Annotated in this window: 51 protein-coding genes, 1 pseudogene and 1 riboswitch (2 of these 53 running past the window's edge); of the genes and pseudogenes, 26 read left to right on the forward strand and 26 right to left on the reverse strand. The window is 67.6% G+C overall.

What is annotated here, in order from left to right:
* The 4 genes from H8F25_RS17100 to H8F25_RS17115 all read right to left on the reverse strand — a co-directional run.
* Positions 1-595, reverse strand: partial view of a DUF4336 domain-containing protein gene (locus tag H8F25_RS17100; RefSeq protein WP_197211439.1) — the beginning only. The gene continues 614 nt to the left of window position 1, outside the view; 595 of the gene's 1209 nt are visible here — the first part of the coding sequence; the start codon lies at positions 593-595; its stop codon lies beyond the left edge, outside the window.
* Between the two features lie 56 nt (positions 596-651).
* Positions 652-1461 (reverse strand): zinc transporter ZupT, encoded by an 810-nt coding sequence (zupT, locus tag H8F25_RS17105; protein ID WP_197211440.1) that lies wholly within the window; start codon positions 1459-1461, stop codon positions 652-654.
* 341 nt (positions 1462-1802) lie between these two features.
* On the reverse strand, positions 1803-2879 hold the full coding sequence (psbA, locus tag H8F25_RS17110) for a photosystem II q(b) protein (protein WP_197211441.1): 1077 nt from the start codon (positions 2877-2879) through the stop codon (positions 1803-1805).
* 316 nt (positions 2880-3195) lie between these two features.
* Positions 3196-4635, reverse strand: coding sequence for a YcjF family protein (locus tag H8F25_RS17115; protein ID WP_197211442.1), 1440 nt, complete (start codon positions 4633-4635; stop codon positions 3196-3198).
* 131 nt (positions 4636-4766) lie between these two features.
* Here H8F25_RS17115 and H8F25_RS17120 point away from each other — a divergent pair, with 131 nt between their 5' ends.
* The 3 genes from H8F25_RS17120 to H8F25_RS17130 all read left to right on the forward strand — a co-directional run bounded on the left by H8F25_RS17120 (position 4767) and on the right by H8F25_RS17130 (position 7761).
* Entirely contained in the window at positions 4767-5318 is a 552-nt protein-coding gene (locus tag H8F25_RS17120; RefSeq protein ID WP_197211443.1) for a hypothetical protein, read from the forward strand.
* Positions 5319-5323: 5 nt separating this feature from the next.
* Positions 5324-6358, forward strand: a complete 1035-nt coding sequence (gene trpS, locus H8F25_RS17125) for a tryptophan--tRNA ligase (RefSeq protein ID WP_197211444.1) — start codon at positions 5324-5326, stop codon at positions 6356-6358.
* A 200-nt stretch (positions 6359-6558) separates the two neighbouring features.
* A complete protein-coding gene (locus H8F25_RS17130; protein ID WP_197211445.1) occupies positions 6559-7761 on the forward strand; it encodes a hypothetical protein in 1203 nt (400 codons plus the stop codon).
* Between the two features lie 130 nt (positions 7762-7891).
* Here the strand turns inward: H8F25_RS17130 and H8F25_RS17135 are convergent, their stop codons facing one another.
* On the reverse strand, positions 7892-8371 hold the full coding sequence (locus H8F25_RS17135) for a TM2 domain-containing protein (RefSeq protein WP_231596943.1): 480 nt from the start codon (positions 8369-8371) through the stop codon (positions 7892-7894).
* Between the two features lie 199 nt (positions 8372-8570).
* Here H8F25_RS17135 and thrS point away from each other — a divergent pair, with 199 nt between their 5' ends.
* From thrS to H8F25_RS17160, 5 genes are all read left to right on the forward strand, one after another.
* The gene (gene thrS, locus H8F25_RS17140; protein WP_231597403.1) at positions 8571-10301 is read left to right on the forward strand and encodes a threonine--tRNA ligase; all 1731 of its coding nucleotides are present in this window, start codon (positions 8571-8573) and stop codon (positions 10299-10301) included.
* Positions 10302-10321: 20 nt separating this feature from the next.
* Positions 10322-11353, forward strand: coding sequence for a glucokinase (glk, locus tag H8F25_RS17145; protein WP_197211447.1), 1032 nt, complete (start codon positions 10322-10324; stop codon positions 11351-11353).
* Between the two features lie 39 nt (positions 11354-11392).
* A complete protein-coding gene (thrB, locus tag H8F25_RS17150; protein WP_197211448.1) occupies positions 11393-12343 on the forward strand; it encodes a homoserine kinase in 951 nt (316 codons plus the stop codon).
* 117 nt (positions 12344-12460) lie between these two features.
* Positions 12461-14080: an NAD(P)H-quinone oxidoreductase subunit 4 gene (locus H8F25_RS17155; protein WP_197211449.1), complete on the forward strand. Its 1620-nt coding sequence runs from the start codon at positions 12461-12463 to the stop codon at positions 14078-14080.
* Positions 14081-14319: 239 nt separating this feature from the next.
* Positions 14320-16479: a M3 family metallopeptidase gene (locus H8F25_RS17160; protein WP_197211450.1), complete on the forward strand. Its 2160-nt coding sequence runs from the start codon at positions 14320-14322 to the stop codon at positions 16477-16479.
* A 121-nt stretch (positions 16480-16600) separates the two neighbouring features.
* Here the strand turns inward: H8F25_RS17160 and H8F25_RS17165 are convergent, their stop codons facing one another.
* The 12 genes from H8F25_RS17165 to H8F25_RS17225 all read right to left on the reverse strand — a co-directional run bounded on the left by H8F25_RS17165 (position 16601) and on the right by H8F25_RS17225 (position 28772).
* The gene (locus tag H8F25_RS17165) at positions 16601-17482 is read right to left on the reverse strand and encodes a restriction endonuclease (RefSeq protein ID WP_197211451.1); all 882 of its coding nucleotides are present in this window, start codon (positions 17480-17482) and stop codon (positions 16601-16603) included.
* 115 nt (positions 17483-17597) lie between these two features.
* Positions 17598-17891 carry a DUF2442 domain-containing protein gene (locus H8F25_RS17170; protein ID WP_197211452.1) on the reverse strand — a complete coding sequence of 98 codons (294 nt, stop codon included), beginning with the start codon at positions 17889-17891 and terminating at the stop codon, positions 17598-17600.
* Positions 17863-18102 (reverse strand): DUF4160 domain-containing protein, encoded by a 240-nt coding sequence (locus H8F25_RS17175; RefSeq protein ID WP_197211453.1) that lies wholly within the window; start codon positions 18100-18102, stop codon positions 17863-17865. Before H8F25_RS17175 ends, H8F25_RS17170 begins: the two co-directional genes overlap by 29 nt.
* Positions 18103-18189: 87 nt before the next feature.
* Positions 18190-18567 carry a tyrosine-type recombinase/integrase gene (locus H8F25_RS17180; RefSeq protein WP_197211454.1) on the reverse strand — a complete coding sequence of 126 codons (378 nt, stop codon included), beginning with the start codon at positions 18565-18567 and terminating at the stop codon, positions 18190-18192.
* The gene (locus tag H8F25_RS17185; protein WP_197211455.1) at positions 18519-19004 is read right to left on the reverse strand and encodes a YchJ family protein; all 486 of its coding nucleotides are present in this window, start codon (positions 19002-19004) and stop codon (positions 18519-18521) included. The genes H8F25_RS17180 and H8F25_RS17185 overlap by 49 nt, the downstream gene beginning before the upstream one ends.
* 410 nt (positions 19005-19414) lie before the next feature.
* Positions 19415-19672, reverse strand: coding sequence for a patatin-like phospholipase family protein (locus H8F25_RS17195; protein ID WP_197211457.1), 258 nt, complete (start codon positions 19670-19672; stop codon positions 19415-19417).
* A gap of 181 nt (positions 19673-19853) precedes the next feature.
* A complete protein-coding gene (locus H8F25_RS17200; RefSeq protein WP_197211458.1) occupies positions 19854-20474 on the reverse strand; it encodes a triacylglycerol lipase in 621 nt (206 codons plus the stop codon).
* A 6-nt stretch (positions 20475-20480) separates the two neighbouring features.
* Entirely contained in the window at positions 20481-21170 is a 690-nt protein-coding gene (locus H8F25_RS17205) for a hypothetical protein (RefSeq protein ID WP_197211459.1), read from the reverse strand.
* Positions 21167-21547 (reverse strand): dihydroneopterin aldolase, encoded by a 381-nt coding sequence (locus H8F25_RS17210; protein ID WP_197211460.1) that lies wholly within the window; start codon positions 21545-21547, stop codon positions 21167-21169. Before H8F25_RS17210 ends, H8F25_RS17205 begins: the two co-directional genes overlap by 4 nt.
* A gap of 5 nt (positions 21548-21552) precedes the next feature.
* Positions 21553-22860, reverse strand: a complete 1308-nt coding sequence (locus H8F25_RS17215; protein WP_231597405.1) for a glutamate-5-semialdehyde dehydrogenase — start codon at positions 22858-22860, stop codon at positions 21553-21555.
* Between the two features lie 209 nt (positions 22861-23069).
* Positions 23070-24038, reverse strand: coding sequence for an ROK family protein (locus H8F25_RS17220; RefSeq protein ID WP_197211462.1), 969 nt, complete (start codon positions 24036-24038; stop codon positions 23070-23072).
* Positions 24039-24101: 63 nt separating this feature from the next.
* Complete coding sequence (locus H8F25_RS17225) at positions 24102-28772, reverse strand: translocation/assembly module TamB domain-containing protein (RefSeq protein ID WP_197211463.1); 4671 nt, start codon at positions 28770-28772, stop codon at positions 24102-24104.
* A 65-nt stretch (positions 28773-28837) separates the two neighbouring features.
* Here H8F25_RS17225 and H8F25_RS17230 point away from each other — a divergent pair, with 65 nt between their 5' ends.
* The 7 genes from H8F25_RS17230 (at position 28838) to H8F25_RS17895 (ending at position 36063) form a co-directional block, all read left to right on the forward strand.
* Positions 28838-29305, forward strand: coding sequence for a DUF2518 family protein (locus H8F25_RS17230; protein WP_197211464.1), 468 nt, complete (start codon positions 28838-28840; stop codon positions 29303-29305).
* Positions 29302-29706, forward strand: a complete 405-nt coding sequence (locus tag H8F25_RS17235; RefSeq protein WP_197211465.1) for a DUF4332 domain-containing protein — start codon at positions 29302-29304, stop codon at positions 29704-29706. The genes H8F25_RS17230 and H8F25_RS17235 overlap by 4 nt, the downstream gene beginning before the upstream one ends.
* A 133-nt stretch (positions 29707-29839) precedes the next feature.
* Positions 29840-30124 carry a hypothetical protein gene (locus H8F25_RS17240; protein WP_197214035.1) on the forward strand — a complete coding sequence of 95 codons (285 nt, stop codon included), beginning with the start codon at positions 29840-29842 and terminating at the stop codon, positions 30122-30124.
* Between the two features lie 42 nt (positions 30125-30166).
* Positions 30167-31840, forward strand: a complete 1674-nt coding sequence (locus tag H8F25_RS17245) for a CocE/NonD family hydrolase (protein ID WP_197211466.1) — start codon at positions 30167-30169, stop codon at positions 31838-31840.
* Positions 31841-31860: 20 nt separating this feature from the next.
* Positions 31861-32673: a DUF3887 domain-containing protein gene (locus H8F25_RS17250; protein WP_197211467.1), complete on the forward strand. Its 813-nt coding sequence runs from the start codon at positions 31861-31863 to the stop codon at positions 32671-32673.
* 146 nt (positions 32674-32819) lie between these two features.
* Positions 32820-35132, forward strand: coding sequence for a 1,4-alpha-glucan branching protein GlgB (gene glgB / locus H8F25_RS17255; protein WP_197211468.1), 2313 nt, complete (start codon positions 32820-32822; stop codon positions 35130-35132).
* A 7-nt stretch (positions 35133-35139) separates the two neighbouring features.
* Positions 35140-36063 carry a potassium channel family protein gene (locus H8F25_RS17895; RefSeq protein ID WP_231596944.1) on the forward strand — a complete coding sequence of 308 codons (924 nt, stop codon included), beginning with the start codon at positions 35140-35142 and terminating at the stop codon, positions 36061-36063.
* A gap of 4 nt (positions 36064-36067) precedes the next feature.
* On the opposite strand, the pseudogene H8F25_RS17260 reads toward H8F25_RS17895, so the two are convergent.
* Both H8F25_RS17260 and H8F25_RS17265 read right to left on the reverse strand, forming a co-directional pair.
* Positions 36068-37303 (reverse strand): annotated as a pseudogene (locus H8F25_RS17260) (TolC family protein); the annotation flags it as partial.
* A gap of 347 nt (positions 37304-37650) precedes the next feature.
* Positions 37651-39045 carry an ammonium transporter gene (locus H8F25_RS17265; RefSeq protein ID WP_370525773.1) on the reverse strand — a complete coding sequence of 465 codons (1395 nt, stop codon included), beginning with the start codon at positions 39043-39045 and terminating at the stop codon, positions 37651-37653.
* Between the two features lie 296 nt (positions 39046-39341).
* A riboswitch (Glutamine riboswitch) is annotated at positions 39342-39424 on the forward strand.
* Between the two features lie 43 nt (positions 39425-39467).
* Here H8F25_RS17265 and H8F25_RS17270 point away from each other — a divergent pair.
* The 4 genes from H8F25_RS17270 to H8F25_RS17285 all read left to right on the forward strand — a co-directional run bounded on the left by H8F25_RS17270 (position 39468) and on the right by H8F25_RS17285 (position 42548).
* A complete protein-coding gene (locus H8F25_RS17270; protein WP_197211470.1) occupies positions 39468-39668 on the forward strand; it encodes a DUF4278 domain-containing protein in 201 nt (66 codons plus the stop codon).
* Positions 39669-39961: 293 nt separating this feature from the next.
* Positions 39962-41221 (forward strand): HlyD family efflux transporter periplasmic adaptor subunit, encoded by a 1260-nt coding sequence (locus H8F25_RS17275; RefSeq protein ID WP_197211471.1) that lies wholly within the window; start codon positions 39962-39964, stop codon positions 41219-41221.
* On the forward strand, positions 41218-41415 hold the full coding sequence (locus tag H8F25_RS17280; protein WP_197211472.1) for a hypothetical protein: 198 nt from the start codon (positions 41218-41220) through the stop codon (positions 41413-41415). Before H8F25_RS17275 ends, H8F25_RS17280 begins: the two co-directional genes overlap by 4 nt.
* Positions 41412-42548: an FUSC family protein gene (locus H8F25_RS17285; protein ID WP_197211473.1), complete on the forward strand. Its 1137-nt coding sequence runs from the start codon at positions 41412-41414 to the stop codon at positions 42546-42548. Before H8F25_RS17280 ends, H8F25_RS17285 begins: the two co-directional genes overlap by 4 nt.
* Positions 42549-42661: 113 nt before the next feature.
* On the opposite strand, the gene H8F25_RS17290 is transcribed toward H8F25_RS17285, so the two are convergent.
* Positions 42662-43864: a mechanosensitive ion channel family protein gene (locus H8F25_RS17290; protein WP_197211474.1), complete on the reverse strand. Its 1203-nt coding sequence runs from the start codon at positions 43862-43864 to the stop codon at positions 42662-42664.
* A gap of 4 nt (positions 43865-43868) precedes the next feature.
* A complete protein-coding gene (locus H8F25_RS17295) occupies positions 43869-45224 on the reverse strand; it encodes a hypothetical protein (protein WP_197211475.1) in 1356 nt (451 codons plus the stop codon).
* 233 nt (positions 45225-45457) lie between these two features.
* Between H8F25_RS17295 and hemE the strand changes: the two genes are divergently transcribed.
* The 3 genes from hemE to petJ all read left to right on the forward strand — a co-directional run bounded on the left by hemE (position 45458) and on the right by petJ (position 48131).
* Positions 45458-46516 (forward strand): uroporphyrinogen decarboxylase, encoded by a 1059-nt coding sequence (hemE, locus tag H8F25_RS17300; protein WP_197211476.1) that lies wholly within the window; start codon positions 45458-45460, stop codon positions 46514-46516.
* Positions 46517-46524: 8 nt separating this feature from the next.
* A complete protein-coding gene (locus H8F25_RS17305; protein ID WP_197211477.1) occupies positions 46525-47544 on the forward strand; it encodes an NAD(P)-dependent oxidoreductase in 1020 nt (339 codons plus the stop codon).
* A 245-nt stretch (positions 47545-47789) separates the two neighbouring features.
* Positions 47790-48131: a cytochrome c6 PetJ gene (petJ, locus tag H8F25_RS17310; protein ID WP_197211478.1), complete on the forward strand. Its 342-nt coding sequence runs from the start codon at positions 47790-47792 to the stop codon at positions 48129-48131.
* Between the two features lie 262 nt (positions 48132-48393).
* Here petJ and H8F25_RS17315 read toward each other — a convergent pair whose 3' ends face one another.
* Positions 48394-48606, reverse strand: coding sequence for a hypothetical protein (locus H8F25_RS17315; RefSeq protein ID WP_197211479.1), 213 nt, complete (start codon positions 48604-48606; stop codon positions 48394-48396).
* A 190-nt stretch (positions 48607-48796) separates the two neighbouring features.
* On the opposite strand from H8F25_RS17315, the gene H8F25_RS17320 reads away from it, so the two are divergent.
* The gene (locus tag H8F25_RS17320) at positions 48797-49084 is read left to right on the forward strand and encodes a hypothetical protein (RefSeq protein ID WP_197211480.1); all 288 of its coding nucleotides are present in this window, start codon (positions 48797-48799) and stop codon (positions 49082-49084) included.
* Positions 49085-49376: 292 nt separating this feature from the next.
* Here the strand turns inward: H8F25_RS17320 and H8F25_RS17900 are convergent, their stop codons facing one another.
* The 4 genes from H8F25_RS17900 to H8F25_RS17340 form a co-directional block, all read right to left on the reverse strand.
* On the reverse strand, positions 49377-49625 hold the full coding sequence (locus H8F25_RS17900; RefSeq protein ID WP_231596945.1) for a hypothetical protein: 249 nt from the start codon (positions 49623-49625) through the stop codon (positions 49377-49379).
* A gap of 271 nt (positions 49626-49896) precedes the next feature.
* Positions 49897-51438, reverse strand: a complete 1542-nt coding sequence (locus H8F25_RS17330) for an IS5 family transposase (protein WP_197210104.1) — start codon at positions 51436-51438, stop codon at positions 49897-49899.
* Positions 51439-51551: 113 nt separating this feature from the next.
* Complete coding sequence (locus H8F25_RS17335; protein WP_197210262.1) at positions 51552-52643, reverse strand: IS630 family transposase; 1092 nt, start codon at positions 52641-52643, stop codon at positions 51552-51554.
* Positions 52644-52700: 57 nt separating this feature from the next.
* Positions 52701-53075 carry a hypothetical protein gene (locus H8F25_RS17340; RefSeq protein ID WP_197211481.1) on the reverse strand — a complete coding sequence of 125 codons (375 nt, stop codon included), beginning with the start codon at positions 53073-53075 and terminating at the stop codon, positions 52701-52703.
* 226 nt (positions 53076-53301) lie between these two features.
* On the opposite strand from H8F25_RS17340, the gene H8F25_RS17345 reads away from it, so the two are divergent.
* From H8F25_RS17345 to H8F25_RS17355, 3 genes are all read left to right on the forward strand, one after another.
* On the forward strand, positions 53302-53637 hold the full coding sequence (locus H8F25_RS17345) for a hypothetical protein (RefSeq protein WP_231596946.1): 336 nt from the start codon (positions 53302-53304) through the stop codon (positions 53635-53637).
* Positions 53638-53783: 146 nt separating this feature from the next.
* Entirely contained in the window at positions 53784-56414 is a 2631-nt protein-coding gene (gene clpB / locus H8F25_RS17350) for an ATP-dependent chaperone ClpB (protein WP_197211482.1), read from the forward strand.
* Between the two features lie 35 nt (positions 56415-56449).
* Positions 56450-56737, forward strand: partial view of a mechanosensitive ion channel family protein gene (locus H8F25_RS17355; protein ID WP_197214042.1) — the beginning only. 615 nt of this gene lie beyond the right edge of the window; 288 of the gene's 903 nt are visible here — the first part of the coding sequence; its start codon is at positions 56450-56452; the stop codon falls past the right edge of the window.

Genomic DNA, 56737 nt, shown 5'->3' on the forward strand with positions numbered 1-56737 from the left:
CGCTGGCCCGGTGCAGACAGGCCACCTCCAGGAAGGTGCCCAGCCCCAGATCGAGCGGCCCCAGGGCACACCAGTCGAGTTCGTCGGCGTGGGGCAGGCCCTGCTCGAACAGCACGCGCGTGCGGCTTGCTGGAAAGCCCAGCCAGGCCGGCGGCAGCCGCAGCGGGAAGCTCCACTGCCGCGGCGTCACCCACACATCTGCGTCGGGGAAGGCCCGGGCCAGGGCCGGCAGCGGCAGCTTGTGTTCCAGCCCGGAGGCGGTCGGCAGCACGATCGTGCGCACCGGGCCGTGCCGGGCCTCCAGGTCCTTCAGGGCAGCCAGCACCTCCGCCGTCGGGGCCACCGGGGCGTAAAGAAGGAGGCCCTGCTGCAGCCGCACCACGGTCATGCGGATCGGCACAGCCACATACCAGGTGCCGATCAGCTGCTCCACGCTCCACAGCTGGCCGGGGAGCAGTTCCCGCACCAGGGTGCGCCGGCGTCCGTAGGGATACAGCGGCAGCAGCGGCCACCAGGGCCAGCTCTGGCTCCAGCCGGGTGGCGCCGCAGGCGCCGCGGCGGGAGTAACGCCGGAGGGAGGAGTCGTGGGGGGCAAGAGTCAGCCAGAGACGGCGCCTGGCGCATCTTCGCCGATGGCCCCGCACCCCCCGCTCAGCTGATCAGCACCAGGCTCAGGCCCATCACGGCCATGCCGGCCACGACGCCGGCCATCATCAGGGCGTGGGCGCCGTGCTGGCGGGCCGCCGGCAGCAATTCGTCGAAGCAGAGGTAGACCATCACCCCGGCCACGCTGGCGAAGACGCTGCCGAACACCACGTCGTTGAACACGTGGCGCAGCAGGCCGTAGCCCACCAGGGCCCCCAGGGGCTCGGCCAGGCCCGAGGCCAGCGACAGGGAGAAGGCCAGCGAGCGGCTGCCGGTGGCCTGATGGATCGGCACGGCGATCGCCAGACCTTCGGGGATGTTGTGGATGGCAATGGCGATCGCGATGCCGAGGCCCAGGCGGGGGTTGGCGATGGCGCCCACGAAGGTGGCCAGGCCCTCCGGGAAGTTGTGGATGCCGATGGCCAGCGCCGTGAACAGACCCGTGCGCAGGAGAGCCGATCTGGGCAGCTGGGCGTTGCGCTCCGGGGGGGCGGTCACCGTTGGCAGCGGATGCTGGGGCAGCAGGCGATCGAGCAGCGCCATGGCGGCAATGCCGGCGAAGAAGGCCAGCAGAGTGGCTCCGTGCCCCGCCCGACTCCCGAGGGCGGCGGTCATCGCCAGACGCGCCTTCGGGTAGATCTCCACGAAGCTCACGAACAGCATCACCCCGGCTGAGAAGCTCAGGGCGAGGCTCAGCACACGGGGCTGGTACCCCCGCGTGAACAGGGCGATCACGCTGCCGATGCCGGTGCACAGACCCGCCGCCAGGGTGATCAGGAAGGCGAACAGAAAGCCTTGATCCAGCTGCAGCGGCACGTCAGCGCGGTGAGGGGAAGGGAAAGGGAGTCACACCGGCATGATCGCAGTCGGTCGGGGCCGGTTCGGCGAGTGAGCGCTGGTGTGCCGGGCGATGGCGTCGGCTTCGGCGGCGGCGCGGACTCCAGGCTGCGGCCGCGCCTGCCGCGGGCCTGGACTGTGGGCTCAGGAAAGAAAAAGCCCCCGCCAAGGCGGGGGCGATGTGAGGCTCGGGTCGTGGGGAGCTCAGACCGGGAGGGGAACCTGGGCTGGCTGGCCTTGGTCCCGGGAAGCCCGTCGGGCCATCAACACGGACCTTCAGGTGCTCAGCCGAAGCTGAGGGCCCCAGGCATGACCGGGGTTCAGCCGATCACCGGAGCGGTGAGTGCCACCGGCGTCTGGGTCACGGCGGCGAGGTCGAGCGGGAAGTTGTGGGCGTTGCGCTCGTGCATCACCTCCATGCCGAGGTTGGCGCGGTTGAGGATGTCCGCCCAGGTGGGCAGCACCCGACCCTGGGCATCGAGGATCGACTGGTTGAAGTTGAAGCCGTTCAGGTTGAAGGCCATGGTGCTGATGCCCATGGAGGTGAACCAGATCCCCACCACGGGCCAGGCGGCCAGGAAGAAGTGGAGGCTGCGGCTGTTGTTGAACGAGGCGTACTGGAAGATCAGACGACCGAAGTAACCGTGGGCAGCCACGATGTTGTAGGTCTCCTCTTCCTGGCCAAACTTGTAGCCGTAGTTCTGACTTTCATTCTCGGTAGTCTCCCGCACGAGACTGGAGGTCACCAGCGAGCCGTGCATGGCCGAGAACAGGCTGCCGCCGAACACGCCGGCCACACCCAGCATGTGGAAGGGGTGCATCAGGATGTTGTGCTCAGCCTGGAACACCAGCATGAAGTTGAAGGTGCCGCTGATGCCGAGAGGCATGCCGTCGGAGAAGGAGCCCTGACCGAAGGGGTAGATCAGGAACACTGCGAAGGCAGCCGACAGGGGAGCGCTGTAGGCGACGCAGATCCAGGGGCGCATGCCGAGCCGGTAGGAGAGCTCCCACTGGCGGCCCATGTAGGCGGAGATGCCGATCAGGAAGTGGAAGACCACCAGCTGATAGGGGCCACCGTTGTAGAGCCATTCATCCAGGCTGGCGGCGGCCCAGATGGGATAGAAGTGCAGGCCGATGGCATTGCTCGAAGGAACAACGGCACCGGAGATGATGTTGTTGCCGTAGATCAGCGAGCCGGCGACGGGCTCGCGGATGCCGTCGATATCAACCGGCGGGGCGGCGATGAAGGCGACGATGAAGCAGATGGTGGCGGCCAGCAGGCAGGGGATCATCAGCACGCCGAACCAACCCACATAGATGCGGTTGTTGGTGGAGGCGATCCACTGACAGAAGCTTTCCCAGCTTCCTTGCCGGCCGCTGCGGACAGCAGTGGTCATGGAAAGAGAACGGAGGGTGGTGGATGGATGGCTCCCGTGCCGGAACCACGAGGCTGCTCGATGACAGCCCATCCGAATCGGCCGCAACCGGACCGGATTGCTCTGGAAACGGGAGTCTTTTGATGCTAAGGCGGTTGCCGCGCTGCACAACATCGCCGCCGCTCGATCGCCGAATTGAGAGAAAAAGTGATGAAGTTGAGTGAAGGAGCTTCGGCGGGGCGGCTTGTTCCTGGGTTCCAGGGCTCCATCCCCGTGCGCCTTCGAGCGCCATCTGCTTTCCCGGTCGGGGCGACGGCGCCGGGCCGTGTGTCGCGGTTCAGGCTGTCGCCGCAGGGCTGATGGAGTGCTGCAGCCACTGGCGCCCCTGCTGCAGGAAGCCGTTCCAGTCGATCCGTTCGGCTTCGGCAGCCCTGGAGACGAGCATCGGCGCCTGGCGCCGGATCGCCGCCAGGTCCGCCTCGGCCACGCCGCTGGAGAGGGCGAGCACGTCGGCCATGGCATGACCCACCACCCGGGTGAGATAGGCGGCGCTGAGCGCCTGCAGCGTTCCCCCCACCAGCCAGGTGGCGCCATGCAGCCTGGCGGCCGTCAGCAGTGCCTGGCTGCTCCACTCCACCAGGCCCAGGGCCAGGGCGGCTCGGGCCAGTTCCGTCGCGGCCGCCCGCAGGGTCTCCAGATCCCAGGAGCAGTCCCACAGGCGCGCCATCTCCTGCAGCATCAGGCCGTTGGCGGCCGCCAGCACCAGCAGGTCAAGGCTGGGCAACGGTGAGGCCAGCACGCCGGCGGCCACGAGCCACTGGGTGCGCTGCTGCAGCCGCTGCCAGTGCATCCGGCGCAGTCCCTCCAGATCGGCCTGCCAGCGCTCGTGCAGCTGGGCCAGCACCCGCACGGCGGTCTGCTGGCGCTGCCGCTCGCCGCTGCGCCGCAACCAGAGCGCCAGCGGCTCCAGGGCGGTGGCCAGGGAGCCCCGGGTGCCATCCCAGAGCAGGCAGCGCTGGCGATCCAGGCCCGGCCACTGGCTGGCCAGCTCGCAGAGCAACGCATCGCTCCTCACGGCATCCGGCAACCCGTCATCCGTCAGCGCTGCATTTGCCAGGGTCGCCTCGGTGCCGCACCGCGGTGCCAGCTGCAGCAGCAGCCAGGCGGGCTGGCCTTCGGGCAGGGCCTCCAGCCAGCGCAGGTCAGCGGCGCTCAGGGGCCAGTGCAGGTGATAGAGGAGCACATCGGAGTGGGCAAAGCTCTCCGGCCAGCTCCAGTCGTCGCTGCCGGTGGGCAGGGGCTCTCCCCACTGGAGGCGCAGGGCGCGACTGCAGCGCAGGGCAGTGGCGAAGGTCGGCTGCAGGTCCGCCGCGGGGGGCCGACAGCTCACCAGGGAGGCGGCCAGCTCGCCGCGGCGGATTTCCTGCAGCAGCGCCGTGAACTCCGCCTGCCTCTGCAGGCTCTGGCTGTTGTCGTCCTCTCCGGCCAGCTGGGCGAAGCGGGGCAGAACCTCCTGGCAGCGTTGAATCCAGCCATCGACATCGCCGGGCAGGCGGCTGCCGGGCTGGGGGCGCCGGCGGGAGAGCAGCCACCAGCCGCCGGCCAGGGCCCCCAGTCCGAGCAGGGCGCCACCATCGAGATGGATCCAGCGCGCCACGCCCTCGCTCAGCACCAGGGTGCCGGCCAGGGCCAGGGCGGGCCTGCGCCAGGGGAGGCCACCGAGGACGGGCCGCCCGCCGGGCAGGGACGGCGCGGAGGTCGGATCCGAGGTGGTCACGCGGGCGGGCCGAGGCAGTGCATCTTTAGCTCAGATCCCGCATCCGGCCGAGTGATGCTCCGGCCATCCCGCCGGTCCGGGGGCCTCCCACCGCGATGCGCAACACTGGCCGGTGCTTGCAGGCTGCGGTCATGGCCGACGACACGAACTTCACTTCCAGCCAGGGGCGTCCCGAGGGTGCCGGGCGTGGGAACCGCCAGAGTGGCGGACGCGATAGCGGTGGCTTCCGGATCCGTCTGAGCGACAACGAAATGCAGGCCGCCCGCGCCCTGCAGGAGGCGTTCAATCTGCGCTCCACCGTCGCGGTGCTGGGCTTTTCGCTGCGCACCCTCGCCCAGCTGCTCGAGGAGGGCAAGCTCGATGAGGTGGTGGCCCAGCAGCGGGCCCAGGGCGGCGGACGCCCACCGGCCCCCCGCGGCGAGCGCAGTGAGCGCCGCGGTGAGCGTGATCGCCCTGCCGGCGGCGGCGGCGGGCGCTCGGCGCGGGTGGATCCGTTTGCACGCCCTTCCCGTCCCGCGCCTGCCCCCGCAGCTGAGCCCGCTGAGGACGCACCGGCTGACACGCTCGACGAGGGGAGCGACCTCGCCGCAACAGGCGCCACCGAGGCGGCTGAGGTGAGCCCCGCTGAGGTGGAGACCGCCACGGCTGACGCCGCCGCCTCCGAGGCCACTCCCGCATCCTGAACCGCATGTCCGCCCAACGGCCGAGGGTGCTCTCCGGCGTTCAGCCCACCGGTGCCCTGCATCTGGGCAACTGGCTCGGGGCGATCCGCAACTGGGTCGACCTGCAGCAGACCCACGACACCTTCTTCTGCGTCGTGGATCTGCACGCCATCACCGTGCCCCACGACCCGGCGCGTCTGGCCGAGGACACCCTCACCACAGCGGCGCTGTACCTGGCCTGCGGCATCGATCCGCAGGCCTCCACGGTGTTCGTTCAGAGCCATGTGAGTGCCCACAGTGAGCTGTGCTGGCTGCTCAATTGCGTGACGCCGCTCAACTGGCTGGAGCGGATGATCCAGTTCAAGGAGAAGGCGCTCAGGCAGGGGGCCGATGTATCCACGGGGCTGCTCGATTACCCCGTGCTGATGGCGGCCGACATCCTTCTCTATGACGCCGATCGGGTGCCGGTGGGGGAGGACCAGAAGCAGCACCTGGAGCTGGCGCGTGACATCGCCCAGCAGCGCATCAACGCCCGTTTCGCCCCCCGCGACGAGCAGGGTGAGATCCTGCCGATCCTGCGGGTGCCCGAGCCGCTGATCCTGCCGGAGGGTGCCCGGGTGATGAGCCTCACCGACGGCCGCAGCAAGATGAGCAAGAGCGATTCCAACGAGGGCTCGCGCATCACCCTGCTCGACCCGCCCGAGCTGATCACGAAGAAGATCAAGCGGGCCAAGACCGACCCGGTGATGGGCCTGGAATTCGGCAATCCCGAGCGCCCCGAGGCCGACAACCTGCTGGGCCTCTACGCACTGCTGAGCGGCCAGAGCCGCACCGCCGCCGCCGGCGAGTGTGCCGAGATGGGCTGGGGCAGGTTCAAGCCGCTGCTGGCCGAGGCAGCCGTCGAGGCGCTGCGGCCGATCCAGGAGCGCTACGGCCAGTGGCGCCAGGATCCCGCCACGCTGGAGCAGGTTCTCAAGCACGGCCGCGAGCGGGCGAATGCCGTCGCCGAAGCCACGGTGCAGCGGGTGCGGGACGCGCTGGGCTTCCTGCCGCGGAGCTGAACCTTCGGGCAGCTCGGTCGTCCAGGCACTGTTCTGGCCAAGCCCCAGATCTCTGTAATGGATCCCATGCGCTCCGGCTCTGAGTGATATGGCTCTGCGCTGGCTCTACTGAGCTTCGTGGGACCGGAGATCGCTGCAACTCGGGGTGCCTTTGGGGCCACCTACGGCATCAGGCCCTGACGTGGACATGGCTCACGGCCGTGAGCGGGGCTATCGGCTGCGATGAATCTTCTGTTTTTCATGCCCTCGTATGGAGGAATATCTCGGCTCCAGTTAAGGTTTGCCCGAATCTGCGGACTGGAGACTTGAATCCCGCTGAACCACGCCAGCCTGGCCCCTCCCAGTACGCCTTACGGGAGGCTGATTCTCCGCCTGATCTTTCTCTTGACGCGGACTACAGTTCAACGGCCGCAGGGGGTGCCGATTCCGCCGCTGCCAGCGACGCGGAACGATCGCCGCAGCCCTCGCTCAGGATCCCCTCTGAGGTGGCCGGACTGCTGCGCATCGCGGCGTTCTGCCTCTACGGCGTCTTCCTGACCTCGGTCGTTCCCCTCTTCCTGCCACCTCGGCTGCTGGATCCGGCCTGGCAATTGCTGGTCGTCAACACCCTGTTTTCGGCCGCGCCCTTCCCTCTGCTGGCCACCTGCTGTCTGCTGCTCGGCCACGCCCCGGATCCGAACGTTCCCGCCGCCTCCAGGTTGTTGCGGGGGCGCCTGCGGTTGGCCTCTCGTCTCGCCAGCATTGGCTTCGTCCTGCTGATCCCTCTGCAGGCAAGCGCCCTCTGGCGCATCGGCCTCCTTGCTGAGGTGCCTGCCAACCGTCTGATCTCGACGTTGAGTGCGGTGCGCGCTGAGATTGAATCCAGCCGCACCACGGAGGAATTGAATACGGCGCTTGTGAAACTACCAGGCAATCCGAAGTTGCCTGCCGACTTTAATCTGCCGATTCCTGATTTCCAGAAGGTCACGATTGAGCGGCTGTCTCAGGATCTCTCCAATCAGAAGCAGCAGCAATCACAGCGTATCCGCAATCGACGCCTCACCGATGCGTCCAATTTGGTGAAGAATTCGGTGCTCGGCGCATTGCTCTCCGTGTTCTTCGCTGCGGCCGCCGCCGTTCCCATACGCACTCCATCCCTGCCGCGGCTCAAGGCTGGGCAGCCCTTCAGGACGCTGCGTGAGGCCCTTGAAAAACGCCGGAGCAAGCGTGACCATCTCGAAAAACTGCGTCGGCATGCCCGCCAGCAGCAACGCCGCAGCAATCTGATCACAGGCATCCTGCAGTGGATCGAAACCGGCCAGTCTCAGCGTCGCCGCAAGGCCCATGCCCGTCAGCTTGAGAATCAGCGCCGTCAACAGGGCAAGGCCGGTCAGCCCAGGCGCGATGGTGATCGCTCCCGTTGACCCCGTGGCTGATCCGTTGGTTGGTCCGCTCTGCCTCGGCGCCCAAACGGACCTCTTCCCCGCACACCACTTTTCGATGGGGTCACCCCCGCCCGACCGGTGAGATCTGCCATTAAGGCGCAGGTCACCCTCACGGCTCCCGGTAGACCACCCTCCCCCGCTCATCGTTGCCCACATCCAGCAGCTCGCCGCGAAGCAACTGCTGGATTTCCTCGCGGATGACGCCGCTGTCCACACCAGGAGGGAGCTGCAGCTCGAGCACCGCGTCGTTGATGGTGAAGCCCCGCTCTCCGGCGCGTCGGGCCAGAGCCAGCAGCTGGCGCTCGATCGTGGCGCCATCCACGACCCCGGGGCCCTCGTGCAGCAGGGCATGGTTGGCGTGGCGCACCAGCCTGGGCAGCAGCAGCAGATCGATCAGCTGACCGATGTAGCAGAACCCGAAGGTGAACAGCCACAGCAGACCGCTGAGCGGCTTGCGGTTGTAGAAGCGCTGCACCCCGCAGACCCCCACCAGGCACAGGCACCAGAGCAGGTAGCTCACGGCCAGGCTGCGGCGCTCCTGCAGGGCGGAGCCCGGCCGCACGGCACGGATGGGAGAAGGGCTGCTCACAAGCGTGGGCGCGGGCTTGCAGAGGATTGTGCTGCGTAGGATCTCCCTTCAGCACCGTCGGATTCCCGTGCCCGTCACCGCCTCCAGCCCGAGCAGACCTGGCGAGGCCGCGTCGGGAACCACACCCGTGGCTGAGGCCGTCGCCATCAGCCTGCCGAAGACCAGCGAGAGCCCCCAGCTGCTGCGCATCCGCCACTCAATGAGCCACGTGATGGCCATGGCGGTGCAGAAGCTGTTCCCGAAGGCGCAGGTCACCATCGGTCCCTGGACGGAGAACGGCTTCTACTACGACTTCGACAGTCCCGATCCCTTCACCGAGGCCGATCTCAAGGCGATCAGGAAGGAGATGATCCGGATCATCAACCGCAAGCTGCCCCTGGAGCGGCTTGAGGTGAGCCGGGCCGAGGCAGAGGCGAGGATCAAGGCCCAGAACGAGCCCTACAAGCTGGAGATCCTGGCCGGCATCCAGGAGCCGATCACCCTCTACACCCTGGGAGAGGAGTGGTGGGATCTCTGCGCCGGCCCGCATGTGGCCAACACCGCCGAGCTCAACCCGAAGGCTTTTGCACTGGAGAGCGTGGCCGGCGCCTACTGGCGCGGCGATGAGAACAACGCCCAGCTGCAGCGCATCTACGGCACCGCCTGGGAGACGCCCGAGCAGCTGGCGGAGTACCAGCGGCGCCAGGAAGAGGCGAAGCGCCGCGACCATCGCCGCCTGGGCGTCGACCTCGACCTCTTCTCGATCGAGGACGAGGCCGGCGCCGGCCTGGTGTTCTGGCATCCGCGCGGCGCCCGCATGCGCCTGCTGATCGAGAACCTCTGGCGTGAACTGCATTTCGCGGCCGGCTATGAGCTGCTTTACACCCCCCACGTGGCCGACATCAGCCTGTGGAAGACCTCCGGCCACCTCGACTTCTACAGCGAGAGCATGTTCGGGCCGATGCAGGTGGATGAGCGGGAGTATCAGCTCAAGCCGATGAACTGCCCGTTCCACGTACTCACCTATGCCAGCCGCCTGCGCTCCTATCGCGAACTGCCGATCCGCTGGGCCGAACTGGGCACCGTGTATCGCTACGAGCGTCCCGGCGTGATGCATGGCCTGATGCGCGTGCGCGGCTTCACCCAGGACGACGCCCACGTCTTCTGCCTGCCGGAGCAGATCAGCGACGAGATCCTGCGCATCCTCGATCTCACCGAGCAGATCCTCTCGACGTTTGATTTCCGCAGCTACGAGATCAACCTCTCCACCCGGCCGGAGAAGTCGATCGGCGAAGACGCCGTCTGGGATCTGGCCACCCAGGGCCTGATTGAGGCCCTCGATCGCAAGGGGTGGAGCTACAGGATCGATGAGGGCGGCGGCGCCTTCTACGGCCCCAAGATCGATCTCAAGATCGAGGATGCGATCGGCCGACTGTGGCAGTGCTCCACGATTCAGCTCGATTTCAACCTGCCCGAGCGCTTCAGGCTCGAGTACGTGGCCGCCGATGGATCCCGGCAGCGACCGATCATGATTCACCGCGCCATCTTCGGCTCGCTGGAACGGTTCTACGGAATCATGACCGAAAACTATGCCGGCGATTTCCCCTTCTGGCTGGCCCCGGAGCAACTCCGTCTGCTGCCGGTCACCGATGAGGTGCGCCCCTATGCCGAGGATGTCCTGCATCAGCTGCAGGCTGCGGGCATCCGGGCCACGATTGACCATTCCGGCGACCGCCTCGGCAAGCTCATCCGCAACGGCGAACAGATGAAGATCCCCGTGCTGGCGGTGATCGGCGCCAAGGAGGCCGAAGCCGGCAGCCTCAGCCTGCGCAGCCGCCGCGAAGGCGACCTGGGCAGCGTGGCTGTGAGCGAACTGCTCGCCGCCGCCGGCGCGGCCAACCGCGACCGCGCCGCCGGTCTGGGGTTGGCGCCGGCCGCGGCCGCCAGCTGACGTCCGCCGGAACACCCCCCATGACCACCCTGCTGGCCGGCGACATCGGCGGCACCAAGACGCTGCTCAGCCTGCATGCCGCCGGCGGACTGGAGACCCTGGCCCAGGAGCGCTACAGCTCGGCCGACTGGCCGGATCTGGCGGCGATGGTCAACCACTTTCTGGAGGGTCTGCGCCCCGCCGGCCATGCCCATCCCTCGGTGGCCTGCCTGGCGGTGGCCGGTCCGGTGCAGGCCGGCCGCGCCCGCCTCACCAACCTTCCCTGGAGCCTCGGGGAACACGAGCTGGCCCGCGATTGCGCCATCCCGCGCGTCGAGCTGGTGAACGACTTCGCGGTGCTGATCTACGGCCTGCCCCATCTGCAGCCAGCACAGCAGGCGCCCGTCCGGGGTGGTTCGGCCCAGCCGCAGGCGCCTCTCCTGATCCTGGGGGCCGGCACCGGCCTCGGCGTGGCGATCGGCGTTCCCACCACCTCCGGCCTGCAGGCGCTGGCCAGTGAGGCGGCCCACGGCGAATTCGCCCCCCGCAGCCAGGCGGAGTGGGAGCTCAGGCAGTGGCTGCAGCACGACCTGGCGATCGAGCGGGTGTCGATCGAGCGGGTGGTCAGTGGCACCGGCCTTGGCCATGTGGCCCGCTGGCTGCTCAGCCGTGAGCCCCGGCAGGGTGTCGACCATCCCCTGAGCACCGTCGCCGAGGGCTGGCTGCGTCCCGGGGCGGAGGATGGGGAGCGCCGCGATCTGCCGGCGGCGGTCGCGGGCGCGGCGGCGGCAGGTGACCCCCTGGCCCGTACCGCCCTGGATCTCTGGCTGGGGGCCTATGGGGCGGTGTGCGGCGATCTGGCCCTGGCCTGCCTGCCGCGCGGTGGCATCTGGCTGGCGGGCGGCACGGCGGCCAAGCTGCTCGCCGAGCTGCGCTCACCCGCCTTCATCGACGCCTTTCTCGCCAAGGGGCGCCTGACGCCCGTGCTGGAGCCGATCCCCATTCAGGCGGTCACCGATGCGGCCATCGGCAGCTTCAGCGCCGCCTGCCGGGCGCGCATGCTGCTGGCCTGACCCACCGGCTGCGACACTGGCCACAGTGAACCGAACCGGATGGAGCGCCCCAGCCTCGGCCAGGGGGTGGTGGTCAACGTTCCTGCGACGACCGCCAACCTCGGCCCAGGATTTGATTGCCTGGGCGCTGCCCTTGATCTCGGCAACCGCTTCGCGCTGCAGGTGGTGGATGGCGGCGCCGAGCGATTCGACCTGATCATCGAGGGCAGCGAGGGCTCCCATCTGCGTGGCGGCCCGGACAACCTGGTGTATCGGGCTGCCCAACGCGTCTGGCGGGAAGCCGGCATCGAGCCCGTGGCCCTGGAGGCGCGCGTGCAGCTGGCGGTGCCGCCGGCCCGTGGACTCGGCAGCAGTGCCACCGCGATCGTCGCCGGCCTGATCGGTGCCAACGCCCTGGTGGGCGAGCCGCTGAGCACCGAGAAACTGCTCGAGCTGGCGATCGACATCGAGGGCCATCCCGACAACGTGGTGCCCTCGCTGCTGGGGGGCCTCTGTCTGACGGCACGCACCGCCTCGCAGCGCTGGCGTGTGCTGCGCTGCGAATGGGCCGCCGATGTGCAGGCGGTGGTGGCGATTCCGTCGATCCGGCTGAGCACCTCCGAGGCGCGTCGCGCCATGCCCCGCAGCATCCCGATTCCCGATGCGGTGATCAACCTCGGTGCCCTCACCCTGCTGCTGCAGGGACTGCGCACCGGCAACGGCGATCTGATCGCCGACGGCCTGCATGACCGCATCCATGAGCCCTACCGCTGGGGGCTGATCCAGGGAGGGCGCAGCGTGCGCCAGGCCGCTCTGGAGGCGGGAGCCTGGGGCTGCGTGATCAGCGGTGCCGGCCCGACGCTGCTTGCCCTTGCGCCCCCCGATCGGGCTGAAGCGATCAGTGCGGCGATGGTGGCGGCCTGGGAGCGCGAAGGGGTCAGCAGCCGTGGGGAGGTGCTGGCCCTGCAGGATCGGGGCAGCCGCTGGGAGCCGCTGGCCAGGACACACTGAACCTAGGTAGATCTACCCACCACTCTGTACACGCGGCTGTAACGTTGCGTCGCTCGGGACACCCCTCTGCGGCAGGGCCGCGGCGATCGTCCCCACCGCCCTGAATTCGCTGGAGTTATGGACGCATCCCTGCTTTTGACGGTCGCGTCCTCACTCCCAAGTGCTCCACTGGCTTCCCTGGTCTCCGAGGCGGCCCCGGTGCCTGCAGCGTTCCCCTGGCTGACGCTGGTGGTGCTCCTGCCGGCCGCCGCCGCGCTGTTGATGCCGCTGCTCCCCGCCGGGGATGGCAGCGATCCCCGTGCACCCCGCCTGCTGGCCTTCGGCACGCTTCTGATCGATTTCGTGCTGATGCTGTGGGTGTTCAGCCGTCAGTTCGACCCCACGCTCAGCCAGCTGCAGCTGGTGGAGCGGGTGCCCTGGATCCCGGCCCTGGGCCTGGAGTGGTCCCTCGCGGCGGATGGTCTGTCGGCGCCGCTGGTGGTGCTGAGCGGTCTGGTGACGATGCTGTCGGTGGCGGCCAGCTGGAACATCAACCGCAAGACGCGGCTCTATTTCGGGCTGTTGCTGCTGCAGGCCTCGGCCCAGGCGCTGGTGTTTCTCTCCCAGGACTTCCTGCTGTTCTTCCTGGCCTGGGAGCTGGAACTGGTGCCGGTGTATCTGCTGATCGCCATCTGGGGCGGCAAGCAGCGTCAGTACGCCGCCACCAAGTTCATCCTCTACACGGCCACCGCCTCGCTGCTGATCCTGTTGAGTGGCCTGGCCCTGGCGCTCTCCGGCCCCTTCACCCTCAATCTCACCGAGCTGGCCGCCCGCTCCCCCGGCGGCAGCTTCGGCCTGCTCTGCTACCTCGGCTTCCTGATCGGGTTCGGCGTCAAGCTGCCGATGTTCCCGCTCCATACCTGGCTTCCCGATGCCCACGGCGAGGCCAACGCGCCCGTGTCGATGCTGCTGGCGGGTGTGCTGCTGAAGATGGGCGGCTACGCCTTGCTGCGCTTCAACGTGCAGATGCTGCCCGAGGCCCATGTGCAGCTGGCGCCGGCCCTGGTGCTGCTGGGCATCGTCAACATCATCTATGGCGCGCTCAACGCCTTCGCCCAGGACAACGTCAAGCGGCGCATCGCCTGCAGCTCGGTGAGCCACATGGGCTTCGTGCTGGTGGGGATCGGCGCGATCGACGCTCTGGGGATGAGCGGCGCGATGCTTCAGATGATCAGCCACGGCCTGATCGCGGCGGCGATGTTCTTCGTCACCGGCGTGTTCTACGAGCGCACCGAGACGCTCTCGATCCCCAACATGGGCGGCCTGGCGAAGGCGCTGCCGATCACCTTCGCCTTCTTCCTGGCCAGCTCACTGGCCTCGCTGGCGCTGCCCGGCATGAGCGGCTTCGTCAGTGAGATCACGGTGTTCCTGGGCCTGACCTCCAGCGACGCCTTCACCACATCGTTCCGGGTGATCGCGGTGCTGCTGGCGGCGATCGGCCTGGTGCTGACGCCGGTGTATCTGCTTTCGCTGTGCCGCCGCGTCTTCTTCGGCCCCAGGATTCCGGCCCTGGCGGTGGTGGGCGACATGAAGCCGCGCGAGCTGCTGATCGGCCTCACCCTGCTGGTGCCGACCCTGACGATCGGCTTCTGGCCCCGCATCGCCATCGACTTCTACCAGGCGGGCACCGATGCGCTCTCCAGTGAGCTGAGCCAGGTGACTGTGCAGGCTCTCGCCCAGCTGCCGCTCATCGGCTGAGTGCTCTCGCTGGGCTGTTGGCGCCAGCGTGCAGCGCTTCTGTGGGGCTTCACTCTGTGCGGCAACCCTTCGCTTGAGCGCCTGATCCGATGCCTGCGGTCGAGTCCGCAGGTTCAGGGGAACGCGTGATGGAACCTCCAGGCTCAGGCACCGGCTGAGAGGTTCGGTGGAGCGCACCGGCTGGACCGCCGCAGGCGGCCCTGATCGGCTGGAATGGGCTGATCCCGTCTTCGTTCCTGATGGCTGTGTCCACCGCGCCGCGTCCGCCCCTGCTGCAGGGAGAGGGGTTGCCGCCGTTCGAGGCGATCACGCCGGAGCAGGTGAGCGATCACATCCCTGAGCTGCTGGAGGATCTGGAGGGCGAGCTGGCCGGCCTGGAGACCCGTCTGGAGGCTGCGCTGAGCGAGCAGCGGCCGCTGGGCTGGCAGGAGGTGATGGAGCCCTTGCAGCGGCTGGAGGAGCGGCTGCGCTGGAGCTGGGGGGTGGTGAGCCACCTGCATGGGGTGTGCGACACCCCGGAGCTGCGCGAGGCCCATGCCAGCCAGCAGGCGCGGGTGGTGAGCTTCGGCAATCGCAGCGGCCAGAGCGCCGTGCTGCATGCGGCGCTGCTGAACCTCAAACAACAGGGCGGCCTCGATGCCACCCAGCTCCGCATCGTCGAGAGCGAGCTGCGCCACATGGAGCTGCGCGGCGTGGCGCTCAAGGGAGAGGAGCGCGAGGCGTTCAACGCCACCAGCCAGGAGCTGGCGAAGCTGTCGACCGATTTCGGTAACCGGGTGCTGGATGCCACCAACGGCTGGACGCTGCTGCTGCAGGATCCGGCCGAGGTGGAGGGGCTTCCCCAGAGCCTGCGGGAGCTGCTGGCCCAGGCCGCCCGCGATGGCGGCGAGGAGGGCGCCACGGCGGAGAGCGGCCCCTGGCTGCTGGGCCTGGATTTCCCCCGCTTCGGGCCGTTCCTGCAGTACAGCCAGCGCCGCGATCTGCGCGAACGCCTCTACAAGGCTCACGTGAGCCGGGCTTCAGGAGAGGCCAACACCGCCAGCTCCGCTGACGCGCAACACCCCAATGAAGCCGCCTCTGGCGGCAACTGGCCGGTGATCGAGCGGATCCTGACCCTGCGCCGCGAGCAGGCCAGGCGCCTCGGCTATGCGAACTGGGCGGAGGTGAGCCTGGCCTCGAAGATGGCTGAATCGGAAGCAGAAGTGGAGCGGCTGCTGGAGGATCTACGGGCTGCAGCCCACCCGATCGCCCAGGGGGAACTCGACGACCTGCGGGCTCTGGCCGCCCGCCACAACGCCGCGGAAGCGGCTGATCTGCAGCCGTGGGATGTGAGTTTCTGGGCGGAGAAGCTGCGGCAGGAGCGCTTTGAGCTTGACAGCGAGAAGCTGCGGCCCTGGTTCCCGCTGCCGCGGGTGCTCGAGGGGTTGTTCGGGCTGTGCGACCGGCTGTTCGACATCCGTATCGAGGCGGCCGATGGCGAGGCGCCGGTGTGGCATCCGGATGTGCGCTTCTTCCGCATCAATGACAGCTCCACGGGTGAGCCGCTGGCGGCCTTTTATCTGGATCCCTACAGCCGGCCGGGCAGCAAGCGCGGCGGCGCCTGGATGGATGAATGCCTGGTGCGCAGCCACCGCCCCGATGGCACACCGGTGCTGCCGGTGGCCTATCTGATCTGCAACCAGAGCCCGCCGGTGGGTGAGACCCCGAGCCTGATGACCTTCGGGGAGGTGGAGACGCTGTTCCACGAGTTCGGCCATGGCCTGCAGCACATGCTCACCACCGTGGAGCGTCCCCAGGCGGCGGGGATCAACAACGTCGAGTGGGATGCGGTGGAGCTGCCCAGCCAGTTCATGGAGAACTGGTGCTATGACCGCTCGACGCTGCTGGGCATGGCGCGCCACTGGCAGACGGGTGAGCCGCTGCCCGAAGAGGAGTTCGCCAAGCTGCAGGCGGCGCGCACCTTCATGGCCGGCGCCGCGACGCTGCGACAGGTGCATTTCGCGCTCACCGATCTACGGCTGCACAGCCAGTGGACGCCGGACTGCGGCAAGACGCCCGAGCAGCTGCGCCGCGAGATCGCCCAGACCACTACGGTGCTGGAGCCGATCGAGGAGGACGCCTTCCTGTGCAGCTTCGGCCACATCTTTGCCGGGGGTTATGCGGCGGGGTACTACTCCTACAAGTGGGCCGAGGTGCTCAGCGCCGATGCCTTCAGCGCCTTCGAGGAGGTGGGCCTGGAGAACGAGGAGGCGATCCGCGCCACCGGCAGGCGCTTCCGCGACACGGTGCTCAGCCTGGGCGGCAGCCGCCATCCGAGCGAAGTTTTTGAGCAGTTCCGCGGCCGGGGGCCGAGCGCTGAGGCGCTGATTCGGCACAGTGGTTTGGTGGGGGCGGGGTAGGGTAATTAGCCCCTGCCGAGGCGAAACATCTGGGCCCTGCTACTGGCCGGTAGCAGGGCATCAGTGACGTCAGGCTCGTTCTGGCGCCTGTGAAGAGACACTGAAGTGCTGTCGCCTCGAGTCAGTCCTTGAATTTCTCGAAATAGGTGGGATCCACGTCATAGACCGTGCGTTTGATCACGCCCAGCTCAACTTTCTGGAACATCTCAACCAATTTGTCACCGTCGACAAGTTCCACCTGAGGTGCACCTTCTCGGTTCGCTTCTTGGACGGCTGCATTGCTGAAGCCTGATGTGGTGATGATGATCCCTTTCTCGGCTCGCCCCAGCATGGAGTTGCGGAAATCGCCAACCTGTGCGCGCGAGACAAGGTTCCCCTTGGCATACCGCTTGCACTGAAACAGCACCTTGAAGCTTACAAAGGGGTTGATCTCCAATGTTCCGTAGCCATCGATGCCTCCATCAGCAGAGCCACCCGTCACTTCAACATTCTCAAAGCCTGATTCCCTCAGCAGTTCTCTGCAGACCTTCTCAAAGCCTGTTGGGCTGATGGACCTCAGGGTGCTCAGAAGATCAAGAGTCTCTTCTTCTGTCGAAGTCTCTGGAGTTGCCCCATGTGCTGCCAGCTCCTCTCCGTTTTCCTGAGCATCTCGCTTCTGTTTGCGATTCTCGGCATGGATAGAAACCCATTTCAGGAAGATCGCTCTTGCCTCCCTTTCGTCAAGATGAGCACTGCGCCCTTTCTCTGTCAGTGTCCAGGTCCCATGCTTCGACGAATCGAGCAATCCTTCCCACACCAGGTACTGTCTGGCCCAGGCAACCTGATTGTGAAACTTGCTGCCTCCAGACTTGAGCGTCTGATCCAGTAGATCATCTGGGAGGTTGAGGTTTCTAGCGATTCGCGCAGACACTTCTCTTGGCCGGCCCGAGTCGCCGAGATCGCGCAGGGCATTCAGCAGGGGGCCGAACCAGCGAATGAACTCAGCTTGGGCTTTCTTGGACATTGATGGCTGTATGCAGTAGCAGTTTGGATGAGACCTGGCGGTTTTCTCTTATATTGCTAGAGCTGGCCATCGCCTGCTCGCAAAGAACTGCGGGCTTCCGGTCTCTGTGGGCTCACTAAATTGTAGGAAGCGAGCCAGGTGTATGGCAGGGTTGGAAAGTGCTCTCGGCCTTCAGCGGGAACCTTTCTGGGTGGCGTATCGACTCGACAGACAAGTCAACATCTAGATCAGGCCAATAAAGATGATCCGAGGTCGGACGCAGCACGTTAAGGATCTGCTGAATGGTTGCCGCTTTAAACCAGGGGAACTCTGAATATGGAAGCGCCAGCTCTTCATCATCGATAAGCATCCAGACGCAATGTCCAGAGACATTCGTGACCTCAGCCGCAAAAGTGATTGTTCCAGGCATCGATGATCTCCTGTTGGCGTGTCTCGACCAAGCGCTCTGCTTCTTTGATCCTCTGTGAGCTTAGCCCGATGTTGCGAGCGAGTTCAACGGTTGGGCTGAGCCAGAACTTCGCCTCACCATCAGGATGACTGACATGGATGTGAGGTCGACTCTCCTCCCGTGAGAAGAAGAAGAAGCGAAATTCGCCATCTCTGAAGACGGTTGGTGACAAGTTAAGTACTGAAGCCCTGTCTCAGCATAGCCGCGCCTGTAGTGGCTGTCCGCATCTTTTCCGCTAGTCATTGGACGGTTCCGTGAATTACCTCGGCCCCCGAGTCCACTCCCAAGAACAGCGAATCGCCCAAGGGCAGGATCTTTGGAGCTGCCAGTCAGGGCAGGGCTTTGAGGGTGATTCTCCTAAGAGCCGGAGCGTGTCAGCGGGTCTGAGAACCACTGGTACACCATGCGACGCAAAGTCGGCTGGACTTCTTGACCCGGGTTGCCCCCAGTTGAGCGCATGGGCCCAGACCATGATGGTGCGCACGTCCTTGTGGTCGAGTGGCTCCTGGTTCGTCTGCATGTCCTGGCCTCGCTTCAGTAGAGGGGTGGCCGACGAATGGCGAAACGTGTGGGAGCTGTACGCCCAGTTCACCCCCCAGGCCCCTCCCCCAGGCTGAGGGCCTCCAGATACAGCCATTCGCCGGCCTCGCCACGCCCGAACCGGGAACACTCCCGCAACATCCCCTCTCGCCCCTCGCGATCGCGCCAGCGGGCCTCAAAGGTGATAGTGCCGTGTGAATCGAGCGGGCCACCGTTCTGGGTTTCGAGCACAGAGAGCCCGATCCACTGGAGGCTGCGGGTGCTGGCCTTCAGGCCCTGCCGACGCTCCGCCTCGCTCTGGCCGGGTTCGGGATGGGTGCGCAGCAGATGATCGATCGCCTGGGGATCCCTGGTCGCCAGGGCGAAGGCGCTGTAGCGCGAGCGCATCAGCTGCTCGGCTGTGCCTGCCAACTGTCCGCCTGCAATCAAGGGCCCGCAGCAGCTGGCGTAGACACCACCGCCACAGGGGCAGGCCGCGCAATGCGAGGCGGAGGGGCGGCCGAAGCCCTGGGCTGATCTGGCAGCTGAGGGCATGGGTGGGGATCGGAAGCCCCAGTCTGAGGCGCTGCAGACTTTGGCCCACGAAGGCCGACGTCGTGATTGACGCCTGATGCACCAGCGATGCCCAGCACGACAAGGCCCATGTGGAACGGCTCGCGTTCTGCCGGGCGGTCATGGTCCACAGCCCGGCCTGCCCCTCCGCGGTTTCGTGCGGTGTGTCGCCGGGGGGTGTTCAGCCGATGTGGTCCTGCTTGCGCCGCGATGGAGGCAGCCGCGTGGCGCTGTTCAGCTCAGGGTCATAACCCGAACAGCCAGCCCACCAACAACAGGATCGCCGCCGTGATGGTCAGCAGCGGGGGAACCACCATCAGCAGCGCGATGCCGACCAGCGGTGCGATCACCAAGCGCAGCAGACGACGTTGCCAACCCTTCAAGGTGATCTGTCACCGTCTGCATCCTGCCAGTGCATCATTGATGATCACATACGGAAGGCGCACCGCAACGGAGATCGGAGGAAAGGCCGCTGGAAAGGAGCCTGCCGACGCACCGGTGATCGTGTCGATGCAGATCAAGGTTTCAGGTCGTCCGGCGCGTGGGCGCAGGCAGGCCGTGACAAGCTCGGAGAACACGCCAGCCATGTAGGCACCAAGAGCGATGCCTCCAGAGCAGTTCAGTGTCACCGGGATGGGGCCTGCCTGCATCGTTGACCTGATCCGCTGTTGCCAGTGTGCCCAGCGGACGGCTTGTTGTCAGCTCAGGTGCTCTTGGTTTCTGAACAGGCCTGGCTTCAGATCTTCCGTGTATCGGTCTAATGATCTCTGAGATTATGCGCATCACCCCTTATGCCGGGGTTCCATTCCTCGCCTCGGCTGCGCGATGCGCTCACTCCCGCAGCAGCTCCCGCACCAAAGGCTCCAGGCAGGCGGGTTCGGCCAGCAGTCGGTCGTGGCGCAGGCCCAGCAGGGGGTGGCTGGGGCCCACGGGCAGCACCGCCCTCCAGCCGGGCACCACGGTGAGATCGAGCGGACAGTAAAAGCTGGTGCACTCGATCCGCCGCAGTGGTTCGAGATCGCTGTCGAGGCGTTGCAGCAGCGGACTGCCGGGCTTCATGTCGGCCACCCCCGCCAGAAGCCGCCTCGGCCAGGGCAGGGCCGTGAGCGTGCCCTGATGGGGGCTGGCCACGCTGGTGAAGCGGCGCGTGCGCCTCCAGCCCCCAAGCAGCTGGATCCAGATGCGGGCGATCACGCCACCCATCGAGAAGCCCAGCAGATCGAGCTGTCGCTCGCTGCCTAAGGCGGCCTCGATCTGCTGGTCCAGCTGCTCCGCGAGTTGCAGCAGCGGCGTCCAGCCGAGGCCATGGGGCAGATGGGGCACCAGCTGCGGTTGGCGGCGACTGCCCAGCTGGGCCTGCAGGTGCCGGAACAGGCGAGGGGTATCCCACAGGCCATGCACCAGCACCAGCGGCACGGATCCAGCGACGCTGTCGCGCTCATAGCCGGCCATGCCCGTTCAGCCTCCCCCACTGGCCAGTCCGATCGCCCGTGACAGCGTCAGCGCGACCAGATCGAGCATGACGACGCCATGCACCAGAAACAGAGTCTTCATCAGTCGTGTGGCGGCGGTGGCGCCACTGGGCTCGAACGAGAGCAAAGTGATGCCGGCCATGTAGAAGTAATCGAAGCGATCGACCGTGCTTTCCGCATCCTGGAAGCGGATGTGCGTGCGGCCGCAGCGCCGCGCGCCGCTGTCGAGGCGCCAGTAGAGCCAGCCGAAGGCGATCGTGATCACCGGCAGGAACAGCACCAGCTGGGTGAGCAGCAGGCCACCGGCGCCCATCGGGGCCAGCAGCAGCAGGTTCAGGATCAGGAACTGGGCGGTGCAGCGCAGCAGCAACAGCCCGCCGAACAGGTCTTCGAACCAGCGCGTGGGCTGGCCGCGGATCTGTCGCACCAGCACCAGCGCGAGCGCTGCCACCACCGCCAGGCGCACGGGGAGATGGTGGATGGTGAGCGATTCGAAGAGGCGATGCAGGATTGCGGCCGTCTGGCGAATCGTGGGATCGCTGATCTGGGCGAGGCCGTCATCGAGGTTGCTGAGGAACAGCCCCGCCGACAGATGGCCGGCTGCCAGAAGCAGCAAGGTGGCGCAGCGGGAGAAGCCGCGGCGCATGCGGTCCATTGCCGTTGCCGCGTTGTTCATGGCCAGCGCCGCTGACGGCAGACCGACACGGTGCCGTCGAAGCCGGCGATCGGGGCATGGCATTTGCGCAGCTCCAGCCGGATCGGGATGGGGCCGTATAGCCCTTCCAGGGTAGTCAGAACGCGATCGCTGAAGTGCTCCAGCGTCTGGCAGACGAGCGTTCGGCTCAGCTGGCGCAGGGCCTCGATCGCCGTCACGTAGTCGTAGCTGGTGCTGAGATCATCCCCGGCGGCGGCCTGGCTCAGATCGCCCCCCAGCCAGAACTCGAGCTCGAACCACTGGCCCAGGAGCCGTTCATGGTCCAGCACCCCCACATGGGCCCAGAGGCGCAGGCCCTGCACGTGGATGGCATCGCAGGGGGCGGCGGCGCTGCCCATGGCCGTCACAGCGGCAGCGCCCGGTGCGTGAACCGTCGCTCACCGCTGGCGTAGTCGGCGGCGATGTGGCCCTCGCCGCGCAGGCGGTAGCGGTAGGTGACGAGGCCCTCGAGGCCCACCGGGCCCCGTGGCGGCAGGGTCTGGGTGCTGATGCCCACCTCGGCGCCGAAGCCGTAGCGGAAGCCGTCGGCGAAGCGGGTGCTGCAGTTGAGATACACGCCGGCGCTGTCCACCGCCGCCAGGAAACGCTCCGCTGCCTGCTCGTCGGTGGTGCAGATCGCGTCGGTGTGGCGAGAGCCGTAGCGGCCGATGTGGGCGAGCGCCGCCTCCAGGTCGTCGACCACCTTCACACTCAGGATCAGATCGGAGTATTCGGTGCTCCAGTCCTCCTCCGCGGCCGGGTGGGGAACGCCCAGGGCGCAGGCCTCGGCGTCGCCGCGCAGCTCCACTCCTGCGGCCGCGAAGGCGGCAATCGCCTCGCGAAGAAAGGCCGGTGCGATGCTGCGGTGCAGCAGCAGCGTCTCAATCGCGTTGCAGGCGGCCGGGTACTGGGTCTTGCTGTCGATCGCGATGCGCAGCGCCTGCGGCAGGTCGGCGGCCGCATCCACATACAAGTGGCAGATGCCGTCGGCGTGGCCGAGCACCGGGATGCGGGTGTTGTCCTGGATGAAGCGCACCAGGGCGTTGGAGCCGCGCGGAATGATCAGATCCACCAGCCCGTCGAGCTTGAGCAGCGCCAGGCTCTCCTGACGGCTGGTGAGCAGCTCCAGGCAGCTGGGATCCACGGCCGTGCCCTCCAGGCCCCGCTTCAGAGCGTTCAGGATCGCGGCGCAGCTGCGGCTGGCCTCGCGGCCCCCCTTGAGCAGCGCGCCATTGCCGGAGCGGATCGCCAGCGAGGCGATCTGCATCACCGCATCGGGCCGCGCTTCGAAGATCACCCCCAGCACCCCGAGGGGCACGCTCATCCGCTCCAGCACCAGGCCGCTGTCGAGCTCGGTGTGCAGCTGGCGGCGTCCCAGCGGATCCGGAAGAGCCGCCACCTGGCGGACGCCTTCGATCGCTCCGCTGAGCTTGGCGGCATCCAGCTTCAGGCGGGCCACCAGCGCCGGCGCCAGCCCCTCGTCGGCCGCTGCCTGCAGATCCGCGGCATTGGCGGCAAGGATCGCCTCGGCGTCGGCCGCCAGCGCCTCGGCCATCGCCTCCAGGGCGTGGCGGCGCTCGGCGTCACTGCGCTGCCCCAGGTCCATTGCCGCACGCCGCACGGCGGCGGCCCGCTGCAGCAGCTCCGGGGACGGATCGGGCACCGCGGCCACCGGGCTCTCCCCGCTGGCGTCTCCGCTCCGGGCGATGGAGGGGCTGATGGTCGGGCTGGCGGCGGAGGACATGGAGGGTGACGGGGGAGCCTGCTGGCCGAGGCGGAACGGGTGGCGCCGCAGCTGCGGCCGGCTGGGACGAGAGCCCCGGATCGGTCGGGCCGGGGTCGGGGATGGCCCGGGCAGGCCGGAGCCGGTTCATCGCTCCATCATCCCAAGCGCTGCAGCGCCAGGCGGGCGGCCCCCAGCCGACCGGCGCCGTTGCCAAGGGCGCAGGGCCGGATCTCCACTCCCTCGCGCGACACCGCCAGCACCCGCTCCTCCAGCTCGCGGCGCAGGGCCGGCAGGAAATGGTCGAAGGCGGCGCTGAGTCCGCCGCCGATCAGCACCCGCCGTGGCGTCAGCACGTAGATCAGCGAACTCAGGCCGATGCCCAGCAGCTGGCCGTAGCGATCCCACACCGCCTGGGCCTCCGGATCCCCGGCGGCCGCCAGCCGGCTCAGCTCGGGAGGCTCCAGGGGCGAGAGGCGCGCCAGACCGCTGATGCTGCAGTGCTGCTCCAGCGAGCCGCGGTTGCCGCTGCGGCAGGCAGGGCCATCGGGATCGAGGCCGATCAGGCCCAGTTCGCCGGCGGCGCCGCCATGGCCCGTGAACAGCTCCCCGCCCAGGAGGATCGCGCCGCCCACACCGGTGCCGAGGGTGAGCAGGATCGTGTCCTCGCAGCCGCGGGCCGCCCCCCGCCAGGCCTCACCCACCAGGGCGCAGTTGGCGTCGTTCGCCAGGGTGACGCGGCGCTCCAGCCGCGGCTCCAGCCAGTCGGCCAGGGGCACATCCACCCAGCCCGGCAGGTTGATCGAGATGCGGGCGATGCGGGCGGCGGCATCGGTGGGACCCGGCAGGCCGATGCCCACCAGACCGGCGCGCTGATCGGGATCAAGGGCATCAATGGCCTCTGCGATCACCACGCTCACCGCTCCCGGCATGGCCGGCTTCGGCGTCGGCACCTCCGCCTCGGCCAGCAGGGTGCCCAGGCGGTCGAAACGGCCGAGCTTGATGGCGGTGCCGCCCAGATCCACACCGATCAGCTCCGTGGCCCCCTCCGCTTCGGCGACTGCCGCCTGATCCGTGGCGGACGCCTGCACCACAGGTGAGGCAGAGGGCTCGAGCGGGCTGCTCATCGGGCGGCGGCGGGGATCCCAGCGGCAGCATGCCTGCCCGCCCGCCGCCGGGCCTCGGGTCGCTCAGAAGCGCAGGAAGAACTGCAGCACCGATTGCCAGGCGCCCTGGGTGTCGACCGAGACGCCGATGTTCCAGGTGTTCGAGGCCTTGTAGTTGAGGTTGATCTGGGCCGGCACATCGGAGCGGTTGGGAGCCGCCAGCACCGAGGCGTTGAGCCTCTCGGTGATGTCCAGCCCCACCTCCCCGGCCAGCACCAGCTGCGGCGGCACCCGGCCGGAGAAGCGCTCCTGGCCGCTGGCCACCGCCTGGTTCACATACGTCGGGTAGAGCGCCAGACTCACCCGCTGGCCCAGGGCATCGCTGAGCGAGGCCAGCAGCGGCGACAGCAGCGACTGACCCAGCGCCGTGGCCAGCGCCGTGCCCGCCTGTCCCCCCTGCAGGCCGGCCAGGGAATTGCCGCCGATCAGCGCCACGAGCCGCTCCTGGGGCAGGGGCGGCGAGCTGCGCAGGCGCAGGTTGTCGGCGATCCGGTCCGCCGGCCCGCTGACGCTCACCGTGACCAGGATCAGGTTGAGCTGACTGAAGGAGGAGAACCCGCCCCGGCTGTCGCGCTCCCCCGGTCCCGGCAGGACCTGCAGACCCGATTCCCCCAGGCCGCTCGGGGCGAGCGTGGTGAGGTTGTTGGCGATGCGGGTGCGCAGGGCGATGTCCAGATAGGGCACCAGCCCCAGGGATGGCGTGAACACCGCCACGTTCGGGGCGTCGGGATCGAGGCTGAAGGTGGTGGTGAACAGGTTCAGCCTCCCCTTGAGCAGGCGCACCACGCCGGAGGCCCGCAGCGAGGGGTCGAGCCGGCCGCTGATGCGCAGTGCCCCACCGGTGGTGAAGTTGGCGATGTTGGGGATCACCATGCGCAGCTCGGGCCCGAAGGCCAGGCGCAGGTTCTCGAAGCGCAGCCAGGGCAGGTTGGGGATCGCCTCCTGCAGCGAGAGGTTGGTTGTCGACTCGACATCCGGCCCGAGCAGCAGCAGGGGCTGGCGGAAATCCCACTGGCGCTGCAGCAGCTCGTTCATCGAGGTGGGCTGCACCGAGCCACCGCCGCCGCCACCACCGCCACTGCCGGCCCGGCCGCGGTCGGTGGAGCTGCCGCTGGCCGGGGGGGGCGCGGGTTGGGTCGGTGGGGCCTGGGGGGCGGATGCTGGAGCCGCGGAGGTTTCGGCGGATGGTGTCGGGGCGGCTGCCGCCGCGGCGAGGCGGCGTGAACGGCTGCCGGCCTGCTTGGCGGGGGCCATCGCGAGGGCCGCGCTGCCGGCGCCGGGCCCAGGGTTGGCCGCGCTGACGCGGGATGGGCTGGTGCCGGCACGCGGCTGGCCAGGCGCGTCCGGCCCGGCTGGGGTTGCGGGAGCTGCGGGCGTCGCCTGGCCCGCCCGCGTCTCCACCCGCGCGAGCTGGCCGGGCTGGGCGTTGATCACCCCGTGGCTGATGGCCACCCGGCCCCCCAGAACCGGTTCCGCCAGGCTGCCGCCCAGCTCCAGGCGGCCGTTGGCCACGGCCTTGATCCGCTCCAGGCTGAACGGCACCTCCTTGAGCTGCAGCGCCAGGGAGGGGGCGTCCGCCAGGGGGCGGACCAGCCCGAGGCGTCCCTCGCCGCTGAGCTGGCCATGGCGGCCCACCCGCGCCCGCAGCTCCTGCACCAGCAGCTGCTGGAAGTCGAACAGCACGGTGGCTTCCACCCCCTGCAGGGTCTGGCCGATGAAGTCGTATTCCCCCTCGCGGAAGCGCAGGAAGCCGTTGGCGATCGGGTCCAGCAGGCTGCCGCGCACCAGAAGCCGCAGGTCGACGCTGCCCTTGCGCCAGGTGATCGCCCGTCCCACCAGGTCGGTGAGGAAGCGCAGGCCATCGCCGCGGCTGGCGAGGCGCAGCTCCAGCGCGTCGCTGCTGGCCTCCAGGGGCAGCAGGCCGGAGAGATCCACGGTGCTGGAGGCGCCCTCGGCCTGCAGGGCCAGATCCATCTGCAGGCCCTTGTCCTCCAGCTCCAGCAGGCCGCGCTCCAGCCGCAGCCCCCGGCCGGCCAGGGCGGCCTGATCCAGGGACAGTTCGAGTGCCAGCTCCGGCCGTCGCCGGCCCAGGCGGTAGCGCCCGGTCACCGACAGGTAGCCGCGCAGGCTGTCGGGCACCGGCGTCAGCAGCGACAGCAGCGACAGGGTGAGGCCGGAGATCGAGAAGCTGCCGCCGCCGGCGGACAGCGGTCCCTCCAGCCGCACGGTGAAGGGATCGCGCGCCAGGGAGAGATCCCGGTCCTCCTGGCTCAGCCACAGGTGGCCGCGGCCGTCCAGATCGGCGCGGGCCCGGCGCAGATCCGGTCCCTGCAGCACCAGATCGGCATCCACCCGCATCTGCAGCCGTGCCAGCCGCTCGGCCCGGCTGGCGCGCTGCTGCTGCTCCTCCCAGGCCTGCAGGCGCTCCCGCGCCGCGTCGAGCGCCGCGATCTGATCCTGCAGGGTCATGCCAAGGGTGGCGATCGCCTGCTCGCCCAGATCGCCGGCCCGGCCGCGCGAGGGCACGGGGAGGCCCCGCCAGCGATCCCAGGCGCGGGCCATCTCCTGGAAGAGCAGCGACGACAGGCCGCGTGCCTGGAAGCGGGCATGGAAGGGCCCCCGCCACTGGCCGCTGAGCTCGGCGTCGATCGTGCCGCCCGAGAGCGGCTGCACCGTGCCGCGCAGGGCGTACTGCCGGGTGCTGTAGCGCAGGTCGGCGGTGAGCGAGCGGCCCCCCAGGCCGAAGAAGCCGGGTTTCTGCAGCTCCACCCGGCCGTTGAAGGCCAGCGGCTGCAGCCCCAGCTGGCCGCGGCCCGTCAGCAGGCCAGCCAGGGGCTGGGGCGGACGGGCTCCCGTCAGCAGCAGCTCCAGGCCGTGCAGGGGGAGTCCGCTGGCCTGCCAGTGGTAAAGACGCGGCGCGCCATTCAGCGTCAGCGTGCCGCCGTTCCGTTCCAGCTCCACCTGCGTCGGAAGCCAGCGCCGGTCCAGGCGGGCGCTGATCTTCCCGTCCAGACCAGGGTTCAGGGCCTCCAGAAGCAGCAGACCGCCGCCGCCGCCGGTCCCCTGCAGACGGCCGCTCCAGGATTCCTGCAGTCCCAGTGGGCCGGCGGCCGGGTTGCGCACCGCCAGGGACAGATCCGGCACCAGGGCCGAGAGAGGACCGCGCAGGGACCCCCGGGCGTCGAGGCGCCCCTGCAGACGGGTGCCGAGCAGCGGGCCGAGGCTGGCGAGCGGGAAATCGCGCAGATCGACCCAGGCCTCCAGCGCACCGGCCTCCAGGCCGCGACCCTGGTGCGAGCGCAGCGGCAGGGTCGCGCGGGCGCTCAGATGGGCGGCCTCGAGGCGCTGCAGCACCAGCTGGCCGCGGCTCCACTGCAGCGAGGCCTCCAGGGGGCCGACCAGTGGCTGGGCGTGCAGGCGGGTGGCGATCTGCAGCTCCGGCGAGCCCAGGGGGCCGGACAGGCTGAAGCGGCCGGCGATCGGCTGACGGCCCAACCAGTCCGGCAGCCGCTGAAGGGCGGGGAGATCGGCGGGATCCAGCCGCCACCAGCCGGCGAGATCCACTGCGCGGCCGAGGGTTCCCTGGGCCTGCAGCCGCGACGCGCCGGTCTCCAGATCCACCCGGGTGCCGCGCAGCGCTCCCTCCTGCCAGCGGCCCCGCAGCAGCGCCCGCAGATCTCCCACGGGCCGGCCGGCGGAGGCGGGCGGTCGGGCCCTCAGGCGGACCGCCAGGGAGCGGTCCCCGTTCAGCACCGCCGAAACCTGGCCGCCCCAGCGGCCGTAGCGCCAGGGGCTGCTGGCGACGGTGAGCCGGCTGTCGGCGCAGCTCACGGGCAGCCGCTCGCCCTCGATCGGCCCTGTCAGGCCGCTCTGGCGCCAGCGCACACCGCGCACCTGCAACGTGCCGTTGCAACGGAAGCGCCCCTGATCCAGGCCGAGCCGCAGACGCCCGTCGGTACGACCCTCCAGCTTCACGCTGCGCGGCAGCCAGCGCAGCAGGGGTTCCAGCGACAGCTGCTCGGCGACCACGTCGATCCCCCACAGCCGCTGCTTCCAGCTGCCGCCGCCCGTCAGAAGCGCCGAGCCCGCCGTGCCGGGCAGCCAGGTGCGCACCCGGCCGTCGAGACGGCGCTGGCGGGGCAGCACTCCCACCTGGCCCGCCATCTTCAGCCGCAGCGGCGCGGGTTGTGATCCGAGGCCATGGAGGGCCAGATCACCCGGCTTCAGCAGCCGGAAATGCAGTTCAATCGGCGGCGGTTCGCCGCCGGGGGGGAGCTGCCCGAGCACCCACACCTGGCCCTCGCGGTTCGGCCGCAGATCGGCGCGGGCTCCCGTGAGGCTGAAGTCGAGCACCAGCTGACGCCGCTGCCAGCTGGCGAGCGGATTCACCAGCAACCGCAGCGAGCGCACCGCTGCCGTCGAGCCGTCCTGGGGACCGGGCAGAAAGCTGCTGGCCCCCACTCGCAGGCCGTCGGGGCCGATGCCCTGGTAGGGGCCCAGTCGCAGCGGCCGGCCCATGATGCGGCCCACCTGACGCTCCAGGCGCGGGCGCCAGCTCTCGTAGATCCGCTCGAGCAGACGGTCCGAGCCGATGACGAGAGCGGTGAGGCCGGCGAGGCCGGCGCCGGCCAGCGCGGCACGACGCCAGGGCGGAGAGAGGCTGACCGATAGGCGATTTCCGGGCAGCCCTTTCATCTGCCCGGTCGGCTCCTCCTTGCTCGGCCGCAATATAAGGAGCGTCACAAGCCCCCCCGAGCCCGATGTCAGCCGACCCGTTCCTGTTCCTGGCCGGTCAGTGGCTGGGCGCCGCCAGCGGTCTGCTGGCGCTGCTGACGGCGGCGGGGTTCGCTCTGCGCTGGGGCATCCGCTTCCGTCTGGTGGGCGTGACCAGCTTCACGGCTCTGCTGGCGGTCTCCTGTCTGGCCTTCGCGATCAGCTACACCCCCCGCGTCTCGATCAGCGGCGCCGTGGTCGCTCCGGTGGTGTACGACGGCGGTGCCGATCTGGTGATCGCCGCGGCGCCCGCCGCCCTGGCGCCGGAGGCGTACGGGCCCACGGCCCTGCAGGTCGCCAGCAACCTGCGCGGAGGTGGCCGCACCAGTCCCGACGGCCTTGTCCGGGTGCGCCTTCGGCGCATCGAGCCCGCCGGTGAGGGGGCCGGCCGCCCGGTGGTGCTCGCCGAAGCGGTGCGCGATCTGAGCACGGGTGAGGTGCGCCTGAGCCGATGAGCGAACAGCCGTTCCGCCCGGCCACCCACTTCCGTCTGGAGCAGCGGCAGCTCGAGCGGTGTGGGCTGGCGTCCTGGGCGGCGCTGGCGGCGCTGGCCGATCCGGATCTGCGTCGGCTGGCGGCGGATGGCCAGGCCAGCGAACAGCGGCTGCGGCGGCTGCGAGGGCAGGCGCGGCTGATCGAGGAGGTGGGGCTGACTCCGGCCCAGGCCTCCCTGCTGCTCTATGCCGGCATCCCCGATCGCGCCGCGCTGGCCGAGGCGCGGCCCGAAACCCTGCTGCGCCAGCTGGGGCGCTTCCAGCGGCAGCTGCTCGGCCGCGATGCCCCGGCCCTGGATCTGCCCCTGGTGCTCGGCTGGATCCGCAGGGCCCGAGGCGGTCCCGGTCGCTCCCCGAACTGACCCTGCTCCCGCCTAGCGTGCTGTGGCGCCTTCCTGAAATGGAGGCACCTTCGGAGGGGCTGCGATGCCACGCCGTCTTCTTCTGAGTCGTCCCTCTTCCTCAGGGCCGCCCCGGTCCACCGCCGCCGTCACCGTGCCTCTGCTGCGCCTGGCTTCAGCCGCCGGTCTGGCTCTGCTGGTCGCGTTCGCTCCGGCAGCGGGTGTGCAGGCCGCTTCGCCACTCCTGGAGACGGTCAAGCAGAACCCGGCGCTGGCCCGGCAGATGTGCGCCCGCTTCAAGCAGCTCAACGCTGAGGGCCAATCGGCCACGTCGCCCCAGTCGATCGCCGCCGTCGCTGCCGCTCAGGGCCTCAGCCCAATGGATGCGGAGGTGCTGATCACCTATGTGATCGGTCTGAACTGTCCGGACGTGCGCTGAATGGGGCCGGCGCCGCCCCGCCCGCATCGGCGCGATCTGTGGATGGCCTGCCCCGATGGCATCCGCCTGGCCACCCGCGTCTGGTCCCCCCAGGGCGAAGGGCCCTGGCCGCTGCTGCTGATGCGCCAGCCCTATGGCCGCGCCATCGCCTCCACCGTCACCTACGCCCACCCCAGCTGGTATGCGAGCCAGGGTTTTCTGGTGGTGGTGCAGGACGTGCGCGGCCGCGGCGACTCGGAGGGGCAGTTCGGCGGCTTCGCCCAGGAGGCGGCCGACGGAGCGGCGGCGGTGCGCTGGTGCCGCAGCCTCGAGGGCGGCAACGGCCGAGTGGGCTGCTATGGCTTCTCGTATCAGGGACTCAGCCAGCTGCTCAACAGCGGCGCAGCGGCCGGCCCCCGCGGTGGGCTCGACGATCCCCTGCCCGATTGCCTGGCGCCGGCGATGTGCGGCGTCGACGAGCGCCTGCACTGGGCCGGCGAGGGCGGAGCGCACTGGTGGAGCCTGGGCCTGGGCTGGGGTCTGCAGCTGGCGGCTGAGGGCTGCCGCCGCCGCGGTGACCGTGACGGCTGGCGCCGGATCCGTCGCGCCCTCGAGAGCGGCACCTATCTGGAGGAGGGACTCGAGCTCCTCCAGCACCATGATCCCGGCGGCATGGGCCTGGAATGGCTGCAGCTGGATCCGTCGGACCCCGCCGGCTGGCGGGTCCACACCCCCGACGACGCCCTGCTGCGCCGGCCCCTGCTGCTGATCGGTGGCTGGCACGATCCCCACCTCAACGGGGTGCTCGACCTGTTCGGCCGCAGCCTGGCGGCCGGTGGGAGGCCGCGGCTGTGCATCGGCGCCTGGAGCCACCTCGACTGGTGCGGCGGCCTCGACCGGCTGCAGCTGGCCTTCTTCCAGCACCATCTCGGCGGAGGCGACACGCGTCGCGTCGATGCCGGACCGGCTGATCCTCTGCGGACCTCCGTGCCATCCCCGGACTGGTTGGCGACGTCCGATGCGGGGGGCGGCGTGAGGCTGCAGTGCCCCCGCAGCGGCATCTGGAGCGGTGAGGCCGGCGGTGAAGCGCGAGGCGCCGCGGGCTGGCGGCTCGCCAGCGATGGGCTGGCGGCGATCCGCGCTGACGAAGGCCGTCTGATGCCATCCAGGCCCGGCGGCGAGGAGGGGAAGGGAGGCGGCTGGCTCACCCTGGTGCATGACCCCTGGCGGCCGGTGCCGTCCCGCGGCGGCCATCTGGGGCCGTCACCCGGCCTGGTGGAGCGCTCCGATCTGGATGGCCGCGCAGATGTGGCCTGTTTCGAGACGGAACCCCAGGTGTGTCCGCTGCGTCTCTGCGGCAGGCCGCGGCTGCGGCTCGAGGCCGGGGCTGACCAGCCGGGGTTTGACCTGTGGGCCTGTCTTTCGGTTGTGCAGGCCGATCAACGGGTGCTGCAGCTGAGCACCGGGGTGTGCCGGGTGCTGGGGGATCGTGCCCAGGCGCTCCAGCCCAGGGAGCTGGCCCTGCAGCCTCTGACGGTGGAGCTGGCCGCCGGTGAGCGGCTGCGGTTGTCGCTGGCCGGCGCCGCCTGGCCGGCGATCGCGGTGAATCCAGGGGACGGCTCCCCGCCTCGCGGAGGCAGCGGGCCCGATCACCGCATCATCAGCATCGACCTGTCGCTCGAGACAGCGCGTTTCTGGCTCGAACCGCTGCTGCCGCCACAGATTGGGGCAAACTGAGCCGACTTCCACTGCCGGCCATGCCCCGCCCGACGGCCCTGTTTCGCCCGTTCGCTCCGTGCAGCAGGTCTGCCGGCAGTCTCGCGCTCTCTCTGATCACGGCTCTGCTCAGCCTGCAGGCCATCCCGGCCGGCGTCCGCGCCCAGACGGCCGCAGGCCCCGCACCGGCGGTCTCGCCCCAGCCCACCGCGGCCATGGCGGAGCAGGCGGCCCGTCAGGCGGCGGACCGGATCCTCACGGCTGTGCGGAACCGTGATGCCAATGCCTATTTCGCGTTGCTCGCCCCTGACTCCCAGCGCGTCAGCAGCCCGGTGATGGCGGCCCGGGCGCTGCAGCGTCTGCCCCAGCTGCAGAGCTGGAGCATCAGTGAGGTCGTCCCTGGGCTCGATTCCAACAGCGTCAGCGCCCAGCTGCAGACCAGCCGGGGGCCCCGCTCGGTGCTGCTGGTCATTGATGGCGAGGGCCGGCTCGAGGGCTACCACGTCAACGCCAGCGATGCCAAGGCGGAGGATGTGGTGCGAGCCTTCATGCAGGCTCTCAGCAATGGTTATTTCGTCACCGCCAGCAGCTTTCTGAGCGAGCGCGTGCGCGAGGAGATCCCGGCGCCGGTTCTGCAGCGCAAGTGGCTGGCACTGCAGACGCTGACCGGCCAGTTCCGGCGTGTCCGATCGATCTCCAGAGCCGAGAGTAATGACCAGATGAAGCTGGTGATCGTGAGCACGCAGTTCAATCGGCTGACCGATAATCTCTTTGTGATTCTCGACGGAGAGAATCAGATCATCGGCGTCGATTTTCCCGACGCGCCCACCCCGCCTCGCGCCGCCACCCCCTGACTGCGGCGGCGGCCTTGGGGTTCTGATCCTCATCGCCTCGGCGGTCTGACCGGGTGCGTCTCGGGTTGCGCGTCATCGGCAGCATCCGGGGCGGATCTCGGCTCAGCCGGCGTAGGCTCCGCTGCAGCCTTTGCACCCCTGCCTCCATGGCCGCATCCCGTCTCGATTGGATGGTCGACGACGCCCAGAGGCTGGCGGAATGCCGCCACGACCATCCTTTCGCGGTGCTGGGGTCCCAGGTGAGCGAAGCCGGCCAGCCGCTGGTGCGCGTCTGGATGCCCGATGCCGAGCGGGTGGAGCTTCTGGTCGGCGATCAGGTGCTGCCGATGGAGACCCCGAATCACCCCTGGGTGTTCGAGGCGGAGCTCTCCCACGACCCCGGCTGCGGCTATCGCGTGCGGGTGCAGCGCGGTGGCATCGAGCATGAGCAGCACGATCCCTGGGCCTTCCGTCATGAGTGGATGGGGGAGCTCGATCGCCATCTGTTCGCCGAAGGCAACCATCACCACATCTGGCGCCGCATGGGCGCCCATGTGGTGGAGCATGACGGCGTGGCCGGCGTGCAGTTCTGCCTCTGGGCCCCCAATGCCCGCAGCGTGGCGGTGCTCGGTGATTTCAACAGCTGGGATGGGCGACACCATCCGATGCAGAGCCGTCTGGGCGGTTGCTGGGAGTTGTTCATTCCGGGCCTGAAACCGGGAACGATCTACAAGTACGAGGTGCGGGCCCAGAATGGGCACTGCTATCCGAAAAGCGATCCCTACGCCTTCCAGGCGGAGGTGCGCCCCAACCACGCTTCCGTGGTGGCCGAGATGGGGCGCTACAGCTGGGGTGATGGCGAGTGGATGCACCAGCGGGACCAGCGGAACCCGCTCGAGCAGCCGGTTTCCGTGTACGAGATGCATCTGGGCAGCTGGATGCATGCCAGTGCCGATGAGCCCTACATCGAGCCCGATGGCACGGCGCGCCCTCCTGTGCCGGCCGCCGATCTCAAGCCTGGAGCGCGTCTGCTCACCTATCCCGAGCTGGCCGACCGGGTGATCCCCTACGTCAAGGCGCGCGGCTTCACCCACATCGAACTGCTGCCAATTTCCGAGCACCCGTTCGATGGCTCCTGGGGGTATCAGGTCACCGGCTGGTATGCCCCCACCAGTCGCTTCGGTACCCCTGATGAGTTCCGTGCCTTCGTGGATCGCTGCCATGCCGAGGGCATTGGGGTGATTCTCGACTGGGTGCCGGGTCACTTCCCCAAGGATGCCCATGGCCTGGCCTTCTTCGATGGCCAGCATCTCTATGAGCATGCCGATCCCCGCATCGGTGAGCACAAGGAGTGGGGCACACTGATCTTCAATTACAGCCGCAATGAGGTGCGCAACTTCCTGGTTGCCAACCTCGTCTTCTGGTTTGAGCAGTTCCACATCGATGGCATTCGCGTCGATGCGGTGGCGTCGATGCTGTATCGCGATTATCTGCGGCCCGATGGGGAATGGATCCCCAATGAGAATGGCGGGCGCGAGAATACTGAGGCGGTTCGTTTCCTGCAACAGGCCAACCACGTGCTCTTCGAGCACTTCCCAGGCGCGCTTTCCATCGCCGAGGAATCGACCACCTGGCCGATGGTGACCCAGCCCACCGACATCGGCGGTCTCGGCTTCAACCTGAAATGGAACATGGGCTGGATGCACGACATGCTCGACTACTTCGAGCTTGATCCCTGGTTCCGTCAGTTCCACCAGAACAACGTCACCTTCTCGATCTGGTACGCGTTCAGCGAAAACTTCATGCTGGCCCTCAGCCATGATGAGGTGGTGCATGGCAAGAGCAATCTGCTCCACAAGATGCCTGGTGATGACTGGCAGAAGTTTGCCAATGTGCGAGCCCTTCTTGCCTACATGTGGACCCACCCAGGCAAGAAGACAATCTTCATGGGCATGGAGTTCGGTCAGCGGGCCGAGTGGAATGTCTGGGGTGACCTGCAGTGGGAGCTGCTCCAGTACGAGCCGCACCTGGGTCTGCAGCGACTTGTCGATGATCTCAATGCCTTCTACAAGTCCGAACCGGCTCTGTGGGGCGACGATTTCAGCCAGTACGGCTTCCAGTGGATCGATTGTGATGACACCAGTAATTCGGTGATCAGCTTCATGCGGCGCGAGAGCAACAGCGGCCGCTGGCTGGTGGTCGTTGCTAACTTCACGCCTCAGAGCCACAGTCACTACCGCATCGGTGTGCCGCTGGATGGCTTCTTCGAAGAGGTCTTCAACTCCGACAGCAGCCGCTACGGCGGCAGCAATCTTGGCAATCTCGGTGGCAAGTTCAGCGATGACTGGGCCATTCATGGCTATCAGCAGTCGCTCGATCTCTGTCTGCCGCCCCTGAGTGTGCTGGTCTTCCGTCGCGACGAGAAGCGCAGCCAGGAGCGCCCCCTGCTGGCCGCGCAGTCTGAAGCCAACGCCGCCTGAGCCTCCGATGCCGATCCGTTTCGGCCGTCCTGTGGGGCAATCGCGATCTCCTGCTCGTCCCTCGGCAGTGCCGCCGCGGGTTCATCCGGAATTCCACCGTCATCTGCTGCTGGTCTGTCTGGCGGTGATCGTGTCCTGGGTGCTGCCCGGGGCCTGGGTTCAGCTCAGCGGCGTGGGTTTTCTCTACCTGACGGGACTGCTCGGCTGGCGGCTGGGGCCCTTCGGTCACCGCCGCGGGCGGGCATCGCTTCTGCGGATCACGTCGGCGGACACCCACTACCTGCTGCTGGCGATCGCCACCGGTATCGCCCAGCTGGTGTGGCTGCTCAGCCCCACCAGCCTTCAGGTCAGTGGGATGCCGTTGCTGGCTCTGTTCACCCTGTTCATCGCCTGGAGCATGTGGAGATTTCTGCACGTGCTGGCCGGTGAACACCGCATCGACGCCCGGACGTTGTGTGGTGCCACGGCGGGCTATCTGCTGCTCGGCATCAGTGGCGGTCTGCTGCTTACCGTGCTTGACAGCATCATGCCGGGAGGCTTCTACGACAACTTCACCCGTGAGGCACTGACCATGCCCGATCTCACGAAGGTGAGTGGTGATCGCATCACCTGGGATCTCAATTACGGACGCCTCAACTACTTCGCCTTCGTCAGCCTCACGACACTCGGTTATGGCGACATCACGCCGGTCGTGCCGCTCACCCGTCTGGCCTGCCTCGCCCTGAGCGTGGTTGGGCCCCTTTACATCGCCGTCGTCCTTGGTGTGCTGATCAGCCGTCTCAGCGTGACGCCGCCCTCGCTCCCCCCGGGGGGGGCGCCACACGCTGGGCCTCCGTCGACTCGGCTGCCATCGACGTCGGCTCCTCCTCCGTCAGACCGGTCTCCCGCTCCAGCAGAGCCCGGTCCAGGGCCTGACGCGTCAGGGCCGTGAGGAGGGAGGCCCGCGCCGCCTGCAGATCCCGCTGCACGAGCAGCACCTCTGTGAGCGGCTCCACCATCGCCCGGTAGCGCAGCTGAGCGTCCCGAAGGGCCCTCTCCCCCGCCTGCACGGCCTCCTGCCCCGCCGCCACAGCCGCTGCCGTGGCGGTAAGGCTGCTCCAGGCGCGGCTGACGTCATCGCGGATGCGCTGCCGTGCCAGCGCTTCGTCCGCCTCCAGCAGGGCGCGTTGCCGTTCGGCCACCCTGGCGGCGGACCCGGCACGGCCACCGTCGTAGAGCGGTTGGCGGACCAGCAGGGCCGCGCCCCAGTTGTAGAACGAGCCTGAGGCCTCCGCGCTCTGGCGGAGCTGGGGGAGCGGCAGATTGGCCGGGCCGCCGTTCAGGGAGCCTCCCTGGTCGAGCACCGGCACCGCCAGGTTGTTGCCACTGAGGCCGCCTCCCAGCACGAGACTGATCGAGGGGAGCAGGGCCAGTCGCGCCGCCCGCGCCTGCTGGCCCTGCGCCTGCTGCTGCGACTGCAGAGATGCGAGCAGCGGTCGGTCCTGCAGAGCCTGTTCCAGGGTCTGGGGCAGGGGCAGCGGCCATGCCGGCAGCGCCCTGATCGGATCGGCGGCAAGCGGCGCCTGGTCCAGAGGCAGGGCCAGCAGGCTGGCCAGTTGCTGTCGGCTGCTCTCCATGGCGCCCTCGGCCTGGGCCAGGCCCTGACTGTCCTGGGCGCGCAGCACCCGGGCACGCAGCACATCGATGCGGGCGGCGAGTCCGCGCCGCTCGATCGCCTCGGCGTCCCGTTCCAGAGCGCTCGATGCCTGCAGCGCCTCCTGCCAGACCGGAACGAGCGCCTGATCCAGCTGCAGCCGGCGGTAGGCACTCACCAGCTCGAACCGTTTCTGCCGCCGGCGTTCGCGCTGCTCGGCGCGACTGCTCTCGAGAACGGCCCGGCTGGCGGCCAGTTCAGCGTTCTGCCGCAGGGGCAGGAGGTTGACATCGAACAGCAGGCCGGCATTCCCGAAGCTGTTCTGGAGCACGGCGTAGCCGTTCTGCTGCAGGCCCAGGCTGATGTCGCCGAGGGTCGGCAGGTTGGTGATCAAGCCCACCGAGGTGCCCACCTGGGTGAAGCTGCCCATGCCGAGGGCACTGAGCTGGGGAAGACGAGCCGTGGCGGCCAGGCTCACCAGGGCCTCGTCACGGGCGATCGTGCGGCGCCCGACCTCGAGTTCGATGGAGGCAGGCATGCCGCGCTCCAGGACCTGCTGGAGGCTGAGAGACTCGGCGCGAGCCTGGGCTCCGCCCGCGGTGATCAGCAGCGGAGCCAGCCCCCACAGGATCGGCTTCACTCCAGTCAGGCGATGCGTCAGGAGGTGGCGCAGGGGCTGGAGAGGCACGTTGGTATCTGACGTGGCTGGAGTGTAAAGGGGGTGGACATCGCAGCTGCCGCGTCGACGCCCTGAACAGGGGGCGCCGATCTTCGGTCCGCCGGCATGGCCCCAGAACGAAAGCGCCCTCTCCCGCAGGGGAAAGGGCGCAAGGAAGAGATTGATGCTGTTGCAGATCAATCTTCAGAGAATCCTGCTCATGGCAGTCACTTGGCCGAAGCGAAATCGGGATAGGCCTCCATGCCATGTTCGCCGATGTCGAGACCTTCGGTTTCTTCTTTTTCAGTGACACGGATGCCGCCGAACAGGGCGCCGATGATCGACCAGACGATCAGAGATGCGACGACAGAGAAGATGGCGAAGGCGAGAACACCCACGATCTGGACACCGAGCTGACTGAAGCCATGGCCGGTCAGCAGGCCCTTGTCGTTGTTGAACAGGCCGACGGCCAGGGTGCCCCAGATGCCGCAGGTGCCGTGTACGGAGAACGCACCCACGGGATCATCGATCTTGAGCTTGTCGATCCAGGCCACGGAAAAGACCACCAGCACGCCGGCGATGAAGCCGACCACCCAGGAGCCGGGCATGGAGAATCCGTCGCAACCGGCCGTGACACCGACCAGGCCAGCAAGGATGCCGTTGATGGTCATCGTCAGGTCGGGTTTGCCGCCCATCATCTGGCTCAACAGAGTGGAGGCGATGCCACCGCCAGCGGCACCCAGGGTGGTGGTGACGGCGATGTAGGGCACCTCAGGGGCCATCGACAGCCAGGAGCCGGGGTTGAAGCCGTACCAGCCGATCCAGAGGATCAGGCAACCAAGCGTGGCGATCGCCATGTTGTGGCCGGGGATGGCCTGCGGCTTGCCTTCGACGAACTTGCCGATGCGGGGTCCGAGGACGATGGCGCCGACCAGACCGGCCCAGGCACCGAAGGAGTGAACGACCGTCGAACCGGCGAAATCGATGAAACCGAGCTGGTTGAGCCAGCCCTCACCGACATTCCACTGCCAGGAGCCGGAGATGGGATAGAGGATGCCGACAAGAACGAGCGAGAAGATCACGAACTCGCCGAACTTGATGCGCTCGGCAACCAGGCCCGAAACGATGGTCGCTGCCGTGCCTGCGAAGGCGGCCTGGAAAAGGAAGTCGACACTGGGAACAAGACTGCCCTCAGTCACCATCTCAGGAGTGACGGCGGGATCGAAGAAAAGTCCCCCGAACTTGAACCAACCGGGAATCACCCAGTCAGCGTTGTACATGATCTTGTAGCCGATGAACCAATAGGCCGTCACCGCGAGGGCGAAGACGATCAGGTTCTTGGCCAGAATGTTGACAGCATTCTTCTGGCGACACATCCCGGCTTCCACCATCGCGAAACCGGCGTTCATAAAGATCACCAGGACGGCGCAGATCAGCAGGAACGTGTTGTTGGCCAGGAAGGCTGGTGTGAGCTCGGGCAACTCGGCGGCGTGGGCTGCCAGGTTGAACAGGCCGAGTCCCATCAGGGCGATGGGCACACAGGCCAGCCAGGTGATGGTGCGGGAGGACGTCAGGCCTCGGATCTGCCGGAACAAGGCAGTCGGGGCGTCCAGCAGACTCATCTGCGCGACGTCCCGGATCCGACGGCGCCGCGGCGCGGGCATGTCGAGGGTCATGGGATCTGGAGGGCGTGGCGGAGTGGTCCGCCAATGGGGGTGATGGTTCCCCAAGACGGGGGCCCGAAAGGTTGGCGTTGCTACAGAACCCAAAACTCGCCCCGATGCGCTAGCGGCTGACGGCAATCGGTTTCCCGCTCCGCTGGTACGGCTCGTTACACAGGCCCCGCCGCCAATGTGAAGAAAGTGCCCGAATGTCCACCATGAACAGTCGCTGCGGGCTAGAAATGCTGTGAGGACAAAACGTTGAGCGCATGTCTCCTGCCGGCCCTGTCGGTCAGCTGGCACGCCGGAAGTAGCCCACCGCAGGGCGAAGCAACGCTCCTCAACTCCTTGCGGATTCCCCCATCTCCGGAGATTCCGAAACCATGACACGACTCCAGTACCGCGGCGTCAGCTACGACAACAGCCGCCACGAGCAGCTTCCCGCAGCCCCGGTTGAGCACATCTATCGCGGCCGCCATTTCAACGCCCCGATCCGCCATGAAGCGGCGGCGGTGGACCCCGAGCTGGAACTGCACTACCGCGGCCACGTCTATCACCATCAGGCTTCCGAGGCCCAGCGCTGATCACCGGCCTCACTGCCGGGGTGCGGCGCCATGGCTCCCTGCCTCTCAATCCCGCTCGGTGACGAGCGGGATTTTTCATGGGCGGGCCTGATGACCCACACCATCCCATGCGGTGCCTCTCGCGCTGCTTCAGGAGAGCGCGATGCCCACGAAGGCAGGCATTCCGCTCTTTCTCACTCGTGCCGCGGTGTGGCAGGTGGCGGCGAGTGGGCGGATGCCTGGTGCCATGCAGGACCAGCACCCAGGGACCATCCCGGCCGACGCCCGTAACATCCTGCCAGTCATCTGCCGCCATGAGCCCCTCGCCGGCCCCCTTGATCTGGCGGTTGTACGCATGTCTGCCGGTGGGTCTGGTGGCCCTTCTCAGCCTCGCCTGGGCGGCCCATCCCGGTGTGCCGGTCCTCGTTCGCGGGATGGGGGTGCTGGCCCCGCCGGAATCGCGACGTGGGTTCTACGCCCGTGGGCCCGGCGAGGTTCAGGCCGTGCTGGTGACGGTGGGTGAGGCCGTCCGTCAGGGCCAGCGCCTGCTGAGTCTTGACCGCGTCTCGCAGACCGCCGGCGGCCCCGGTGAGGCTGCCTTTCCCGCTTCTCCCCAGGCCACCGATGCACGCCTGGCCGCCGTGGATCAGCAGCAGCGCGTGCTCGGCGTCCAGGCCACGGCCCTTGCGGAGCAACGTCAGGCCCTCGAGACGCGCCGCAGGCAGATCGCCACCACCAACCAGCCGGTGCGCAGCCAGCTCACCGCCCTCGAGGAGCTGCGCCAGGAGAAGGTGATCGCCCGCTTCAGCCCGGTGTGGGTCGCGGCCCAGGACCTGTGGCTGCGCAACAGGGCCGACATCGCCGGCATCGATGCCAGTCTTGCGGAGCTCAGAGCCCAGCGCGCCGCCCTCACGGCACGGGACGCCGAGCTGCGTGCCCAGCGCGCCCTTCTCGAGAGCGACAGCCTCAGCCAGAGCGTGTTCGCGCCGGTGAGCGGTCGCCTGCTGGATCTGGCGGTCCAGCCTGGCCAGCCGGTGGTGCCGGGTCAGAAGCTCGGCAGCATCGCCGCGCCCGCGCGGGGGCGGGAACGGCAGGCTGTGGTGCTGTTCACAGCGGCCGATGCCAGCCGTCTGAGGGTGGGCGACACCGTGAAGCTCAATCCGCAGTTGCTCAGCCGCGACAGCTTCGGCAGCGCCGAGCAGCGCTATGGCCTGGTGCCGGGTCGCATTGTCAGCCTCTCGTCCGAGAGCGTCGAGCTGGCCGACGTCACCGCCCAGGTGGGCAGCCAGGAGGAGGCTGCCAATCTCATGGCCAGCGCCCGTGAGCGCTCCTACGGCGAAGGAGGGGATCTCACCGCCCAGCTGCCCGGGCGCACCGGCGCGCCTCTTGTGCTGGCGGTGGTGGAGCTGGAGCGGGCGGACACCCCGAGCGGGCTGGCCTGGAGCGGTGGGAGGGGGCCGGCGCAGGCTCTGCCGTCCCGCACCCCCGCCGAGGTGGAGGCGGAGGTCGAGCAGCGCTCCGTGCTCAGCTACCTCACCCCCTTCTGGCGCTGGATCACGGGGGCCCGCGCATGAGCCTCACCCCTGAACCTCCCCCCACTCGCCGACAGCGGCTGATCGCTCCCTGGCGCTCGCCCTGGCCCTGGATCAGCCTGGTCCTGCTGGGCCTTTGCACCCGCAGTGAGCCGCCACGGCTGTGGTTCTGGTTCGCCCTGCTCCTGATCAGCCTGCTGGTGGGCCTGCTGCAGAGCCTGGCGCGCCGCCCTTGAGCAGCGGCGCCTTCCGACCTCTGCGTCTGGTGCTGGCCGTGGCGCTCGCCTCCGGTCTCACCTGGGTGATCTGCCATGCGGTCGGGCTGGGGGCCGCGACGCCCTATGGCGTGGTGGTGGCCGCCCTGTTCATCCGTCCCGGATTCGATCGCTGGCCGCCGCCGGTGTTCGTGCTGCTGCCCGTGGTGGTGGCGATCGGTCTGTCGCTGGGCACGTTCCTCAAGCCGCTGTTGGAGGCGCCGCAGGTGTGGCAGTTCGCGGTGGTCACGGTGATCGCGCAGATCCTGGGCCAGGCCCTGCCCGACAAGCTGATGCTGGTGCGCAACCTGCTGGCGGTGCTGGCGGTGCTGCCGCTGCTGGGCAGCAACGCCACCTGGCTGGGTGCGTGGCAGCAGCTCCTGGCCGTGATGGTGGGCATGCTCACCGCCACCCTCCTGCAGGCCGGTCTGCGGCTTCCCCAGGACCTGCAGGACGCTGAGACCGATGACCGCGGGGAGGGGGCGGAGACTCCGCTGCCGGCCCGCACGATCGCCCGGCGCTTCGCCGATCCCTACTTCTGGCGCAAGCTGGTGGTGGCGGCGCTGGCGCTGAGCATCGGCCTGGGGGTGGGGGCGGCCACACCCAAATACCTGTATTTCGGCGTCGTGCTGCTGCTCAATGACAGCCTCGGTGCCACCCTGGCGCGGGTGCGGGACCGCATGCTTGGAGTCAGCCTCGGCGTGCTGATGCCGGCGCTGGTGTTCAACACCATGGAGATCAGCAGTGTCTCGGTGGCTCTGGTGATGGGGGGCACCACGGCCCTGATGCTCGGCCTGCGCCTGGAATCCAGCCTGCGCACCGCCCTGATCTCGAGCGGCGTCACCTTCGTGGGCTACGGCGCCCTGACCCAGTGGTACATCCCCAACCGCTGGCTGGATTACCTGATGGGCTGCGGCCTGGCCCTGCTCGTCTGTCTGCTGGTGCGGCCGCTCTCCGCCCTGGGGCGGTTCCAGGCCCTGGCCCGTGAGACGCAGAGGCTCGATGGCACGCTGCGGGCCCTGCTGCCCAGCGCCATGGAGGAGGCCAGGCTGCTCGGCCAGCAGCGGCAGTTCCGGCAGCTGGTGCAGCGGCTGGAATCCGGCTCCGCTCCCTGAACCTCCCGAAGCGGTTGCGGCAGCTGTCGCCATGCAGCCAGCGCTGTGTGAATGGCCCGAGACGGCCACGGTCTGCGCCGCATCCCCGGCATGGCCGTGACGGGGGCTGCCGTTCAGGCGGGCCGATCGATGCCCAGATCCTGGAAACGTCTGTAGATCGCCAGACGCAGCTCCGAGGCCACCGCGCCGGCCAGGAGCGGATCGGGAATCGAATAGTTGAGGCTGTAGTCGTAGCGGCGTATCCCGAAGCCCTGCAGCCGGGCCACCGGTGCCGGTTCGGCGAGAACGGACGGATGTTCGGCGGCGATCGTGACGAGCAGGTCGAGAATCTGCTGGGGCGGCCAGGTGCGCGGCACCGCCAGGGCCAGGCTGCAGCGCCGCATCCGGTCGCTGCGGGTGTAGGTGGTCGTGGCGGTGGTGAAGAAGGTCTGGTTCGGCACCACCAGCTCGGCGTTGTCGGTGCTGCGCCAGAGGGTGGTGGCCCGCGGTCCGAGCCGCCGCACCTCGCACACCTCCCCCTCGTGCATGAGCACCTCGCCCGGGCGCACCGAGCCTTCGATCAGCAGCCAGAGGCCGCTGATGATGTTTGAGAACACCTCCTTGATGCCGAAGCCGAGGCCCACCGAGAGGCCGCCGGCCACCGCCAGCATTCCGTTCTGATTGACTCCGAGGCTGGCGAGGGCCCACACCACCCCCAGGGAGAACAGCGCGTAGCGCAGGATCTGCTCGAGCGCCCGGCTGCTCCCCTCGTTCAGGCTGAGGCCGCGTTGGAGCAGCTGGCTCACCCAGCGTGCCGGCAGCTCGACTCCCACCAGCAGCAGGTACAGCACCAGCACCACCTGGCAGAGGCGCCCCTGGGTGATCTCACTGCCGAACCAGACCCCGAGCGAGGCCAGGGCCATGTCCTGGAGGCTGCCGAGCGCATCGAGCAGGGACAGGCCGACATAGATCAGAAACAGCGGCCGGATCAGACGGCTGACCAGGATCTGACGGGCCTCAGCCGTGAGCAGTCGGCAGAGCAGCTGGGACTCGATCAGCTGCAGCGCCAGCCAGATCAGATGGATCTGGATCGCCAGCAGCACCAGCCCGAGGCGCTGGCCGGCCAGCGCCAGCAGCAGGGCGATCAGCAGCTCCCCGAGCAGCAGCAGCACGGAGGCGGGCCAACGCCAGAGCAGGCGCAGTCGCGGCAGGGGCGGCAGACGCCGCAGCTGCACCAGGGCCAGGGCCAGGGCCGCCAGTGCCAGCAGCTGCAGCAGCACGCTCGGACGCTGCAGGAACGTCAGCCATCCCAGGATTTCCGAGATGAGGAACTCCATGGGCTCAGCGCTCCCTGGCGGAGCCCTGCGGCAGCGCCAGCAGCGCGTCGGCGCCCTGCTGCGGGGTGTAGAGGCCCACCATCACATCGGTGATCACGGCTTCGACCCTGGGGAGCATCCGTTGCAGTCGGTCCAGGGAAAAGGGTGTCTGCAGCAGGCTGGAGCTGCTCTGCCGGAACTGCTGTTCCGCAGTGGCGAGGGTCGCCAGCCGGCTCGAGCTCGCCACCGGGATCGGCACGAAGCGGTTGGCCGGCAGCAGGGCGTGGCCGAGGACCATCAACTGGCGCTGGATCAGCGGGTCGAGGCTCAGGGCCGCCAGTTGCAGCGCCAGTCGCCGTTGCTCGGGCGTCGAATCCCGCCCCAGAGTCCAGACGCGGCTGGTGAAGAAGGGGCTGGCCGGTCCCGCCGGACCACTCGGCAGGGTCGCGACGCCGAGATGACGGCCCATGGTGCGATCGAGCCGCATCAGGGTGGGGCTGAAGCAGGGTGCCCAGGCAAACTGACCCGATTCGAGCCCCAGGGTGAGCTCCTGCGGACCGCTGGCGATCTCGATCCGGCTCTGCAGCACCGCCTGCCTCAGCCAGGTGAGCCAGCGCACCAGCGCTTCACGCTGCTTCGCCGTGGTCGCGGCGCTGGGGGCAGTGGCCGCGGCGTCTCCGAGCACGATCGTAGTCATCGCCTCCTCGGCTCCGAGCGGCCCGGCTGTCCACCAGAGTCCCGTCGGATCCACCGACAGGCCGACGGACCGGCCCGAGGCTGCAACCGCCAGAAGCTCCGCCAGGTTGGTGGGAGGCTGCTTCAGACGTCGTCGGTCGTAGCAGGCGAGGGTGAACTCGCCGAACACCGGCAGGCCCGCGATGCCCTGCGGGGTGGAGACGCGTTGCAGATCCGACGGCTCGACCAGTTGGAGCAGACGCTGAACGGAAGGATCCCGAGCCGGCAGCGTGTCGATCAGCTCCTTCTGCATCAGCGAGACCGCCTGGGGGGAGCGCAGCAGCAGCAGATCCGGTCCCAGCCCACGGCTGCTCCGGGCCCGCAGCGTCTCGGTCAGGGTGTCCTGCTGCAGGAGCGTCATCTGAACGTCGACCCGGGGCTGCAGTCGGCGGAACGCCCGAAGCAGCGGTTCCAGGGCCTTGCTGTCACGCAGATAGTCCTTGCGCAACCAATCGAGTCGGTCGGCTGGCACCAGCACCACGTGCAGCGTCTGGCGGGGCGGGAACGGGGAGCTGGTGGAGCACCCCGTCACCAGGCTGAGCAGAGACAGCAGGGCGATGCTGCTCGTGCGTCGCGCCGGCGGCTGGAACGCGGGCCGGCAGGCACGCCTGACCCCGGCCTGAAGGGCCAGCAGGCGGGCTGCCATCCGCCGTGCCAGTGCCCTCGGATGAAGCGGCGGCCACTCGCGGGACAGGCTGGAGATCGTTTGGGAACCAATGGTGAGCGCCATTGTGATCGGCGGCGACGGCGTCCGCAGGAGCGGTGCGATGAACGGCGTCGCCATGACCATTCAGCAGGGTTGCAACAGCTGTGCGGAGCCGTGCGGATGCCGGTGAGTCTCTCGGCTAAGTTTCGCGATCGCCCTCCCGTTGCGCCTCCATGACCGACACCGCTCCCCTGCTGCTGCGTGCCGCCCGCGGGGAGCAGGTGGAGCGTCCCCCGGTGTGGATGATGCGCCAGGCCGGTCGGTATATGAAGGTGTATCGCGACCTGCGCGACCGCCACCCCGGCTTCCGCGAGCGCTCGGAGAACCCGGATCTCTCGTACGAGATCTCGATGCAGCCCTTTCACGCCTTCCGGCCCGATGGCGTGATCCTCTTCTCCGACATCCTCACGCCGCTGCCCGGCATGGGCATCGACTTCGACATCATCGAGAGCAAGGGCCCGATCATTCAGGATCCGATCCGCTCCATGGCCCAGGTGGAGGCCCTGCGGCCCCTGCAGCCGGCCGAGACCATGCCCTTCGTAGGTGAGGTGCTGACCCGTCTGCGTCAGTCGGTGGGCAACGAGGCCGCCGTGCTCGGCTTCGTCGGCGCCCCCTGGACCCTGGCCGCCTACGTGGTGGAGGGCAAGAGCTCCAAGAATTACGCGGTGATCAAGGCGATGGCCTTCCGCGAGCCCGAGCTGCTGCACAGGCTGCTCGATCATTTCGCGGAGTCGATCGCCGCCTACCTGCGGTACCAGATCGATTCCGGTGCCCAGGTGGTGCAGATGTTCGATTCCTGGGCCGGCCAGCTCAGCCCCATGGATTACGACACCTTCGCCGCCCCGTATCAGAAGAAGGTGGTCGATCTGGTCAAGCAGACCCACCCCGATACCCCCTTCATCCTGTACATCTCCGGCAGCGCCGGCGTGATCGAACGCATGGCCCGCACCGGCGTCGACATCGTGTCACTGGACTGGACCGTCGACATGGCCGAGGGGCTGGCCCGTCTTCCCGGGCATGTGGGTGTTCAGGGCAACGTGGACCCGGGTCTGCTGTTCGGCAGCCAGGAGGCCATCCAGGCCCGCATCGACGACACGGTGCGCAAGGCCCGCGGCCGCAGGCACATCCTCAACCTCGGCCACGGGATCCTGCCCGGCACGCCCGAGGAGAACGGCCAGTTCTTCTTTGAGGCCGGCAAGAGCGTGATGGACCGCCTCGGAGCCCTGGTTTGAGCGGCCCGGTGCCGTCTGCCGCCGCCGGTCCGGCGCGGATCCTGATCACCGGCGCCTCGGGCTGCGTCGGACAGCACATCGCCGACCAGCTGTACCGGGGCAGCGACGCCGAGTTGCTGCTGTGGCTGCGTGATCCCAGCAAGCTGACGGCGGTGCCCGCGGATGATCCGCGCATCACGCTGCTGGTGGGCGATCTGCGTGATGTCGAACCGCACCGCCAGGCGATCGCCTCTGTCACGCGCATCATCCACACCGCTACGGCCTGGGGCGATCCGGAGCGGGCCCGCCAGGTGAATGTCGTGGCCGTCAAGGAGATGCTGGCCGCCGCAGATCCGGCCGTGCTGGAGCAGGTGGTGTACTTCTCCACCGCCAGCATCCTCGACCGCAACCTGCAGCTGTTGCCGGAGGCGATGGCCTGCGGCACCGAATACATCCAGACCAAGGCCCAGTGCCTCGCGCAGCTGGAGAACCACCCGCTCGGCGAGCGGATCGTGGCGGTGTTCCCGACCCTGGTGTTCGGCGGTCGGGTGGATGGCAGCGGGCCGTTCCCCACCAGCTACCTGACAGCCGGACTCAAGGAGGGGGTGCGCTGGCTGTGGCTGGCGAAATGGCTGCGGGCCGACGCCTCGTTCCATTTCATCCATGCCGGCGACATCGCCCGGGTGTGCGTGCATCTGGCCACCACGGCCCATCAGCCCAACCCCGAGCCGGGCCAGGGGCCTGTGCGGCGGCTGGTGCTGGGGCAACCGCCGGTCACCGTCAACGAGACGGTGCGTCGTCTCTGCCGCTGGCGCCACAGCTTCTATCCCCCCGTCGGGCTGGACCTGCGCGGCTGGCTGATCGAGGGACTGATCAAGTTGCTGCGCATCGAGGTGAATGCCTGGGATCGCTTCTCGATCCGTCAGCGCCATTTCGTCCACGATCCTGTGAGCCCGCCCGAGCGCTTCGGCCTGGTGAGTCAGGCGCCGACGCTGGAGGCCGTGTTCGAGCAGGCCGGTCTGCCGCGGCGCGGCCGCATTCCGGGCTGAACCTGCGCGGAGCAGGGCCCCGGGTCGCGGTCGATCTGATTGCAGCGGCAGCACGTCCAGCCCCCGTGCTGATGCCGTTTGGGATCAGGTCGCTCCCCCTGGCAGGTGGGTCGCAGGGGGGAAGGTACGAATGGTTACAGGGTTTTGTTGCGATTGGCGCCATCCCCTGCAGCCGGTGCAACCCGCCACCTAATTTGGCCGGGTTGATGTGGCACACACCCACCTCGCCTCTCATGCGCCCTCTCATGGCTCGTCTTTTCTCTCTCTTCGCTCTGTGCCTGGCGCTGGTGCTGGGTGCCTCCCCGAGCTTCGCTGCCGACGCCGCCCACGGCGGTCAGATCTTCTCCGCCAACTGCGCTGCCTGCCACATGGGCGGCGGCAACGTGGTGAATGCTGAGCGCACCCTCAAGAAGGATGCCCTCGAGGCTTACCTGGCCAACTACGCCGACGGCCATGAGGCCGCCATCGTCATGCAGGTCACCAATGGCAAGAACGCCATGCCCGCTTTCGGCGGCAAGCTGAGTGCCACCGATATCGAAGACGTGGCTGCCTACGTCGAGTCCCAGGCCAGCGCCGGTTGGTCCTGATCCGACTGAACCAGATCTCCGAATTTCGTTCGGAATTGCCAACTGCTCTCCCCCGACCACTCGGTCGGGGGATTTTTTTCTGGCATCTCCGCCGCTGTTCCTGCCGGTCTGTGAATCGATTGCCGGTGGTCTGGCAGCTGATCTGATCCGGCCTTCAGTCCGCACCGCCCGATCCAGCGGCTTCGATCCCTCGCTGAGGGTTGTTTCTGCACGTGAGTTGCAAGCAGGCTGTCGCGGGCGTCCCGTGCGCCTCCATGGGATGTCACCCGTCCTGCTCCCGCCGTCTGGCGAGCACGGCGAGGTAGAGGTCTTCATCGACCTCCCGGATGTCGTACTCCGACGGCGGCACGCCGTGCTGGTGCTGGTGGCAGGCCATCCAGCAGTTGCGCTCGGGGTCGCTGGCGGTGCCGTCGAACTGACGTGAGGCCTGCACCAGCTGATCGAGAAGCGTGGAATCAACGTGGGAAGAATCCATGAACACGCGGCAGAATGGTGGCCAGCACCTGACGGCTGGAGGCCGCATCATCGCCCGACGCACCCTGCCTCTGTCGCCTCGTTTCCCCCGCAGTCACCCTGCTGTGAGCCGTTTTCGCCGGAGCCTCAGGCCAACCCGTGGCGCACGTGGCCTCATCGCCCCTCTCCCGGCATGCAGACCCCTGGTCCTGGTGCTTGCTGGCTTCACCCTGGTGCTCTCCTGCCTTCCGGCCCAGGCCCAGCGCCCCTCCCCGAATCAGCCGCTGGCGATCGATGGGCTGCCGCCGCCGCCCTGCCCCCTGCTGGTGCCCGACTCCGATTACGCCCTGCAGCCCCTGCGCATCCACCCATCCCAGGTGGCCCGCAAGAACGCCGTGGGCTGCCTTTCGCCGGCCGATGCCTCCGTGTACGGCCCGGATGGTTGCCCGGTGAAGCTGTGCCATCCGCCTCAGGGCACGATGCCGCTGCCACAGTTCTGAACGACTGCAGCCCCGTCATTGGTGCGCCTGCGAGTCGTTGCCGTCGGCGTTGTTGACAGCTGGCGTGCTGTGCGGGCATGGCCCTGGCGCCCGCTTCCACGGCGGGACCGGCGAGGCGACCAAGCGAAAGGCCTTCAGGGTGCCTGTCAGGTGTTCTGCCCCTCCGCAGGAGCGTGGTTAGGGGACTCCGCCCGGCCAGCGGCCTTGGCTCGTCTCAGGATTACCCTGGTGTCAGAGGCCTGGGTGGCTGCCTCTGGAGAGGCTGGCCGCCCAGGCCTGGATTCGGCTTCGCTCAGCTGCCGGAGCCGTAGGCCACCTGGCAGACGGCATTGAGCAGCTGGGCCTGATCGGAGGTGCCGGGAATCTGACCATTGAGCAGGCCTTCCTGGCAGTTCACCGCCCCCATCAGGGTGCTGCCGTCGACGTTGTAGCTGAAGCTGGCGCCTGCGCTGCCCACCGCTTCAACCGAGCCGTAGTTGAGTTCGTAGCTGGTCTGGGGCACCACGATCACGTTGGATTGCTGATCGGCGGCACTGTTCACCAGCGAGGTGATCGCCGCGCCGGTGGCCAGGCCGGCGATGCCCCAGGCCGCGGCGCTGCCGCCCCACCAACCCCAGTTGCCCCAGCCGCGATACCAGCCGGTGTTCCAGGGGCGGTTGTTCCAGTAGCCGCCGTTGCGCCAGTTGTTGTTCCAGCCGTTGTAGTTAGAGCTTGCTGAATTTCGATTGTGGGCTTTTCCGGCGCGTCAAAGGCGGATCTCTTGGCCCGCACGCCCGAGCAGTGGTGACCGCAGTTTTACTCCTGGAAGCTGACTAAGCAGCCCACAGAAGCGCTGGACGGCACCGGACAGTGCACAAACCAAGCATCAGGATGTACACAGAGACAAAAATAGCGAACAAGAGGCGCAGTAGCCTCATGATCTTCTCGACATTCATGACAAAGAACGCCATCGTGATCACTGTTCTTGATGTTTCAACCAACTTGGTTAGGATTCGATCCAGTCCGTATTTCCGCTTGCCCGTCCCGATTCTTCCCTCGATCACGGAACGCTTTCTCATGTCTGATTTGAACAGCTCTTGCTGCTCTGCTGTCTGCACCTCGGCTTCGACCTGCTTCTTGCGTGGGCGGCCGCTGAGTCTGATTTTATTAGCCTCACAGAACTTCTTGCTTCCAGATGTCATATAGATTGAATCGGCACAGATCCGGGCCGGGTAGTATCCTCGCTCTTCCTTGTATTGCTCGGCACGTGTGATCAGATCGTTGGCTTCATTGTAGTTGTCCCAGCTGATCCGATCCACATCGACAAAGCCATTGTCATCAGAAATTGAAATCTTGGCCCCGAACTCGGTTTTCTTGCCCGCCTTGCCTCGCACGATCGGTCTTACATGTGGCTTCATCAGATTCACGATCCTGTCATCGATGCGCCGGCTGTCAGCGTTATACATCTCCTGTTGCTGCCGGGCGACTTCACTGGCGATCAGCAGCTTGCGGTACAGCTGTGAACCAAGCCCCGAAAGCTCTGCACCGCAATAGATCATGCCGTCAATTGCTCTGAGATTACGGCTGATCTCGTTGAGCTGGAAGCGTTTCGCCTCCCGGATCTCCTCACGGCTTGGCTTTTTCTTTTTGATGATAACCAGGAATAGGTTATGAGCTTTTACGCTATTGCAGCGCGGCTTGCGGGGAATCTTGCCCTGTAACTGCTTGAACAACTCGTCAATGACCTTCTCCGTTGTGTCCCGGGACTCAGCAAGCAGCCTCAAGTCCACTGGGTAGGGGATGTCATCAGGCACGCAGGTTGCATCAAGGATCAGAGTTCCCCAGTTGCTGCCAGGATCGAGCGATGCTGGCTTCACCCCCAGCTCTTCCTCAATGGCCGCAAGCTGCTTGTGATCCTCTGCAGTCATGCCGTCTTCCTGCTCGCAAGTAGCGAGCATCTCCTGAATCATTGCGATCCCGTTGGCCTTGGTCATAGCATTGCAGACCTTGATCAGCTCAGGGCCAATTCGCTTGCGAAAGTGCACCATCATGGAGGCGTCAAACGGCGGCAGGGGCTGGTAACCGCTCAAGCCAATGAAAAATTGCAGATAGGGTGATTCCGTGATCAGCTCCACCGTCTCTCGATCCGTCACTCCCAATCGTCGTTGGATGTAGAGCGCACCGAACGCCATCTGGAAGGGCTTGGCTGGGGCTCCTGTCTTGGCGCTGAACTGGGGCGCGTAGTGGCTTTCCAGTTGAATCCACGGAATCAACTTGTGGAGCAGAACCCAGCGGTTGTTGGGATCGAGCTTCCCGCCAAAGGGCGAGTGAAACTCCTCAATCGACAGCTGACCGGTGTGCTGAAAAACGTACATTTGCGTGTCAGCAGGTTCTTCTAGGCCAGGAATGGCTGATTACAGGCCATCCTATCATGAGATTCCTGTTGGAATCAACTGCGGGGCAGTGGGTCTGGGATTCTCAGCAGGCCCTAGTGTGCCGTCCCAGAGATTTGCGCACAAAGCCGCTGGAGCTTCTCCAGGATTGAGTCAGCTGTCGCCGTCCAGTTGAACGGGGCCTTGGTCGTGTTGTAGGCGGCCACAAACTGCTCGATCCTGGCGATCAGCTCTTTGACGCTGGAGAAGCTGCCGCGCCGGATTGCCCGCTGGGTGATCAGTCCAAACCAGCGCTCCACCTGGTTGAGCCAGGAGGCGTAGGTGGGGGTGTAGTGGACGTGGAAACGGGGACGCTGGGCCAGCCAGGCACGCACCTTGGCGTGCTTGTGGGTGCAGTAGTTGTCCACGATCAAGTGCAGGTCCAGATCCTCGGGGACGGACTTCTCGATCTGCCTGAGGAACCCCAGGAACTCCTGGTGGCGGTGCCGGGGTTTGCACTGAGTGATTACCTCACCGGTCGCCACGTCCAGCGCGGCAAACAGGGTCGTGGTGCCGTGGCGGATGTAGTCATGCGTCACACCCTCCACGTAGCCCAGCCCCATGGGCAGCAGCGGTTGGGTGCGGTCGAGGGCCTGGATCTGCGTCTTCTCGTCGACGCAGAGCACCATCGCCTTGTCGGGCGGGTTCAGGTACAGGCCAACGATGTCCCGAACCTTCTCCACAAAGAACGGATCGGTGGAGAGCTTGAACGATTTCTGCCGGTGGGGCTGGAGCGAGAAGGTCTGCAGCCAGCGGTGAACCGTGGACTTGGAGATCCCTGTTTCTGCGGCCAAAGTCCGAGCGCTCCAGTGCGTGCTGCCATCGGTTGGCTTGCTCTGCAGGGCTCGGTTGATCACCTCCGCCACCGTGTCGTCCTCATAGGTCCGCGGGCGGCCTGAACGGAGCTCGTCGTGCAGCCCCTCGATCCCCAGATCGAGGTAGCGCTGCCGCCATTTGCCCACCGTTGCGCTGCGAACGCCAAATCGCTTGGCAACTGAGGTGTTGGTGTCACCAGCTGCGCAGGCCAGGACGATCTGCGCCCGCTGAACGATCGAATGGGGCAAGGACCTTGATCCAGCCAGGCTCTGGAGCTGGCTGGCCTCATCAGCCGACAGCTCCAGAGGAGCCATGGGGCGCCCGCTTGGCATGAAACGACCCCCTCGGGAGACACTTCATATTGTAGCGGCTATTTGCGGGACGGCACACTAGTTACGGTTGTAGAAATTGTTGTTGACGTTCACATTGCGGTTGAACGTGTCGTTGTTGAAGCTGTTGCGGTTGCCGTCGAAATTATTGTTGGACGTGCTGCGGTTGACGTCCGAGCGATTGACATCACTGCGATCGAGCGACCCGTTGTTCCAGGCCGGCCGGGCCCCCTCGCCGTACATCGGGTGATAACCGTTGTAGCCCCGTTGGACGTCATTGTTCTGAAAGTGATAGCTGCCGCCTCCCCAGACACCGCCCGGCCGGGCGGCGGGGGCGCGGAAACCGCCGAACCCACGAGGGGCGGCAAGGGCGAGTGAGGGAGAAAGGCTGCCGGCGAGCAACAGGGTCGAGAGCAGCAGGGGTTGGAGGCGCATCGGAGCTGAGGAGTTCGGACAGGGCTGGGCCTGCGACAGGCCGCGCTCCCTGTTGGCTGGCCGGCGGGCTCGCCGATCCAGACAGGTGCAGGGTTCCTTCACAGTTTCCGCCATCAGCTGCCGCCGCGACCAACCGTGGTCACAGTGAACCTGTTCCGCACACGATCCAGGAGTGTTGCCGATGCTCTCAATCCGACATGTCCCCGGTGCCCTGCTGGGTGCCGTTGTGACCTCAGCTCTGCCCGCATTGCTCTTCGGCGGGCCCGTGCTGGCGCAGGTGAGCGACGCCAATGTGCGCGCCGTCAACACCGCCCGCAACTGGGCGGTGAACGCCAACGGCGGCCTGTCGGTCTATGTCCCCGCGTCCTGCATGTTCGAAACGGCCAATGGGGGCGGTTCCTGCCTGGTCAACAGCACGCCCCAGGGCTTTTTCTTTCGCTTCGTGGGTGGCACGCCCGGCTGGCAGGTGGAGGGACGGCCACCCAGCCTGGAGACGCAGATTCAGGTCTCTCCGGATGGCCGCAGCGTCGTGAATGTTCCCTACAACGGCGCACCCCGCTGACGGTTAACCGGCCGGCCGGGTCGGCGTCCCTCCCCCCGGGGAGGAGCGCCGACCGTTGAGGTTCGGTCCTCCCACTCGGCTTCACCAGCCGACCTCCATACGGTTCTCCTACATCCAGACACCCCATCCCAGCGGAGATCCCCTTCATGCATCCCACCGCCGAACTGTTCACTGAAAAGGCCTGGGCCGCCGTGGTTGCGGCGCAGCAGCTGGCGCAGCAGAAGCGCCAGCAGCAGATGGAGAGCGAGCATCTGCTGGCTGCCCTTCTGGCCCAGCAGGGGCTGGCCGGGCGCATCCTCGAGAAAGGCGGCGTCGATGTCGGCACGCTGGTGCAGAAGGTTGATTCCTTCATCGCCGGACAGCCGAGCCTGAGCTCGCCACCCGACAACGTCTATCTGGGCAAGGGCCTCAACGGCGTGCTCGATCAGGCCGATGCGCTCAAGCAGAGCTACGGAGACAGCTACATCTCGATCGAGCATCTGCTGCTGGCCCTGGCGATCGATGATCGCTGCGGCAAGCAGCTGCTCTCCCAGGCCGGCACCAACGCAGACAAGCTCAAGGACGCCGTCGCCGCCATCCGCGGCTCCCAGAAAGTGACCGACCAGAACCCTGAAGGCACCTACGAATCGCTGGAGAAGTACGGCCGCGACCTGACGGCAGCCGCCCGTGAGGGCAAGCTCGATCCGGTGATCGGCCGCGACGAGGAGATCCGCCGCACGATTCAGATCCTCAGCCGCCGCACCAAGAACAACCCGGTGCTGATCGGTGAACCAGGCGTTGGCAAGACGGCGATCGTCGAGGGTCTCGCCCAGCGCATCGTCAACGGCGACGTGCCCCAGGCCCTGCAGAACCGCCAGCTCATCGCCCTCGACATGGGGGCCCTGATCGCCGGCGCCAAGTACCGCGGTGAGTTCGAGGAGCGGCTCAAGGCCGTGCTCAAGGAGGTCACCGACTCCCAGGGGCAGATCGTGCTGTTCATCGACGAGATCCACACCGTCGTCGGCGCCGGCGCCACCGGTGGCGCCATGGACGCCAGCAACCTGCTCAAGCCGATGCTGGCCCGCGGCGAGCTGCGCTGCATCGGCGCCACCACCCTCGATGAGCACCGCCAGCACATCGAGAAGGATCCGGCCTTGGAGCGGCGCTTCCAGCAGGTGTTCGTCGATCAGCCCACGGTGGAGGACACGATCTCGATCCTGCGCGGCCTCAAGGAGCGCTACGAGGTGCACCACGGCGTGCGCATCGCTGACAACGCCCTGGTGGCGGCGGCTGTGCTCTCCAGCCGCTACATCGCCGATCGCTTCCTGCCCGACAAGGCGATTGATCTGGTCGATGAATCGGCCGCCCGCCTGAAGATGGAGATCACCTCCAAGCCCGAGCAGATCGATGAACTCGATCGCCGCATTCTGCAGCTGGAGATGGAGAAGCTCTCCCTCGGCCGTGAATCCGATGCCGCCAGCCGCGATCGACTGGAGAAGCTCGAGAAGGAGCTGGCCGATCTGAGCGAGCAGCAGAGCAACCTCAATGCCCAGTGGCAGAAGGAGAAGGGCTCGATCGATGAACTGAGTGCGATCAAGGAGGAGATCGAGCAGGTGCAGCTGCAGGTGGAGCAGGCGAAGCGCAGCTACGACCTCAACAAGGCCGCCGAACTCGAGTACGGCACCCTGGCGGAGCTGCACAAGAAACTGGCGGCCAAGGAGGAGGAGCTGAGCGGCGGTGGCGGTGACAAGACGCTGCTGCGTGAGGAGGTCACCGAGGACGACATCGCCGAGGTGATCGCCAAGTGGACCGGCATTCCGGTGAGCAAGCTGGTGCAGAGCGAGATGGAGAAACTGCTGCATCTCGAGGATGAACTGCACACCCGCGTCATCGGTCAGGAGCAGGCGGTCACCGCTGTCGCCGATGCGATCCAGCGTTCGCGTGCCGGCCTGAGCGATCCCAACCGGCCGATTGCCAGCTTCCTGTTCCTCGGCCCCACCGGTGTGGGCAAAACCGAGCTGTCCAAGGCCCTGGCCTCGCAGCTGTTCGATTCGGAGGAGGCGATGGTGCGCATCGACATGTCCGAGTACATGGAGAAGCACGCCGTCAGCCGTTTGATCGGAGCCCCTCCGGGCTACGTGGGCTACGAGGAGGGCGGCCAGCTCACCGAGGCGGTGCGGCGCCGGCCCTACGCGGTGATCCTGTTCGACGAGGTGGAGAAGGCCCACCCCGATGTGTTCAATGTGATGCTGCAGATCCTCGATGATGGCCGCGTCACCGATGGCCAGGGCCGCACGGTGGATTTCACCAATACGGTGCTGATCCTAACCAGCAACATCGGCAGCAGTTCGATTCTCGATCTGGCCGGCGATCCCGCCCGTCACGGCGAGATGGAGAAGCGGGTGAACGAGGCTCTGCGGGCCCACTTCCGCCCCGAGTTCCTCAACCGCCTCGATGAATCGATCATCTTCCACAGCCTCAAGGCCGAGGAACTGCGTCAGATCGTCGAGCTGCAGGTGAAGCGACTGGCCAGGCGCCTCGAGGAGAGGAAGCTGGGTCTGCAGCTCAACGCCGCTGCCCTCGACTGGCTCGCCGGTGTGGGTTACGACCCGGTGTACGGTGCGCGCCCCCTCAAGCGCGCCATCCAGCGCGAACTGGAAACCCCGATCGCCAAGGGCATCCTGGCCGGCACCTTCCTTGCCGGCGCCACGATCGCGGTGGATGTGGAACCCGCCGGCGACGTCAGCCGCCTGCGCTTCCAGGCCAGCGACCCGGCCCGGCTGCCGGCACTCGTGTAGCGGGGGAGCCGCGGGTGGCCCCCTCGCCCATCCCGATGGCCACCAGCAGCAGCTGGTGGCAGTTGCCGCTGGTGAGCCAATCGCTGGCGGCAGTGGTCGGTGCCGGGGCGATCGTGCTGGTGGTCAAGTTGATCCAGGCAACGCTGATCCGGCGCCTGACTGACCCCGACAGCCGTTACTACGCCCGCAAACTGGTGACCCTCGGGGGATGGCTCGCCGTTGCTCTGCTGATCACGGTGGTGTTTCGGGACCGGCTCGGCGGACTGCCTGTGGCCATCGGGGTGGCGAGTGCCGGCATCGCCTTCGCGCTGCAGGAGGTGATC

The organism is Synechococcus sp. CBW1004, assembly GCF_015840715.1.
GTDB lineage: Bacteria > Cyanobacteriota > Cyanobacteriia > PCC-6307 > Cyanobiaceae > Cyanobium.

What these genes read in the sequence shown, in the direction of transcription:
- psbA (WP_197211441.1), bottom strand. Translation starts at nt 2,879, where the DNA reads ATGACCACTGCTGTCCGCAGCGGCCGGCAAGGAAGCTGGGAAAGCTTC.
- H8F25_RS17120 (WP_197211443.1), top strand. Translation starts at nt 4,767, where the DNA reads ATGGCCGACGACACGAACTTCACTTCCAGCCAGGGGCGTCCCGAGGGT.
- trpS (WP_197211444.1), top strand. Translation starts at nt 5,324, where the DNA reads ATGTCCGCCCAACGGCCGAGGGTGCTCTCCGGCGTTCAGCCCACCGGT.
- thrS (WP_231597403.1), top strand. Translation starts at nt 8,571, where the DNA reads ATGAGCCACGTGATGGCCATGGCGGTGCAGAAGCTGTTCCCGAAGGCG.
- glk (WP_197211447.1), top strand. Translation starts at nt 10,322, where the DNA reads ATGACCACCCTGCTGGCCGGCGACATCGGCGGCACCAAGACGCTGCTC.
- thrB (WP_197211448.1), top strand. Translation starts at nt 11,393, where the DNA reads ATGGAGCGCCCCAGCCTCGGCCAGGGGGTGGTGGTCAACGTTCCTGCG.
- H8F25_RS17155 (WP_197211449.1), top strand. Translation starts at nt 12,461, where the DNA reads ATGGACGCATCCCTGCTTTTGACGGTCGCGTCCTCACTCCCAAGTGCT.
- H8F25_RS17160 (WP_197211450.1), top strand. Translation starts at nt 14,320, where the DNA reads ATGGCTGTGTCCACCGCGCCGCGTCCGCCCCTGCTGCAGGGAGAGGGG.
- H8F25_RS17165 (WP_197211451.1), bottom strand. Translation starts at nt 17,482, where the DNA reads ATGTCCAAGAAAGCCCAAGCTGAGTTCATTCGCTGGTTCGGCCCCCTG.
- H8F25_RS17170 (WP_197211452.1), bottom strand. Translation starts at nt 17,891, where the DNA reads ATGCCTGGAACAATCACTTTTGCGGCTGAGGTCACGAATGTCTCTGGA.
- H8F25_RS17180 (WP_197211454.1), bottom strand. Translation starts at nt 18,567, where the DNA reads ATGGCTGTATCTGGAGGCCCTCAGCCTGGGGGAGGGGCCTGGGGGGTG.
- H8F25_RS17185 (WP_197211455.1), bottom strand. Translation starts at nt 19,004, where the DNA reads ATGCCCTCAGCTGCCAGATCAGCCCAGGGCTTCGGCCGCCCCTCCGCC.
- H8F25_RS17195 (WP_197211457.1), bottom strand. Translation starts at nt 19,672, where the DNA reads ATGCAGGCAGGCCCCATCCCGGTGACACTGAACTGCTCTGGAGGCATC.
- H8F25_RS17200 (WP_197211458.1), bottom strand. Translation starts at nt 20,474, where the DNA reads ATGGCCGGCTATGAGCGCGACAGCGTCGCTGGATCCGTGCCGCTGGTG.
- H8F25_RS17205 (WP_197211459.1), bottom strand. Translation starts at nt 21,170, where the DNA reads ATGAACAACGCGGCAACGGCAATGGACCGCATGCGCCGCGGCTTCTCC.
- H8F25_RS17210 (WP_197211460.1), bottom strand. Translation starts at nt 21,547, where the DNA reads ATGGGCAGCGCCGCCGCCCCCTGCGATGCCATCCACGTGCAGGGCCTG.
- H8F25_RS17220 (WP_197211462.1), bottom strand. Translation starts at nt 24,038, where the DNA reads ATGAGCAGCCCGCTCGAGCCCTCTGCCTCACCTGTGGTGCAGGCGTCC.
- H8F25_RS17225 (WP_197211463.1), bottom strand. Translation starts at nt 28,772, where the DNA reads ATGAAAGGGCTGCCCGGAAATCGCCTATCGGTCAGCCTCTCTCCGCCC.
- H8F25_RS17230 (WP_197211464.1), top strand. Translation starts at nt 28,838, where the DNA reads ATGTCAGCCGACCCGTTCCTGTTCCTGGCCGGTCAGTGGCTGGGCGCC.
- H8F25_RS17235 (WP_197211465.1), top strand. Translation starts at nt 29,302, where the DNA reads ATGAGCGAACAGCCGTTCCGCCCGGCCACCCACTTCCGTCTGGAGCAG.
- H8F25_RS17245 (WP_197211466.1), top strand. Translation starts at nt 30,167, where the DNA reads ATGGCCTGCCCCGATGGCATCCGCCTGGCCACCCGCGTCTGGTCCCCC.
- H8F25_RS17250 (WP_197211467.1), top strand. Translation starts at nt 31,861, where the DNA reads ATGCCCCGCCCGACGGCCCTGTTTCGCCCGTTCGCTCCGTGCAGCAGG.
- glgB (WP_197211468.1), top strand. Translation starts at nt 32,820, where the DNA reads ATGGCCGCATCCCGTCTCGATTGGATGGTCGACGACGCCCAGAGGCTG.
- H8F25_RS17895 (WP_231596944.1), top strand. Translation starts at nt 35,140, where the DNA reads ATGCCGATCCGTTTCGGCCGTCCTGTGGGGCAATCGCGATCTCCTGCT.
- H8F25_RS17265 (WP_370525773.1), bottom strand. Translation starts at nt 39,045, where the DNA reads ATGAGTCTGCTGGACGCCCCGACTGCCTTGTTCCGGCAGATCCGAGGC.
- H8F25_RS17270 (WP_197211470.1), top strand. Translation starts at nt 39,468, where the DNA reads ATGACACGACTCCAGTACCGCGGCGTCAGCTACGACAACAGCCGCCAC.
- H8F25_RS17275 (WP_197211471.1), top strand. Translation starts at nt 39,962, where the DNA reads ATGAGCCCCTCGCCGGCCCCCTTGATCTGGCGGTTGTACGCATGTCTG.
- H8F25_RS17280 (WP_197211472.1), top strand. Translation starts at nt 41,218, where the DNA reads ATGAGCCTCACCCCTGAACCTCCCCCCACTCGCCGACAGCGGCTGATC.
- H8F25_RS17290 (WP_197211474.1), bottom strand. Translation starts at nt 43,864, where the DNA reads ATGGAGTTCCTCATCTCGGAAATCCTGGGATGGCTGACGTTCCTGCAG.
- H8F25_RS17295 (WP_197211475.1), bottom strand. Translation starts at nt 45,224, where the DNA reads ATGGCAGCCCGCCTGCTGGCCCTTCAGGCCGGGGTCAGGCGTGCCTGC.
- hemE (WP_197211476.1), top strand. Translation starts at nt 45,458, where the DNA reads ATGACCGACACCGCTCCCCTGCTGCTGCGTGCCGCCCGCGGGGAGCAG.
- petJ (WP_197211478.1), top strand. Translation starts at nt 47,790, where the DNA reads ATGGCTCGTCTTTTCTCTCTCTTCGCTCTGTGCCTGGCGCTGGTGCTG.
- H8F25_RS17315 (WP_197211479.1), bottom strand. Translation starts at nt 48,606, where the DNA reads ATGGATTCTTCCCACGTTGATTCCACGCTTCTCGATCAGCTGGTGCAG.
- H8F25_RS17330 (WP_197210104.1), bottom strand. Translation starts at nt 51,438, where the DNA reads ATGTACGTTTTTCAGCACACCGGTCAGCTGTCGATTGAGGAGTTTCAC.
- H8F25_RS17335 (WP_197210262.1), bottom strand. Translation starts at nt 52,643, where the DNA reads ATGCCAAGCGGGCGCCCCATGGCTCCTCTGGAGCTGTCGGCTGATGAG.
- H8F25_RS17340 (WP_197211481.1), bottom strand. Translation starts at nt 53,075, where the DNA reads ATGCGCCTCCAACCCCTGCTGCTCTCGACCCTGTTGCTCGCCGGCAGC.
- clpB (WP_197211482.1), top strand. Translation starts at nt 53,784, where the DNA reads ATGCATCCCACCGCCGAACTGTTCACTGAAAAGGCCTGGGCCGCCGTG.